Origin of the sequence: Nonomuraea aurantiaca (assembly GCF_020215705.1) — a bacterium.
Taxonomy (GTDB): domain Bacteria; phylum Actinomycetota; class Actinomycetes; order Streptosporangiales; family Streptosporangiaceae; genus Nonomuraea; species Nonomuraea aurantiaca.
Map to the genome: position 1 here is coordinate 797,662 of NZ_JAIWNB010000002.1, position 54,681 is coordinate 852,342.

48 protein-coding genes (1 of these 48 only partly in view) are annotated in these 54,681 nt (G+C 70.6%); 27 read left to right on the forward strand and 21 right to left on the reverse strand.

Annotation, left to right across the window (positions count from 1 at the left end; genetic code table 11):
• The 4 genes from tsf to LDL49_RS09270 all read left to right on the forward strand — a co-directional run.
• On the forward strand, positions 1-523 hold the 3' portion of the coding sequence (tsf, locus tag LDL49_RS09255) for a translation elongation factor Ts (protein WP_225290522.1). It extends 311 nt beyond the left edge of the window; the window shows 523 of its 834 coding nt (coding positions 312-834); its start codon lies beyond the left edge, outside the window; the stop codon is at positions 521-523.
• A 123-nt stretch (positions 524-646) separates the two neighbouring features.
• Positions 647-1,345, forward strand: coding sequence for a UMP kinase (gene pyrH / locus LDL49_RS09260; protein ID WP_225290523.1), 699 nt, complete (start codon positions 647-649; stop codon positions 1,343-1,345).
• A gap of 43 nt (positions 1,346-1,388) precedes the next feature.
• Positions 1,389-1,946: a ribosome recycling factor gene (gene frr, locus LDL49_RS09265; protein WP_225290524.1), complete on the forward strand. Its 558-nt coding sequence runs from the start codon at positions 1,389-1,391 to the stop codon at positions 1,944-1,946.
• A gap of 68 nt (positions 1,947-2,014) precedes the next feature.
• On the forward strand, positions 2,015-2,854 hold the full coding sequence (locus tag LDL49_RS09270) for a phosphatidate cytidylyltransferase (RefSeq protein ID WP_225290525.1): 840 nt from the start codon (positions 2,015-2,017) through the stop codon (positions 2,852-2,854).
• 43 nt (positions 2,855-2,897) lie between these two features.
• On the opposite strand, the gene LDL49_RS09275 is transcribed toward LDL49_RS09270, so the two are convergent.
• A complete protein-coding gene (locus LDL49_RS09275; RefSeq protein ID WP_225290526.1) occupies positions 2,898-3,920 on the reverse strand; it encodes a suppressor of fused domain protein in 1,023 nt (340 codons plus the stop codon).
• 132 nt (positions 3,921-4,052) lie between these two features.
• Between LDL49_RS09275 and rlmN the strand changes: the two genes are divergently transcribed.
• Complete coding sequence (rlmN, locus tag LDL49_RS09280; RefSeq protein ID WP_225290527.1) at positions 4,053-5,153, forward strand: dual-specificity RNA methyltransferase RlmN; 1,101 nt, start codon at positions 4,053-4,055, stop codon at positions 5,151-5,153.
• Positions 5,154-5,229: 76 nt separating this feature from the next.
• On the opposite strand, the gene LDL49_RS09285 is transcribed toward rlmN, so the two are convergent.
• The 3 genes from LDL49_RS09285 to LDL49_RS09295 form a co-directional block, all read right to left on the reverse strand.
• Positions 5,230-5,931, reverse strand: a complete 702-nt coding sequence (locus tag LDL49_RS09285) for an SGNH/GDSL hydrolase family protein (protein WP_225290528.1) — start codon at positions 5,929-5,931, stop codon at positions 5,230-5,232.
• 80 nt (positions 5,932-6,011) lie between these two features.
• Positions 6,012-6,683, reverse strand: coding sequence for a hypothetical protein (locus LDL49_RS09290; RefSeq protein WP_225290529.1), 672 nt, complete (start codon positions 6,681-6,683; stop codon positions 6,012-6,014).
• Positions 6,680-7,342 carry an ABC transporter ATP-binding protein gene (locus LDL49_RS09295; protein WP_225290530.1) on the reverse strand — a complete coding sequence of 221 codons (663 nt, stop codon included), beginning with the start codon at positions 7,340-7,342 and terminating at the stop codon, positions 6,680-6,682. The genes LDL49_RS09290 and LDL49_RS09295 overlap by 4 nt, the downstream gene beginning before the upstream one ends.
• 162 nt (positions 7,343-7,504) lie before the next feature.
• Between LDL49_RS09295 and LDL49_RS09300 the strand changes: the two genes are divergently transcribed.
• Both LDL49_RS09300 and LDL49_RS09305 read left to right on the forward strand, forming a co-directional pair.
• Complete coding sequence (locus LDL49_RS09300; RefSeq protein ID WP_225290531.1) at positions 7,505-8,032, forward strand: DivIVA domain-containing protein; 528 nt, start codon at positions 7,505-7,507, stop codon at positions 8,030-8,032.
• A gap of 96 nt (positions 8,033-8,128) precedes the next feature.
• Complete coding sequence (locus LDL49_RS09305; RefSeq protein WP_225290532.1) at positions 8,129-8,611, forward strand: GNAT family N-acetyltransferase; 483 nt, start codon at positions 8,129-8,131, stop codon at positions 8,609-8,611.
• A 42-nt stretch (positions 8,612-8,653) separates the two neighbouring features.
• Here LDL49_RS09305 and iolD read toward each other — a convergent pair whose 3' ends face one another.
• The 4 genes from iolD to iolC are packed head-to-tail and all read right to left on the reverse strand — an operon-like array spanning position 8,654 to position 13,168.
• The gene (gene iolD / locus LDL49_RS09310) at positions 8,654-10,510 is read right to left on the reverse strand and encodes a 3D-(3,5/4)-trihydroxycyclohexane-1,2-dione acylhydrolase (decyclizing) (protein WP_225290533.1); all 1,857 of its coding nucleotides are present in this window, start codon (positions 10,508-10,510) and stop codon (positions 8,654-8,656) included.
• Entirely contained in the window at positions 10,507-11,346 is an 840-nt protein-coding gene (gene iolB / locus LDL49_RS09315) for a 5-deoxy-glucuronate isomerase (protein WP_225290534.1), read from the reverse strand. Before iolB ends, iolD begins: the two co-directional genes overlap by 4 nt.
• Positions 11,343-12,248, reverse strand: a complete 906-nt coding sequence (locus tag LDL49_RS09320) for a Cgl0159 family (beta/alpha)8-fold protein (RefSeq protein ID WP_225290535.1) — start codon at positions 12,246-12,248, stop codon at positions 11,343-11,345. Before LDL49_RS09320 ends, iolB begins: the two co-directional genes overlap by 4 nt.
• Positions 12,245-13,168, reverse strand: a complete 924-nt coding sequence (iolC, locus tag LDL49_RS09325) for a 5-dehydro-2-deoxygluconokinase (protein ID WP_225290536.1) — start codon at positions 13,166-13,168, stop codon at positions 12,245-12,247. Before iolC ends, LDL49_RS09320 begins: the two co-directional genes overlap by 4 nt.
• Before the next feature lie 259 nt (positions 13,169-13,427).
• On the opposite strand from iolC, the gene LDL49_RS09330 reads away from it, so the two are divergent.
• The 10 genes from LDL49_RS09330 to LDL49_RS09375 are packed head-to-tail and all read left to right on the forward strand — an operon-like array spanning position 13,428 to position 24,637.
• On the forward strand, positions 13,428-14,822 hold the full coding sequence (locus LDL49_RS09330) for an extracellular solute-binding protein (RefSeq protein ID WP_225290537.1): 1,395 nt from the start codon (positions 13,428-13,430) through the stop codon (positions 14,820-14,822).
• Entirely contained in the window at positions 14,797-15,723 is a 927-nt protein-coding gene (locus LDL49_RS09335; protein WP_225290538.1) for a carbohydrate ABC transporter permease, read from the forward strand. The genes LDL49_RS09330 and LDL49_RS09335 overlap by 26 nt, the downstream gene beginning before the upstream one ends.
• On the forward strand, positions 15,720-16,538 hold the full coding sequence (locus LDL49_RS09340) for a carbohydrate ABC transporter permease (protein WP_225290539.1): 819 nt from the start codon (positions 15,720-15,722) through the stop codon (positions 16,536-16,538). The genes LDL49_RS09335 and LDL49_RS09340 overlap by 4 nt, the downstream gene beginning before the upstream one ends.
• Positions 16,538-17,608 (forward strand): ABC transporter ATP-binding protein, encoded by a 1,071-nt coding sequence (locus tag LDL49_RS09345; protein ID WP_225290540.1) that lies wholly within the window; start codon positions 16,538-16,540, stop codon positions 17,606-17,608. The genes LDL49_RS09340 and LDL49_RS09345 overlap by 1 nt, the downstream gene beginning before the upstream one ends.
• Complete coding sequence (locus tag LDL49_RS09350) at positions 17,605-18,789, forward strand: CehA/McbA family metallohydrolase (protein WP_225290541.1); 1,185 nt, start codon at positions 17,605-17,607, stop codon at positions 18,787-18,789. Before LDL49_RS09345 ends, LDL49_RS09350 begins: the two co-directional genes overlap by 4 nt.
• Positions 18,780-19,673, forward strand: a complete 894-nt coding sequence (locus tag LDL49_RS09355; RefSeq protein WP_225290542.1) for a TIM barrel protein — start codon at positions 18,780-18,782, stop codon at positions 19,671-19,673. Before LDL49_RS09350 ends, LDL49_RS09355 begins: the two co-directional genes overlap by 10 nt.
• A 34-nt stretch (positions 19,674-19,707) precedes the next feature.
• On the forward strand, positions 19,708-20,799 hold the full coding sequence (locus tag LDL49_RS09360) for a Gfo/Idh/MocA family protein (RefSeq protein ID WP_225290543.1): 1,092 nt from the start codon (positions 19,708-19,710) through the stop codon (positions 20,797-20,799).
• Positions 20,796-23,534: a glycoside hydrolase family 38 N-terminal domain-containing protein gene (locus LDL49_RS58270; RefSeq protein WP_225290544.1), complete on the forward strand. Its 2,739-nt coding sequence runs from the start codon at positions 20,796-20,798 to the stop codon at positions 23,532-23,534. The genes LDL49_RS09360 and LDL49_RS58270 overlap by 4 nt, the downstream gene beginning before the upstream one ends.
• A gap of 37 nt (positions 23,535-23,571) precedes the next feature.
• A complete protein-coding gene (locus LDL49_RS09370; protein ID WP_225290545.1) occupies positions 23,572-24,420 on the forward strand; it encodes a hypothetical protein in 849 nt (282 codons plus the stop codon).
• Positions 24,413-24,637, forward strand: a complete 225-nt coding sequence (locus LDL49_RS09375; protein WP_225290546.1) for a hypothetical protein — start codon at positions 24,413-24,415, stop codon at positions 24,635-24,637. Before LDL49_RS09370 ends, LDL49_RS09375 begins: the two co-directional genes overlap by 8 nt.
• 55 nt (positions 24,638-24,692) lie before the next feature.
• Here LDL49_RS09375 and LDL49_RS09380 read toward each other — a convergent pair whose 3' ends face one another.
• Positions 24,693-25,187, reverse strand: a complete 495-nt coding sequence (locus LDL49_RS09380; protein WP_225290547.1) for an Lrp/AsnC family transcriptional regulator — start codon at positions 25,185-25,187, stop codon at positions 24,693-24,695.
• A 265-nt stretch (positions 25,188-25,452) separates the two neighbouring features.
• Between LDL49_RS09380 and LDL49_RS09385 the strand changes: the two genes are divergently transcribed.
• The 7 genes from LDL49_RS09385 to LDL49_RS09415 are packed head-to-tail and all read left to right on the forward strand — an operon-like array spanning position 25,453 to position 33,179.
• Positions 25,453-26,886, forward strand: a complete 1,434-nt coding sequence (locus tag LDL49_RS09385) for a gamma-aminobutyraldehyde dehydrogenase (protein WP_225290548.1) — start codon at positions 25,453-25,455, stop codon at positions 26,884-26,886.
• Between the two features lie 15 nt (positions 26,887-26,901).
• Positions 26,902-27,969: an ABC transporter ATP-binding protein gene (locus LDL49_RS09390; protein WP_225290549.1), complete on the forward strand. Its 1,068-nt coding sequence runs from the start codon at positions 26,902-26,904 to the stop codon at positions 27,967-27,969.
• A gap of 39 nt (positions 27,970-28,008) precedes the next feature.
• Complete coding sequence (locus tag LDL49_RS09395) at positions 28,009-29,202, forward strand: ABC transporter substrate-binding protein (protein WP_225290550.1); 1,194 nt, start codon at positions 28,009-28,011, stop codon at positions 29,200-29,202.
• Between the two features lie 3 nt (positions 29,203-29,205).
• A complete protein-coding gene (locus LDL49_RS09400) occupies positions 29,206-30,057 on the forward strand; it encodes an ABC transporter permease (RefSeq protein ID WP_225290551.1) in 852 nt (283 codons plus the stop codon).
• Positions 30,054-30,839 (forward strand): ABC transporter permease, encoded by a 786-nt coding sequence (locus LDL49_RS09405; RefSeq protein WP_225290552.1) that lies wholly within the window; start codon positions 30,054-30,056, stop codon positions 30,837-30,839. The genes LDL49_RS09400 and LDL49_RS09405 overlap by 4 nt, the downstream gene beginning before the upstream one ends.
• A gap of 35 nt (positions 30,840-30,874) precedes the next feature.
• Positions 30,875-32,269: an NAD(P)/FAD-dependent oxidoreductase gene (locus LDL49_RS09410; protein ID WP_225290553.1), complete on the forward strand. Its 1,395-nt coding sequence runs from the start codon at positions 30,875-30,877 to the stop codon at positions 32,267-32,269.
• A gap of 37 nt (positions 32,270-32,306) precedes the next feature.
• Positions 32,307-33,179 (forward strand): alpha/beta hydrolase, encoded by an 873-nt coding sequence (locus tag LDL49_RS09415; RefSeq protein ID WP_225290554.1) that lies wholly within the window; start codon positions 32,307-32,309, stop codon positions 33,177-33,179.
• Positions 33,180-33,182: 3 nt separating this feature from the next.
• On the opposite strand, the gene LDL49_RS09420 is transcribed toward LDL49_RS09415, so the two are convergent.
• From LDL49_RS09420 to LDL49_RS09455, 8 genes are all read right to left on the reverse strand, one after another.
• A complete protein-coding gene (locus tag LDL49_RS09420; protein ID WP_225290555.1) occupies positions 33,183-34,703 on the reverse strand; it encodes an MFS transporter in 1,521 nt (506 codons plus the stop codon).
• A 35-nt stretch (positions 34,704-34,738) separates the two neighbouring features.
• A complete protein-coding gene (locus LDL49_RS09425) occupies positions 34,739-37,561 on the reverse strand; it encodes an AfsR/SARP family transcriptional regulator (RefSeq protein WP_225290556.1) in 2,823 nt (940 codons plus the stop codon).
• Between the two features lie 85 nt (positions 37,562-37,646).
• Positions 37,647-38,399: an isocitrate lyase/PEP mutase family protein gene (locus tag LDL49_RS09430; protein WP_225290557.1), complete on the reverse strand. Its 753-nt coding sequence runs from the start codon at positions 38,397-38,399 to the stop codon at positions 37,647-37,649.
• The gene (locus LDL49_RS09435; protein ID WP_225290558.1) at positions 38,396-39,181 is read right to left on the reverse strand and encodes a cytochrome P450 family protein; all 786 of its coding nucleotides are present in this window, start codon (positions 39,179-39,181) and stop codon (positions 38,396-38,398) included. The genes LDL49_RS09430 and LDL49_RS09435 overlap by 4 nt, the downstream gene beginning before the upstream one ends.
• Before the next feature lie 67 nt (positions 39,182-39,248).
• A complete protein-coding gene (locus LDL49_RS09440; RefSeq protein ID WP_225290559.1) occupies positions 39,249-39,959 on the reverse strand; it encodes a DUF998 domain-containing protein in 711 nt (236 codons plus the stop codon).
• Positions 39,956-41,167 (reverse strand): glycosyltransferase, encoded by a 1,212-nt coding sequence (locus LDL49_RS09445; protein ID WP_225290560.1) that lies wholly within the window; start codon positions 41,165-41,167, stop codon positions 39,956-39,958. Before LDL49_RS09445 ends, LDL49_RS09440 begins: the two co-directional genes overlap by 4 nt.
• Positions 41,168-41,259: 92 nt before the next feature.
• Complete coding sequence (locus LDL49_RS09450; RefSeq protein WP_225290561.1) at positions 41,260-42,063, reverse strand: DMT family transporter; 804 nt, start codon at positions 42,061-42,063, stop codon at positions 41,260-41,262.
• A 36-nt stretch (positions 42,064-42,099) separates the two neighbouring features.
• Positions 42,100-42,717 (reverse strand): DedA family protein, encoded by a 618-nt coding sequence (locus tag LDL49_RS09455; protein ID WP_225290562.1) that lies wholly within the window; start codon positions 42,715-42,717, stop codon positions 42,100-42,102.
• A gap of 439 nt (positions 42,718-43,156) precedes the next feature.
• On the opposite strand from LDL49_RS09455, the gene LDL49_RS09460 reads away from it, so the two are divergent.
• On the forward strand, positions 43,157-44,155 hold the full coding sequence (locus LDL49_RS09460) for a hypothetical protein (protein ID WP_225290563.1): 999 nt from the start codon (positions 43,157-43,159) through the stop codon (positions 44,153-44,155).
• On the opposite strand, the gene LDL49_RS09465 is transcribed toward LDL49_RS09460, so the two are convergent.
• From LDL49_RS09465 to LDL49_RS09475, 3 genes are all read right to left on the reverse strand, one after another.
• Positions 44,063-44,692, reverse strand: coding sequence for a VC0807 family protein (locus LDL49_RS09465; RefSeq protein WP_225290564.1), 630 nt, complete (start codon positions 44,690-44,692; stop codon positions 44,063-44,065). The two genes, LDL49_RS09460 and LDL49_RS09465, sit on opposite strands and share 93 nt — an antisense overlap.
• A gap of 261 nt (positions 44,693-44,953) precedes the next feature.
• Positions 44,954-45,628, reverse strand: coding sequence for a leucine efflux protein LeuE (gene leuE / locus LDL49_RS09470; RefSeq protein ID WP_225290565.1), 675 nt, complete (start codon positions 45,626-45,628; stop codon positions 44,954-44,956).
• A gap of 47 nt (positions 45,629-45,675) precedes the next feature.
• A complete protein-coding gene (locus tag LDL49_RS09475) occupies positions 45,676-46,881 on the reverse strand; it encodes a serine hydrolase domain-containing protein (protein WP_225290566.1) in 1,206 nt (401 codons plus the stop codon).
• Positions 46,882-47,357: 476 nt separating this feature from the next.
• On the opposite strand from LDL49_RS09475, the gene LDL49_RS09480 reads away from it, so the two are divergent.
• Complete coding sequence (locus tag LDL49_RS09480; RefSeq protein WP_225290567.1) at positions 47,358-50,636, forward strand: ATP-binding protein; 3,279 nt, start codon at positions 47,358-47,360, stop codon at positions 50,634-50,636.
• Here LDL49_RS09480 and LDL49_RS09485 read toward each other — a convergent pair.
• Entirely contained in the window at positions 50,609-52,192 is a 1,584-nt protein-coding gene (locus LDL49_RS09485) for a CocE/NonD family hydrolase (RefSeq protein WP_225290568.1), read from the reverse strand. The two genes, LDL49_RS09480 and LDL49_RS09485, sit on opposite strands and share 28 nt — an antisense overlap.
• 231 nt (positions 52,193-52,423) lie before the next feature.
• Here LDL49_RS09485 and LDL49_RS09490 point away from each other — a divergent pair, with 231 nt between their 5' ends.
• A complete protein-coding gene (locus LDL49_RS09490) occupies positions 52,424-54,256 on the forward strand; it encodes a M14 family metallopeptidase (RefSeq protein WP_225290569.1) in 1,833 nt (610 codons plus the stop codon).
• Positions 54,257-54,681 lie beyond the last annotated feature (425 nt).

A 54,681-nucleotide genomic window follows, 5' to 3' on the forward strand; every position in this document is an offset into this window, starting at 1 on the left:
CAAGCCGGCCGATGTGGCGACGCTGCTCGAGTCCTCGCTCGACGGCAAGACCGTCAAGGAACTCCTTGACGAGGCCAACGTCGCGCTGGGCGAGAAGATCGAGATCCGCCGGTTCGCGGTGCTGGAGGGTGGCTACATCGGCGCCTACATGCACCGCACCGACCCGGCGCTGCCGCCGGCCGTCGGCGTGCTGGTCCAGCTCGACAAGCCCAACGCCGAGGTCGCCAAGGACATCGCGCAGCACGCCGCCGCGATGGCCCCCCAGTACCTCAACGCCGCGGCCGTGCCCGCCGACGTCGTCGACAAGGAGCGCAAGCTCTTCGAGGAGATGACGCGCGAGGAGGGCAAGCCCGAGGCCGCCATCGGCAAGATCGTCGAGGGTCGCGTCAACGGCTGGTACAAGGACTTCACCCTGCTCCAGCAGGCGTTCGTCAAGGACAACAAGAAGACCGTCGGCAAGTACGCCGAGGAGAACGGCGCCGAGGTGCTGGCCTTCGTTCGCTTCAAGGTCGGCCAGGCTTAGGCTTGAACGAAATTCCAGCCCATCGAACCGCCTAAGAGGGAGGCCGCCGCCGTGCAGGAGAACCAGGAGCCAGCTACGTCGGCGGCTTCTTCGTATCAGAATCCGCTTCGGTGGAAGCGCGTCATGTTGAAGCTGTCAGGTGAGGCGTTCGCCGGTGGCGACCCGCTGGGGATCGACCCGCTGGTGGTCGATCACCTGGCCGACTCGATCGCCGAGGCCGTACGCGAGGGTGTGCAGGTGTCGGTGGTGGTCGGCGGCGGCAACATGTTCCGCGGCGCGGCGCTGTCCGAGCAGGGCATCGACCGCGCCCGCGCCGACTACATGGGCATGCTGGGCACGGTCATCAACTGTCTCGCGCTGCAGGACTTCCTGGAGCGGCGCGGCGTCGAGACCCGCGTGCAGACCGCCATCACCATGCAGCAGGTCGCCGAGCCGTTCCTGCCGCGCCGCGCGATCAGGCACCTGGAGAAGGGGCGCGTGGTCATCTTCGGCGCCGGGCTCGGCTCGCCGTTCTTCTCCACCGACACCGCGGCGTCCCAGCGCGCCCTGGAGATCGGCGCCGAGGCGCTGCTCAAGGGCACTCAGGTGGACGGGGTCTACGACTCCGATCCACGGAAGAATCCCGACGCGGTCAGGTTCGACCACCTCGACTACGGCGAGGTGCTGATCCGCGACCTCCAGGTCATGGACGCCACCGCGATCAGCCTGTGCAAGGACAACGACCTCCCGATCGTCGTCTTCGACCTGATGGGCGAGGGCAACATCCTGCGAGCGGTCCGCGGTGAGAAAATCGGCACGCTGGTGAGTCCCGCAGGCAAATGAGGGAGCGCGCCCGACATCGCCAGCTAGAAGACAGGGAGCCGCTGTGATCGACGAAACCCTCCTCGAAGCCGAGGAAAAGATGGACAAGGCCGTTACGGTCGCGAAGGAGGACTTCGCGGGCATCCGGACGGGCCGAATTACCCCTTCGATGTTCAACAAGATCAATGCCGAGTACTACGGCACGCCGACCCCGATCCAGCAGTTGGCCTCGTTCCATGTGCCCGAGGCCCGCATGGTGATCATCCAGCCCTACGACAAGGGTTCGATGGCCGCGATCGAGAAGGCGATCCGTGAGTCCGACCTGGGCGTCAACCCCGGCAACGACGGGGCGGTGATCCGCGTGTCGTTCCCCGAGCTGTCGGAGGACCGGCGCAAGGAGTACATCAAGGTCGCCAGGAACAAGGGCGAGCACGCCAAGGTGTCCGTGCGCAACATCCGCCGCTCCGCCAAAGAGATCCTCGACAAGATGATCAAGGACGGAGAGGCGGGCGAGGACGAGGTCCGCCGCGCGGAGAAGGAGCTCGACGACATCACCCAGAAGCACGTCGCCAAGATCGACGAGCTGCTCAAGCACAAGGAAACCGAGCTGCTCGAGGTCTGAGCGGCGCGCCGCACGGCCCTCGCCCGGTGGCGGGGGCCGTGGCTCATGGAAGACCCGGGAAGAGATCTGTGGACGAAAGTACGGCTGGCACCAGCCCGAGCGGCGGCAGCCGTACCGGACGGAACCTACCTGCCGCCATAGCGGTTGGCCTGGGGTTGGGCGCGCTGGTCATCGGCTCGCTCTACACCGTCAAGGAACTCTTTCTCCTGGTGCTGGCGGGGGCCGTGGGCGTCGGGGTGGTGGAGCTGACCCAGGCGTTCGGCAGCCGCGGCATCAAGGTGCCGACCGTGCCCCTGCTCGGCGGCATGGTCGCGATGCTGGCCGCCGCCTACTGGGGCGGGCCCGTCTGGCTGCTCGGCGCGTTCGTGGTGGTCGTCTTCGTCCTGCTGATCTGGCGGATGCTCAGCGACGGCACCGATGGTTACGTACGCGACACGACCGCTTCGGTGTTCATCCTGGTCTACCCGCCGCTGCTGGCCGGCTTCGCGGCGCTGCTGCTGGCGCCCGGTGACGGCCGTGATCGGGTGGTCATCTTCATCGCGGTGACCGTGGCCAGCGACATCGGCGGCTACATCGCGGGCGTGCTGTTCGGCAAGCACCAGCTGACCGTCATCAGCCCGAAGAAGACCTGGGAAGGGCTGGCCGGGTCCGTCATCGCGTGCGTGGCGGTGGGAGCCTGGCTGGTGAGCTGGCTCATGGACGGGCAGCTCTGGCAGGGCGCCCTGATCGGCGCGCTCGTGGCGGTGCTGGCGACCGTCGGCGACCTGATCGAGTCGATCATCAAGCGGGATCTCGGCATCAAGGACCTGGGCACGCTGCTGCCGGGCCACGGCGGTCTCATGGACCGGCTCGACTCGCTGGTGACCACGTTGGTGCCGGTCTGGCTGCTGATGACGCTGTTCTTCTGACGGGTCTCCAGTGACAGGGCGCCGCGTCAAAGCCGACGGAGCGCTAGTGGCGGTGTTCTTCCATCGCCTCGATGGTGACCGGCTGGAGCCAGAGCCAGCGGACGGCCTCACCGCCGAAGGCGAATCCTGATAAATCTGGCATGCCGGGTGGGTCGGCGACCATCATGACCCCCGCGTACTGCGGGCCCAGCGGGAACGTGGCCGGCTCGTGATACCACTTGGCCGTGTGCCCGTGCCCTAGCCATGTGACCGAGTGCCACGGATACTGCGACAGCCACACGAGCAACAGCGCCGCCTCACGCGGATCCTCGCGGGTGGCCACGGCCAGCTCGATCCTGGCGTACGCGCCCGGCCGGTCGATCCACTGCTCGACGGTGGGCATCCGCTGGCAGCTCATCCCGACCGTCGACAGCACCGTGAACCCACGGCGCCCGTACGGCGGCCGCTCGGTGATGCCCACAGCCGGCAGTCGCTCCCCGCTCACGTCCCAGTAGCGCCCGGCCGGCCCGAGCCCCCGTTCCAGATGTCCCATGACGAACTCCTGGAACGACGCCCAGGACCCCTCCCCATGCCGCCAGCGCCAGTAGGACCTGGCATTGGAGATGCGCGGCCGCAGCCCTTCGAGCGCCTCGGACAGCGCCCAGGCGAACGGCGTCTCACCCACGGCGTCACGGGCGTAGCCGGGCATGCCCCTGCTCATGTCGGCCCACCCGGGGATGACCGCCAGCAGGTCGTCGTCCTCATAGACCGCGACCCCGTCGCCCTCCTCGAACCACAGCGCCGTCAGCTGCCCGAGCGGCCGGCGTCCGGCCGGGTGCGTGGTGTTGGGCCGGGGCATGAGCGGCGGCAGACCGGAGTTGAGCCTGGCCAGATCGACCACCTCGGGGGCGGGGCGGTGGTTGGCCAGCCACACGGCGCCGTGCACGGCGCCGTCAGGCGAGCACAGGTAAGCTACCGAGGCGTCCTCGTCCCGCTCGACCACGAGTGTCCGGCTGCCGTACGGGTTGCCGGCGGTGAGGACGACCTCGGTCTGCCCCTCGCCAGAAGCCGGCCGGAAAATCGCCATACGAGATGCACTCTAGATCGGCCCATGACCTCATGCGAGAGCTATCGCCACCCGGAGCTCCCTCATGGAATGACACCTGGGAGCCAGGCGTTCACTAACCTGGTCGGTAACCACCCAAGCAAAGGCAGGAACGTGTCCCAGCAGCCAGGCCAGCTCACCTTCGTCGCGCCGCGCAGGGCCAAGCCGGCTCGGCACCTGGCGGACCTGTCCATGCCCGACCGCCGCGCGGCGGTGACGGAGCTCGGCGAGAAGGCGTTCCGCGCCGACCAGCTGTCCCGGCATTACTTTGAGCGCCTGAACGCCGACGTGCACGCGATGACCGACCTGCCCGCGGCGGCCCGCGACAAGCTGTCGGTGCTGCTGCCGTCGCTGCTCACCCCGGTCAAGGAGCTGACCACCGACGCCGGCACCACCCGTAAGACGCTGTGGCGCCTGTTCGACGGCGCGCTGGTCGAGTCGGTGCTGATGCGCTATCCCGACCGGGTGACGATGTGCGTGTCGTCGCAGGCCGGCTGCGGCATGAACTGCCCGTTCTGTGCCACGGGCCAGGCCGGGCTGACCCGCAACATGTCCACCGCCGAGATCGTCGAGCAGGTGGTCTCCGGTGCCCGCGCGCTGGCCGCGGGCGACGTGCCCGGTGGCCCGGGGCGGGTGAGCAACGTGGTCTTCATGGGCATGGGCGAGCCGCTGGCCAACTACAAGCAGGTCATCGGGGCCGTACGCCGGATGGTGGAGCCCGCCCCGCACGGTCTCGGCATCTCGGCGCGCGGCGTCACGGTCTCCACGGTCGGCCTGGTGCCCGCCATCGGCAAGCTCGCCGACGAGGGCCTGCCGGTCACGCTCGCCCTGTCCCTGCACGCGCCCGACGACGAGCTGCGCGACACGCTGGTGCCGATCAACACGCGCTGGAAGGTGTCGGAGGTCCTCGACGCCGCCTGGGCGTACGCGGCCAAGACCAAGCGGCGGATCTCGATCGAGTACGCGCTGATCAAGGACATCAACGACCAGGAGTGGCGGGCCGACCTGCTCGGCAAGCTGGTACGCAACAAGCTGGTGCACGTCAACCTGATCCCGCTCAACCCGACGCCCGGCTCCAAGTGGACCGCCTCCCGGCCGGAGGACGAGCGGGCGTTCGTGCGGCGGCTCGAATACCACGGTGTGCCGGTGACCGTCCGCGACACCCGCGGCCGCGAGATCGACGGCGCCTGCGGCCAGCTCGCCGCCGCCGAATAGCCGGGAAGCCCGGGATTCAGCTCCGGGAAAGCCTCGGGAACAGCTCCGGGAAAGCTCGCGAGAGGTACGGAAAAGCTCAGGAAGAGCGCACGACGCCCTCGATCAGGTCCGCGATCATCCCGGCGCCGCGGCTGTTCAGGTGGACGGTGTCCGTGGTCAGCAGCAGGCCGCGGCTCTTGGCGATCGCGTCGAAGCCGCGCCCGAGAAAGAAGTGCTGCATCGCGGCGGTGGGCGCGAGCAGGCTGTCCGCCCGGTAGTGGACGCGCGGCTCGCCGTCCGCCTTCTCCAGGTGCGCCACCATCTGCTCGTTGAGCGGGAGATACTGCACGAACTGCTCGGCCGCCACCTTCTGTACGATCTCCCCGAACTCCGACGTCCGCCGCAGCGCCACCGAGTCGAGGTCCTCGCCGAGCACCGGCGGCGAGATCAGCGCGATGCGGGCCCGGGTCTCGTCCTTGAGCCGGGTGGCGATGGCCGCGAGATTAGCCGCGTAGCCGTCGAGGGTGGGGTCCTCGGCCAGCTTCCACCGGTCGCGCAGCTTGCGGGCGGTCGTCTCGCCCAGCGTGGCGGTGGCGTCGTTGGTGCCGATGAGTACGGTGACCACGTCGGGATCCTGGTCGACGACCTCGGAGAGCCGGTCCAGCACATGGGCGGAGACGTCGTAGTTGACGCCCGCGTTGATCATCGTGGTGCCCGGCAGCCTGGACTCCAGCATTTTCACGTAGTTCGCGCTGACCTGACCACGCGTGATGCTGTCGCCGACACAGATCACCTTCATGATGCCTGCTCCTCATAGGTGGGTGAGTACTCACTAACCTAGTGGCTAAAAGGGGCACGCGTGACGTTCTTGTCGTGTTTTCAGGGTCGGGTACGGCGCAGCCAGGCGTAGCAGGCCAGGCCGAGCAGGCACCACGCCAGCGAGATGGCCGCGAGTTCGGGCAGCCGGGCCGTCAGCTCGGCGGAGTTCGCGGACTTCATCCAGGTGATGACCGGGACCGTGAGCCAGTACAGAGGCGAGGCGCTGAGCATCAGCATGACCAGGAAGCCCAGCAGCAGCGTCATGATGGAGATCGCGGGGGAGCGCAGGATCGCCCGGCTGGTGAGCGCGCCGAGCGTGACCCCGGTGAGCGTCGCGAGGCCGTACAACGTCAGGACGGCGGCGAACTCCTCAGGCCCCGGGACCGCGCTGACGCCCAGCACCAGGCCCCAGCCCAGGGCCAGCGCGATGAGCACCAGGGACGTCGCGAAGGCCGCCAGCAGGCCCGCGCCCAGCTCGCGCAACCGGCCGCCCACGCTGATCGCCGACATGGCGCGCTGCTGATCCGGCTCGGTGTCGAGCAGGCTCCTGCTGGACCAGGCCAGGATCGGGATCACCAGCACCGCGGCGTCCGTGAGGACTTCGGTCTCGGCGCCCTTGGGGGCGCGGCTGCCGTAGAGGATCGCGATCAGCGCGAGCATGAGCAGGAGCGCCTGGAAAATGCGGTGAGACCGGATGTAGGCCGCGACGCGGAAGACGGTCAACGCGATCATGACTGCTCCTCGGTGACGATGTCGTGCACCCGGTAACCCTCGTCACGCATCCTGGCGATGAACGACCGGACCTCGTCCACCGGCAGATCCACCCGCACCGTCGCCCGCTGTCCCGCCGTACCCTCCTTGACCACACCGTCCACCACCGTCCAGTGCCGGATGGAGGGAAGGTGGCGCAGGCCGCCCTGGTGGTCGCTGGCGACCACGATGGCGCCGCCCTCGGAGAGCTCCGTGACGATGGACGGCAGCACCTCGCGGGTGTCGGCGTCGAGCCCCGCGAACGGCTCGTCCAGGATGAGCAGCCCGGGCTCGCACATCAGGGCCTGGGTCAGCCCGACCTTGTGGGCGCTGCCTTTCGATAACTCGCCCAGCCGCAGGCCGAGCAGGTGAGCCATGCCGAGGCGCTCCGCCCAGGGCTCCCAGCGCGCGCCGCCACGTATGCGGGACATGTGGCGCAGGTAGCCGGAGACCGTGAAGGGCTGTTCGAGCGGGAAGCGGTCGGGGGCGAAGCCGACCACCGCCGGGCGGTCGGTGATGGTGCCCGACGACGGTCTGGTGAGTCCGGCCAGCAGGCGGAGCAGGGTGGACTTGCCCGCACCGTTGACACCGGCGACCTCGATCACGTCGCCGGGATCGAGGTGCGCGTCCACGTCCTTCATGACAGAAGGATCACGTCTTCGGTAACGGAAAGAGACCTTGGTCAATCGCATGGTGCAGTAACGGTATATCTCAGTTCGCATTGTCAGGATAAAGAGCCCCACAATATGAACAGCCCCCAGCACACCGCAGAAGGAGTGAGCTTGAACCGCTTTCCACGCGTCATGGGTATGCGTTCAGGCTACGACCCGGTCGAGGTCGACGCCCTGATCGGGCGCATCGAGGCGACACTGGGCAGGGGCCCGCGCGACATCGAGCAGGTCACTGCCGACGATGTACGCAGGGCGACGTTCCGGGCCAGGCGCGGCGGTTATCAGGAGACCGCGGTGGACTTCGCGCTGGAGGCGTTCGTGGTGGCGCTGGAGACGCGGGCGAAAAGTCCCGTACGGCTCGCCATGACCGAGCCGACCGGTGAGATGCTGCGCGAGGAGTGGTTCGAGACCCAGGCGGCGCGGGTGGAGCGGGTGGCCTTCCGGCCCGGGCGGATGGGCACGGGTTACAACGAGGACGAGGTCGACGCCTTCCTGGACCGGATCGTGGCCACGCTGCGGGGCACCACCGACTACCCGGTGACGGCCAAGGACGTCCGCGAGGCGAAGTTCTCGACCGTGCTGCTGCGGCCCGGCTACCTGATCGCGGACGTCGACTCGTTCCTGGCGGGCATCGCCGACGTCCTGAAGCAGCGCGCCTGAAGCAGCGCGCCTGAAGCAGCGCGCCTGACTCAAGCGCGCCTGACTCAAGCGCGCCTGACTCAGCGGCCAGCCGTCTTCACGAGCACATAATGGCGCATGGCGATCTCTGTGCGGGCGATCGAGCCCGATGACCGCGCGGCGGTCACCCGGGTCCTGGCCGCCAGTTGGGGCGGTGCAACGGTGATGGCGCTCGGGCGCGGCGAGCTGATCGACGCCGCCGGGCTGCCCGGTTACCTCGCCTTCGACGGTGACGAACTGGCGGGCCTCGTGACGTACACGAGCAAGGACGGCACGGTGGAGATCATCACGGTCGACGCCGTCATCCCCGGCAGGGGCGTCGGGAAGGCGCTGCTCGACGCCGTGCGCGCCGCGGCGGCCGAGCGCGGGGCCGCCAGGCTCCGGCTGGTCACCACGAACGACAACACCCATGCGCTGCGCTTCTACCAGAGGTACGGGTTCGACCTCGTCGCCCTGCATCGCCACGGGGTGGACGCCGCCCGTCGCCTCAAGCCGGACATTCCGCTGGAATCCGACGGCATCCCGATCAAGCATGAGCTGGAGCTCGAACTCCTGCTCTGAGCGGCCCGCGCGCCAGGGAACCCGGCGCGCGGCGCCGGCCGGTCAGCTGGGCGTGATGTGCGGCTTCTGGGCGCTCTTCTCGGACTCGTACGAAGCGCGCACCATGGGGCCTTCCGGCGCCGTGGAGACCTCGGCGACCGGGACGTCCCACCACGCCTCCGACGACGGGCTGTCCAGCATGGGGTCGGCGCGGACATAGATGACGGTCGTCTCCTCGGCCGCGCGGGCCGCCTCCAGAGCCTTGCGGAAGTCGGTCAGCGTGTCGGGCCGCAGCACGGTGGCGCCGAGGCTGGCGGCGTTGGCGGCCAGATCCACCGGCAGGCCGTCGCCGTCGTAGCGGCCGGTGCCCCGGTAGGCGTAGGAGGTGCCGAGCCGCTGGGCGCCGACGCCCTCCGAGAGACGGCCGATCGAGGCGAAGCCGGAGTTGTCCACCAGCACCACGATCAGCTTGACGCCCTCGGAGACGGCCGTGACGAGTTCCTGGGCCATCATCAGGTAGGACCCGTCGCCCACCATGACGAACACCTCGCGGTCGGGGACGGCCATCTTGATGCCCAGCCCGCCGGCGATCTCGTAGCCCATGCAGGAATAGCCGTACTCCACGTGATAGCTGCCAGGACCGCTCGGCCGCCACAGCTTGTGCAGGTCGCCGGGCATGGAGCCGGCCGCGCAGACCACCACGCCGTCGTCGCCGGCCGCGGCGTTGACCGCGCCGATCACGGCCGACTGCGGCATCGGCCGGCCGTCCAGCGCGTACGCCCCGTCCACCACCGCGTCCCAGGCGGCCGACAGCTCGGCGGCGCGCGAACGGTATGACTCCGTGGTGCCCCAGCCCGCGCATGCCCCGGTCAGCTCGGTCAGGCCCTCGCGGGCGTCGGCCACGAGCTGGAGCCCCGACAGCTTGGCCGCGTCGAAGCCGGTGATGTTCAGGTTGACGAACCGGGCCCCGGCCGGGAAGAGCGTGCGGGAGGCCGTGGTGAAGTCGCTGTAGCGGGTGCCGACGCCGATGATCAGGTCGGCCTCGCGGGCCAGCGCGTTGGCCGCGGTGGTGCCGGTCGCGCCGACCGCGCCCATCGCGAGCGGGTGCCCATAGGGCAGCGCGCCCTTGCCCGCCTGCGTCTCGGCGACCGGGATGCCGTACGTCTCGGCGAAGGCCCGCAGCTCGGCCGTGGCCTCGCTGTAGATCACCCCGCCGCCGGCGATGATCAGCGGCCGGCTCGCCGACCTGATCAGCTCGGCCGCCCGCGTCAGGGCGGCCCGCTCGGGGCGTGGTCGCGGCACGTGCCAGAGGCGGCGCTCGAACAGCTCCTCCGGCCAGTCGTACGCCTCGGCCTGGACGTCCTGCGGCAGCGCCAGCGTCACCGCGCCCGTCTCGGCCGGGTCGGTGAGCACCCGCATGGCGGCCAGCAGCGCCGAGGGAAGCTGTTCGGGCCGGTTGATCCGGTCCCAGAAGCGCGACACCGACTTGAAGCAGTCGTTGACCGAGATGTCGTACGAGCGGGTGTCTTCGAGCTCCTGGAGCACTGGGTTGGCGACGCGGGTGGAGAACACGTCGCCGGGCAGCAGCAGGACGGGCAGCCGGTTGATCGTCGCGCCCGCCGCGCCGGTGATCATGTTGGTCGCGCCGGGCCCGATCGAGGTGGTGCAGGCCAGGGTGGACAGCCGGTTGGCGGCTCGCGCGTAGGCGGCGGCCGCGTGCACCATGGCCTGTTCGTTTCGGCTCAGGTGGTAGGGCAGGTCCTCGGTCGAGGTGGCCAGCGCCTGGCCGAGCCCGGCCACGTTGCCGTGGCCGAAGATGCCGAAGCAGCCGCCGAACAGCCGGTGCTCGACGCCGTCGCGCTCGCTCCACTGCTGGGCCAGGAAGCGCACCACGGCCTGCGCCACGGTCAAACGGGTCATGAAGTCCTCCCGAACGGCAGTCTCGCATCGATGGCCTGGCCGTCCCAGGAAGAGCGGATCCAGGCGTGCCGGGGGTCGTCGCAGAACGCCATCGACCGCTCGTCGGCGGGACCGGCCAGGACGTTCAGGTAGTACAGGTCGTAGCCGGGCGCGGCCATCGACGGGCCGTGGTAGCCATAGGGCACCAGCACCACGTCACCGGAGGAGACCTCGGCCAGCGTGTCGATCTGGCCCCGCTCGGAGGAGTAGACGCGCTGGTAGCCCAGGCCGCCGTCGGCCACCTCGAAGTAGTAGATCTCCTCCAGCACGGCCTCGCCCTCGTTGGGGGTGTCGTGCTTGTGCGGGGGATAGGACGACCAGTTGCCGCCCGGCGTGAGCACCTCCACGGCCACGAGCTTGTCGCACTCGAAGACGCCGGGGGCGCAGAAGTTGTTCACCTGGCGGCTGGCCTGGCCCGCGCCCCGGATCTCGACCGGCACCTCCGAGGCCGGGACGTACCGCGGAGCCAGCCGCCGGGTCGCCCGGGTGGAGGGGAACGCGATGCGGCCCGACCCCTCCACCGTCACATCCGTAGAAATCGGGATATAGGCGAAATCGGAGGGTCCGGCGAACACCGACGCGCGGCCGGTCAGCTCGAACCGCTCACCACCGCACGTCACCGTGCACGAGCCCGACAGCGGCAGGACCAGCATCTCCTCCTCCCCGGTCGAGAAAGAGACCGGGGCGCCGTCAAGGTCGGCCACGCGTAGCCCCGAGTAGGTCCAACCGGCCAAGGCGGGCGTGATCTCCACCGGCCACGACCCGCCGGCGGCCTTGCCGTACGGAAGGTATGTCATGAGCGCACCTCTCGAACCAGAGCCGCCGCGCCGTCCACCGCGGCGGCCACGTCGTCGTCCGGAGGGTAGAGCAGCGCGCGGCCGATGACGAGCCCGCGCACGCCCGGCAGGCGCAGCGCGCGGTCCCAGTCGGCGTAGGCCGCGTCGATGTCCGGCGGGTCGCCGCCGAGCAGCAGCGCGGGCAGCGTGGTGGCGGCCATGACGCGCTCCATCTCGGCGACCGCGGGGATCTTCAGCCAGGTGTAGGCGGAGGTCGTGCCGAGTGCCTGGGCGACGCTGATCGACCGGATGACCGCGTCGGGCGACAGGTCGTTGCGCAGGACGCCCGTCTCCGTACGTGCCGCCCAGAACGGCTCGACCATCGCCAGCAGCCGCCGGCGGGCCAGATCGGTGACCGCGTGGGCGCACGACTCGAGCGTGGTGACCGTGGCGTGGTCGGCCGGGTCGATGCGGCAGAGCATCTTGCCGCCGTCGAGACGCATGGCGTCGATGGCGGCCGCGTCGAAGCCGGTGAACCGGTCGTCCAGCTCGAACACCGAGCCCTGGAGGCCGCCCCGGTTCATCGAGCCGAAGGCCAGCTTCTCCTCCAGGGCGCCGAGCAGCAGCAGGTCCTCCAGCACGTCGGGGGAGGCCAGGATGCCGTCTACGCCGGGCCTGGCCAGCGCCGTCTGGAGCCGGTCGAGCAGGTCTGGGCGGCTGGCCATGGCCAGCGGCCGGTCGCGGACGCCGAGCGACCCGCGCGCCGGATGGTCGGCCGCGATGATCAGCAGGCGCTCGCCCTCGCCCGGCAGGCTCCGGCGCTGCCGCCGGGCGGCGGCGCGCTCGATCTCGTCCGGCCGGGTGGCCCGGATGTGGGTCAGGTGGTCGTAGCGGGCGGTTCGGGGCAGCGTCGTGTCGCTCATAGGAGTGCCTGCACCTCGTCAGTCGTGGGCATCGCGTCGGCGCAGGCCAGGCGGGCGGCCACGTAGGCGCCGGCGGCGTTGGCGAAGCGGATCGTCCGCTCCAGCGGCCAGCCGCGCAGCAGGCCCAGGCAGACGGCGCCGCCGAACGCGTCGCCCGCGCCGATGCCGTTCACCACGTCGACCTTGACCGGCTCCGCCACCGCGTACTCGTCTCGGCTGCGGGCCAGCACCCCGTTGGGGCCCATCTTGACGATGGCGACGCGCATCCCGGCGTCGAGCAGCGCCTGAGCGGCCGCCTCCGGGTCGCGGGTGCCCACCGCGTTCTCCACCTCGTCGAGGTTGCCGACGGCCACGTTGGCGTGCGGAAGCGCCTGGCGTACCGCCTCCTGCGAAGCCTCGGGCGACTCCCACAGCATGGGACGGTGGTCCAGGTCGAAGACGGTCCAGCCGGACGTGCGCGCGGCCAGCGCGGCGGCGTGCGCGGCGCGGCTCGGCTCCTGGCTCAGGCCGGTGCCGGTGAACCAGAACAGCTTCGCGTCCCGGATCGCGGCCAGGTCCAGCGACTCGGCGGTCAGTTGCAGGTCCGGCGGATGCTCGCCCCGGTAGAAGTAGAGCGGGAAGTCGTCCGGCGGGAAGATCTCGCAGAACGTGACGGGCGTCGGGGGACCCTCGACGGTGGCCACGAAGGAGTCGTCCACGCCGAAACCGCGGATCGCCTGCCGTACGTACTCCCCGAAGGGGTCGGCGCCGACTGCGGTGATCACGGCGGCGCGCAGTCCGTGGCGCGCGGCCGCGACCGCGACGTTTGTCGGGCTCCCGCCGAGGAACTTACCGAAGGTCTCGACGTGGGCCAGACCCACGCCGGTCTGCAGCGGATAGACGTCGACCCCGGAGCGGCCGATCGTGATCAGGTCGTACAACGCACCTCCAGTGACGGAGCCTTCGTGCCTACTATGGCATATTGTCATGACATTCGGATGTCCGCTATGCCGGTCATTCTTCCCCGACCGAAACCCCCTATAGGTGGATCGTCCAGGGTGGGAGCGTCGCCGAGACCTCCTCGTGACAAAGATGCAGCATGCGGACACACTCCCGAAATATCGGCGGCCCTTTACGTCATCTGGATGTCATGACATATTGGCCGGGTTCCTGGCTTTAAGGACATGTCGGAGGGTTTGCATGGGATTGCGGAATAGGTCGGTAGGTGCGGTCGCGGTCCTCGCCGTGTCCGCGCTGGGGCTCGCCGCGTGCGGCCAGTCGTCCGGCGGCGACTCCGGAGGCACGATCGAGTTAACGATCGCCCAGAACGCCATCGCGGGCGGCAAGAACGCGGCGGCGGCCGACTTCCTCGCCAACTGGGTCGTCCCCAAGTTCGAGGCGGCCGAGAAGGCGAAGGGCAAGGAGGTCAAGGTCAAGTTCGTCCCCAGCGGTGTCGACGACGAGCAGTACAAGACCAAGCTCTCCCTCGACCTGAAGTCAGGCAAGGGCGCGGACGTGATCGACCTCGACGGCATCTGGGCCGGCGAGTTCGCCGAGGCGGGCTACATCAAGCCGCTGTCCGACGTGGTGGGGGCGGGCGCCGAAAGCTGGGACGGCTGGCAGCAGATCCCCGAGTCGGTCCAGGGACTGGCCACCTTCAACGGCAAGAAGTACGCCCTGCCCGTCGGCACGGACGGCCGGGTGCTCTACTTCAACAAGACGCTCTTCCAGAAGGCGGGTCTGCCTGCCGACTGGCAGCCGAAGAGCTGGCAGGAGATCCTCGACGCGGGCGCCAAGCTGAAGTCGGCGGGCGTACCGGTGCCGATCCAGATCAACGCCGGCACCGCGATGGGCGAGGCCACCTCGATGCAGGGCGTGCTCCCGCTGCTGGCGGGCGCGGGCGGCGAGGTGCAGAAGGACGGCAAGTGGACCGGCGCGTCGCAGCCGCTCAAGGACGCGCTCGGCCTCTACCAGAAGATCTACGGCGGCAGCGGCCTCGGTGACCCCAAGCTCCAGCAGGAGGCCAAGGGCCGCGACAAGTCCTTCCAGCAGTTCGCCGGCGGCAAGATCGGCATCCTGATGGAGGGCGACTACTTCTGGCGCGGCGTGGTCAACCCCAAGGACGGCGTGGCCAAGATGGCCGACCGCGACCAGACCGTCGGCTACGCCCTGATCCCCGCCATGGAGCCCGGCAAGGGCCTGCGCGGCCAGGACTTCGTCAGCATGTCGGGCGGCGCGCTGCGGACCGTCAACCCCAACAGCAAGCATCCGAAGGAGGCCTTCGACCTGCTGGCCTTCACGCTCTCGCCGGATGCCCTGAAGGAGGAGACCAAGGACGGCAACGTGCGCATCACCCCGCGCACCGACGTCAACAAGGAGATCCTCGCCGGGGAGCCGCTGCTGACGTTCATCTCGGAGAAGGTGCTGCCGCTGACGGCCTACCGGCCGCCGGTCGCCGTCTATCCGCAGGTGTCGGCCGCACTCCAGGAGGCCACGGCCGCCGTCGTCGGGGGCACGGCACCCGACCAGGCCGCCGCGGACTACCAGAAGAAGCTCGAAGGAATCGTCGGTGGCGCAGGCAATATCGCCTCCTGAAGCTCTCGAAGACGCACCGGCCCGTCGCTACAGCTCGGACGCGGCGGGCCTGGGCAGGCTGAGAGCGGGCGCGTTCGTGGCGCCCGCGCTGGCGCTGATCGCGGTGTTCCTGGTCTTCCCCGCGCTCTGGGTCCTCTACCTCGGCCTCACCAACTACCGCCTCACCGGCGTCGCCGCCGCCGAGCCGCAGCTCGTCGGCCTGGACAACTTCGTCAAGGCGGTCTCCGACCCCGCCTTCTGGAACTCGACCTGGCTGACCGTCCAGTTCGTGCTCGGCTCGGCCGTCATCGGCCAGGTCGTGCTCGGGTTCACGATCGCCTGGCTGATGCGCGATCGCACCGGACCGCTCAAACGGACCGTCGAGGGCCTGGTCATCCTGGCCTGGATCCTGCCCAGCGCCGTGGTGTCGTTCCTGTGGGTGGCGCTGCTCGACCGCGACGGCGGCACGCTCCAAGCGCTGCTGCACGTCCCGGGGCTGGCGCCGCTGCTCGACCACCCGATGCTGTCGATCGTCATCTTCAACACCTGGCGCGGCGCCGCCTTCTCGATGATGTTGTACGGCGCCGCGCTCGGGAACGTGCCGCCCTCGCACCTGGAGAGCGCCCGCCTGGCCGGGGCCTCCGGCTGGCAGCAGTTACGCGACGTGGTATTCCCCCACATCAGGGGACACATCCTGACGAACCTCCTGCTGATCAGCCTGTGGACGTTCAACGACTTCACCCCGTTCATGCTCACCGCGGGCGGGCCCGACGGTCAGACCGAGGTGCTGGCGGTCCACGTCTACAAGGTCGCGCTGCAGGGCAGCGAGCTGGGCTACGGCGCGGCCGTCTCCACGGTCATCCTGCTGATCAACCTGGTCGTGGCGGTGTTCTACCTGCGCCTGCTCAGGAGTAAGAAATGACGCGGTTCGTGCTGGGCCGGATCGGCTTCTACACGCTGATCGCGGTGCTGCTGGCCTTCTTCACCATTCCCTTGCTGTGGCTGGCCGCCGCGCCGTTCACCTCGGACCCCACCTACGAGGTCCGGGTGCCCGACTTCACGCTGGACAACTTCCGGGCGATCCTGGAGCATCCGTACGCGCTGCCGTCGCTGCTGAACTCGCTGATGCTGGCGGTCGGCACGGCCCTGCTCGTGGTGGTCTTCGCGGCGCTGGCCGCGTACGCGCTGAGCCGGGTGCGGTTGCCCGGCCGCGACGCGCTGCTCTACGCGCTGCTGCTGCTGTCCTCGATCATCACCGGCACGGCCGCGATGGTGCCGCTGTTCCAGCTGGCCGTCGAGCTGAACCTGATCGACTCGCAGTTCGGGGTGATCCTCATCCTGACCGGCGGCCTGCTGCCCGCGGCGATCTTCATGCTCAAGGACTTCATGGACTCCACGCCGAAGTCCTACGAGGAGTCGGCGCGCGTCTTCGGGGCCTCGCCGCTGCAGATCGTCCGGCACGTGGTCGTCCCCCTGGTACGGCCGGGGCTGGCGACGATCGCGGTGTGGGCCGTGGCCAACGTGTGGGGCAACTTCCTGATGCCGTACCTGCTGCTCAGCGATGTCGAGAAGCAGCCCGCGGCGGTCATCATGTACACGCTCTACACCGAGGGCGGCCAGGCCAACCTCACCCTGCTGTCCACGTTCGGCCTGCTCTATTCGGTCCCCGTGGTGCTCATGTACCTGTTCGTCAGCAAGAAGTATGGCTTCCGCTTCCACGGAGGGATCAAGCGCTGATGGCCGCCATCGAACTGCGAGCCCTGACCAAGGTCTACCCCGGGGGAGTCAAAGCGCTCGACTCGCTCGACCTGGCCATCCCCGACGGCGAGTTCTTCGCCCTGCTCGGCCCGTCCGGCTGCGGCAAGACCACGCTGCTGCGCACGATCGCCGGGCTGGAGACCGCAACGGGCGGCGCCGTCGTCATCGGCGACCGCGACGTCACCGGCGTCCAGCCTGGCGGCCGGGACATCGCGATGGTCTTCCAGGACTACGCGCTGTTCCCGCACATGGACGTCACCGACAACATCGCCTACCCGCTGCGCATCAAGAAGGTCGGCAAGGCCGCCCGGCAGCGCAAGGCCGAGGAGGTCGGCGCCAGGCTGGGCCTGGACCAGCTCATGGACCGGCGCCCCGGCCAGCTGTCCGGCGGCCAGCAGCAGCGGGTCGCGCTGGCCCGCGTCATGGCGACGCAGGCGCAGGCGTTCCTGTTCGACGAGCCGCTGTCGAACCTCGACGCCCGGCTCCGCCTGGAGGCCCGTACGTTCCTGAAGAAGCTGCAGCGCGAGCTCGGCGTCACCACCGTCTTCGTCACCCACGACCAGGCCGAGGCCCTGGCCATGGCCGACCGGATGGCCGTCATGGAGGCCGGGCACATCCGCCAGATCGGCACGCCGGCCGAGGTGTTCCAGCGGCCCGCCAACACCTTCGTCGCCGGGTTCATCGGCTCGACGCCGATGAACCTGCTCGAGGGGACCGTCGGCGGTGACACGCTGGAGGTGGCGGGGTGCAAGGTGCCGGTCCCCGCCTCGGCCGAGGGCCTGCTGACCGACGGCGAGCGGATCGTGTACGGCGTGCGGCCCGAGTACAACACCTACTCGGCCGAGCCCGCCGACGGCTCGCTGGGTGGAAAGGTGGTCATCGTGGAGAACCTGGGGGCGTCCCACCTGGTGACGCTGGAGGTCGGCGACGTGCTGGTGCAGGCGGTCGTGCCCGAGGGCGGCGAGCCGTCGATCGGGGCCGACGGCTTCGCCACGCCGCGCCGCGACCGGGCCCTGGTCTACCGGGACGGCGAGCTGGTGTCGGCATGACCGTGATCCGCGGCCACTGGAGCCTGGACGACCGGCTGGAGCGGATCCTGCGCGAGGTGCCCTTCGAGGTGCCGGCCGGCACCGGCGCGCTGACCGTACGGCTGGGCTTCGACCGGTCACAGGGCGTGCTGGACCTCGGCTGCGGCGCGCCGGACGGGTTCCGCGGCTGGTCGGGCGGCGCGCGCGACGAGTACACGATCACCACTGACTGGGCGACCCCCGGCTACCTGCCCGGTGAGCTGGAGCCGGGGACGTGGCAGGTGTGGCTGCGGCTGCACCGGGTGCCGCCGCAAGGACTCGACTACACGCTGGAGATCCACACCGAGGCCGCCGCGCCCCCACGGCCGGTGACCGAGGAGCCGCCGCACGGGGACCGGCCGCCGCGCCGCGACCTGCCGGGCGTCGACGGCCTGCGCTGGTTCGCGGGCGACTTCCACTCCCACACCGTCCACAGCGACGGCGTGCTGACCATCCCCGAGCTGGCCGAGCTGGCCAAGGGCCGCGGCCTGGACTTCCTGGTCGTCACCGACCACAACACCATCAGCCACCACCCCTGGCTCGGCGACGACCGAGGCATCGCCCTGCTGCCCGGCCAGGAGGTGACCACGGATCGGGGCCACGCCAACGTGTTCGGCGACGTCGGCTGGGTGGACTTCCGGCAGCCCGCCGACTCCTGGGTCCGGCACGCCGCGCGCGAGGGCGGGCTGATCTCGATCAACCACCCGCTCGGCGGCGACTGCGCCTGGCTCCAGCCGCTGACCGAGCGACCGCGGATCGCCGAGGTCTGGCACTCCGGCTGGTGGGACCGCCGCTGGGGCGCGCCCCTGGCCTGGGCCGACGCCTGGGCACCCGACCTGGTCGCGATCGGCGCCAGCGACTTCCACCGCCCCGGCGACGACGGCCTGCCGGGCGCGCCGACCACCTGGGTCCTGGCCGAGGACACCAGCACGATCTTCGATGCCGTCGCCGCGGGCCGTACCGCGATCTCCGCGGGCCCCGGTGAGCCGCTGCTGCTCAGGCTGGGTGACGAGCTGCTCGCGCTCGACGCCGACGGCCTCGTCCTGGTGCGCCCCGGCGGCGATCGCCAGGTCATCCGCGGTGAGCGGGTACTTGTCCCCGGGAGAGAGGGACGGCACCGCCTGGAAACGTACGAGAACGAGGTGATCGCCATATGCGCGTGACACGAGTCGCCAACGCCCCCGTGAGCTTCGGCGTGTTCGAGCTGGCCGACGCGCCGCCGCCGCTGACCGCCGACCAGATGGTCCACGCGCTCGCCGACGCCGGCTACGCGGGCATCGACCTGGGGCCCATCGGCTATCTCGGCACCGGCGCCGACCTGGTGGAGCGGCTCGACGGGTTGCTGCTGGCCGGCGGCTGGGCCGACCTGCGCTACAGCGACCCCGTGGAGTTCGAGAAGGGGCTGGCCGCGCTGGACGCGACGCTCGACGTGTTCGCCGCCGCGCCGGCCGCTCCCGAGCACCTGGCGCCCCGGCCCACGCTCGGCTGCTCGGGCTCTCCGGCGCGGTTCGCCAGGCCGGGCGGGAACGCTCCAGGGCTGGACGCCGCCGACTGGCCCGGCTACGCCTCCCGCGTCCAGATCGCGGCCGACCGCTGCCGCGAACGCGGCTTCGAGCCCGCCTTCCACCACCACCTCGGCACCTACGTCGAGACGCCCGAGGACGTCGAGCGGCTGCTGGAGCTGACCGACGTACAGCTCTGCCTGGACACCGGCCACCTGCTGCTGGCCGGCGGCGACCCGGTGACCGCCCTGCGCGACTGGTCGGACCGGGTCGGCCACGTGCACGTCAAGGACGGCGACACCGCGATACTCGGCCAGGCCCTCGCCGACGGCGTGGACCTGCGCGAGCTCATGGGCCGGGGCGGCTTCGCGCCCCTGGGCGAAGGCGAGCTGGACCTGCCGGGCGTCGTCCGCGCGCTCGACGAGATCGGCTACCAGGGCTGGATCATCATCGAGCAGGACACCCTGCCGGGCCGCCGGTCGGTTGAGCGGAACATCGCCGATCAAGCCGCCAACCGCGAGAAGCTGAGAGAGCTGGGACTGTGACCCCCAAGCTGACCCCACGCTGGAGGATCGGGTTGTGAAGATCGCGCTTGTCGGGTGCGGCGCCGTCACGCAGGCGGTGTACGTGCCACTGCTGTCGAGGCGCCGCGACCTGTTCGAGGTGACCGCCGTCTGTGACCTGTCGCGGGCCCTCGCCGACGTCGTCGGCGACCGGCTGGGCGCGCCGGGGCGCTTCACGGCCGTGGAGAGCATGCTGGCCGAGGGCGGGTTCGACGCCGTGCTCATCCTCGCCTCCGGCTCCCACGGCGAGCCGGTACGCCGGGCGCTGGCCGCGGGCTACGCCGTGCTCTGCGAGAAGCCGCTCGCGCTGACCAGGGCCGAGGTCGAGGCGCTGCCCGAGGGGCGGCTGATGGTCGGCTACATGAAGCAGTACGACCCGGCCGTGCGCCGGGCCGAGGAGTTGCTGGCCGAGCTGGGCGGCCCGGCCGCGATCCGGTCGGTCGAGGTGACCGTGCTGCACCCGAGCGCCGAGTCGCAGCTGGCCTTCGCCAGCCTGACACCGGCCCGCGACGTCGACCCCGCGCTGCTGGACTCGCTGCGCGCGGCGGAGCACGCGCTGGTCTCCCGGGCGCTGGGGGAGTCGGCTCCCGACTCGGTACGGGCCCTCTACGGGGTGGCCCTCGGCTCGATCTGCCACGACTTGTCGCTCTTGAGACGATTTAGCGGGTCGCCCGCCGATATTTCGGCTGTTGAGACGTGGGGGCCGGGGCCCGGATCCGTCGAGATCTCCGGGACGCTGCCCGTCGCCGGGCGGTTCTCGATCCGGTGGCACTATCTGGCGGACTACCCCGCCTACCGGGAGACCGTGGTCATCCACCACGACAGGGGCTCCCTGGAGCTGGTCTTCCCCTCTCCCTACCTGATGAACGCGCCCACGACGCTGACCGTGGTCTCGGGTGACGGCTCGGGCGGCGAGAGCCGGACCGAGTGGCGTGACGTGACCGAGGCGTTCGAGGTGCAGCTGGCCGCCTTCCACGCCTACGTCACCGAGGACGAACCGCCGCTCACCGCCGCGGCCGGCGGGCTGGCCGACATCGTCACGGCCCAGAGCATCGCCGCGCGCTACGCCGTACAGCATGACCTGCCCATCGGAGGGGAAGCCGCGTGACCGCCGAAATCGTCGTCGTCCCGCACACGCACTGGGACAGGGAGTGGTACGAGCCCTTCCAGCGCTTCCGGCTGCGGCTGGTGGCGCTGCTCGACGAGGTGCTCGACACGATGGAGCGCGAGCCCGACTACCACTTCACCCTCGACGGGCAGTTGGCCTGCGTCGACGACTACCTGGAGGTCCGGCCGGAGAACCGCGACCGCATCGCCGCGCTGGTCGAGTCCGGGCGGCTGGCGGTCGGGCCGTGGCAGATCCTGCTCGACGAGTTCCTGTGCTCGGGCGAGAACATCGTGCGCAACCTCGAACTCGGCATGAACCGGGCCGACAAGCTCGGCGGGGCCATGCCGGTGGGGTACCTGCCCGACATGTTCGGGCACACAGCGCAGATGCCGCAGATTCTGCGGCGGGCCGGGCTGCTGCACGCCTGCGTCTATCGGGGTGTGCCGTCGTCCGTGGTGACCGACGCCTTCGCCTGGGTCGCGCCCGACGGCACGGCGCTGCGGACCCAGTACCTTCCGGCCGGCGGCTACGGCAACGGGGCGCACCTCTTCGAGGATCCGGCGCACCTGCCGGAGCGGGCCGCCGAGTTCACCGAGCGGATGCGGGGGTGGCACGGGCCCGAGGGGGCTTTGCTGGCGATGTACGGGACCGACCATTCGGCTCCCGTGCGCGGGTTGCCCGGCATGGTGGCGGACATCGGCGCCCGCATGGACACCTTGTCCGGATATATCGGCGCTTATTCGGGTGAGGTGGAGGGGCTGCCCCGGGTCTCCGGCGAGCTGCGCTCCCACGCCCGCGCGAACATCCTGCCCGGCGTCATCTCCGTACGCGCCCACGTCAAGCAGGCCATGGGCCGGGCCGAGCGGATGGTCGAGCGCTACGCCGAGCCGCTGGCCACCCTCTGGGGCGGCGACTGGCCCGGCCGCTTCCTCGACATGGCGTGGTGGCGGCTGGTGGACGCCAGCGGGCACGACTCGGTGACCGGCTGCGGCGTCGACGACACGGCCCAGCAGGTCGCCGCGCGCATCGCCGAGGCCGAGCAGCTCGGGCAGGCCGTACGCGACATGGTGACCGCCCGGCTGTCGGCCGCCGTCCCGTCGGACGGGGTGCTCGTCGTCAACCCGACGCCCGCCACGCGGCGCGGCGTCGTGCTGGTGGACGTGGCGGGCCGGGATCCCCTGGTGGACCCGGCCGGCGCGCGGGTGCCCGCGCAGACCTTGGAGTACGCGCCCACGCTGCTGCTGGACGCCGAGATGGACCCGGCCACGGCGCTGACGTTCATCCACGGCACGGAGCTGTACGGCCAGCACATCACCGGCTGGTCGGTGGACGGCGGCATGCTGACGTTCACGGTGGCGCGGGAGTCGGCGACGGCCTTCAACGTGGCGCAGCTGCGCGGGGCGCTGGACGGGGTGACCCGGGTACGCATCGTCGCCGAGGCCCGCCGTACCGTCGCCGCCCTCGTCGAGACCCCACCCCTGGGACACACCAGCATCCGACCGGCGTCTGCCGACACCTTGCGCGACACCGGCCCGGCGGAGTCCGGTGGTGAGCGTCGTTCGGCGTCCGGTGCCTCCGCCGCGATGGGCGCGCCGGTCGCCGGGGTGCGGGCCGAGGAGCGGGCGCTCGACAACGGGCTGCTGCGCGTCGAGGTGGTGGCGGACGGGACGCTGGCGCTGACCGGCGCCGACGGGACCACTCTCACGGGCGCCGGCCGCATCGTCGACGGCGGCGACGTGGGCGACACCTACAACTACGCGCCCCCGGCCGAGGACCGGATCGTGTCGGACCCGGTGTCGGTCGAGCTGACGCCGGTCTGCTCGGGTCCGCTGGTGGCCGCCTTCGACGTCCGCCGCACCTACCGCTGGCCCGCCGCCGGCCAGGGCATCGAGGGCACCCCGGAGATCCCGGCCGCCGCCAGGACCGAGGCGACCGAGGAGATCGTCGTCGACACGCGGGTCGAACTCCGGGCCGGCGAGCCGTACGTCAGGCTGCACGTCTCGTTCGACAACCGATGCTCCGACCACCGGGTACGGCTGCACGTCCCGCTACCTGTACGGGCGGCGGCCTCGCACGCGGAGGGCCAGTTCGCGGTCGTCACCCGCGGCCTGTCCGCGGAGGGCGGCTGTGGTGAGGAGCCGCTGCCCACGTTCCCGGCCTCCGGGTGGGTGGCCGCCGGTGGTGTCGCGGCGCTGCTGGAGCACGTCACCGAGTACGAGTTGGTGGACGACGGCGCGGAGCTGGCCCTCACCCTGCTGCGCTCGGTCGGCTACCTCTCCCGCAACCTGCACGCCATGCGCCCCGAGCCCGCCGGTCCCCAGCTGCCGACCCCGGCCGCCCAGTCACGCGGCCTGCGCTCGGTCAGCCTCGCGCTCATGCCGTACGGCGGGTCGTGGGCGGCGGTCCCGCCGGCGGCCGAGACGTTCCGGCACGACCTCCTCGCGGTGCCCGGCACCGGCGACCCGTCACTCGCCCTGCCTCCGGTGGCTTCCGGCCTGTCGGTGACGGGCGACGGCGTGGTCATGACCTCGCTCAGGGTCCGCGACGGCCGACACGAACTCCGCGTCGTGGCGTACTCGGAGACCCCCACGAGCGCGATCATCTCCGGCACCTTCACTCAGGCCCGCCACGCCGACCTCCGCGGCCGCCCAGGCGACCCGATCCCTGTCTCCTCCGGCACGATCCACCTGCCTCTGCGCCCCTGGGAGATCGCCACCGTCCAACTTGGAAACTGAGAGTATTTCCATAACTACGTAGAGTAATACCTCAGCCATGATCACCCCATTGCACGAGGGGCTGGTCGGGATCACTACTCTCGACCCCGAACTTACGGCGCGGATGCTGCGCGAGCTGTTCGCCCTCCCGATACCCGACAAGTCAAAGGGCACCCAGGTGTCCTGCGACTTGTCGGAATGCGTACCGGCCGTCTACCGGGCGGACGCGGCACTGCTGTACGGCGATGACCCCAAGGAAGCCAGGCTGGGCGTCATCGCCGAGGTCCAACTGGAGCAGGACGAGACGAAGCGCTTGTCCTGGCTCGCCTACATCGCCAACCTCCGCGCCCGCGACAAGTGTCCCGTCTGCCTGGTCGTCATCTGCCCCAAGCGAAGGACCGCCGAGTGGGCGTCGCTTCCCATCGAAACCGGCCATCCGGGCCTGACCCTCACCCCGTTGGTGATCGGGCCCGACAACACTCCCGTCATCACCGATGTGGCCGAAGCCGTCGGCAACATCGGCCTGGCGGCCATCTCGGCGATCACGCAGAGCAAGCATCCGGAGATAGAAACCATCCTCGCCACCCTGACGGAGGCTTTGAACAGCCTCGATCCGGACGTGGCCCGACGCTACGCTGAATATGTCACCGTGGCGCTGACCGGCAACGCGCAGAAGGAAATGGAGCGACTCATGGCCACAGAGACTTACCGCTACCAGGGAGAGTACGCACAGAGTCTGCTCGCCAAGGGTGAGGTCAAGTCGCTGCTCATTTTCCTCGAGGCGCGAGGGATAGCGCTGTCCGACAGCGACCGTGAGCGCATCACGACCTGTGGTGACATGGCACGCCTCGAGCTGTGGATGAGGCGGGCGGCTCAGGTCTCCACAGCGGAGGAAGTTTTTGCCTGAGACCCATCTCTACCAGGGGGCCTACGCCCAGAGTTTGATCGCCAAGGGGCGCGCCGAGGGAGTGGCCAACGCGGTGGTCAGGGTGCTCGCTTCCCGGGGAATCGTGCTGTCCGGCACCGACCGTGAGCGCATCGAGAACTGTTGTGACGTGGAGCTTCTCAAGGTGTGGCTGATTCGTGCGATCTCGGTCGACTCGGCGGAGGAACTCTTCGCCTGACCTGAACGTGAACCATTGACCGAGGCGGGCCCACAGAACCCCGCCTCGCGTCAGCTCAGCGCGTCCCCCACGAGTAAGTCTGCTTGCGCAGCTTCAGATACACGAACGACTCGGTGGCCCTCACCGCCGGGATGGCCCGGATCTTGCTGAGGATCTCCAGCAGGTGCCCGTCGCCCTCGCACACCACCTCGACGATCACGTCGAAGGACCCGGCCGTCAGCACGACGTAGTCGATCTCGTCGATGGCCGCCAGTTCGTCCGCGACCGACTCCAGGTCGCCCTCGCAGTTGACCCCGATCATCGCCTGGCGCGGGAAGCCGAGCGTCAGGGGGTCCGTCACCGCGACGATCTGCATCACCCCGGCCTCCTGCAGCCGCTGCACCCGCTGCCGGACCGCCGCCTCCGACAGGCCCACGGCCTTGCCGATCGCCGCGTACGGCATGCGCCCGTCGCTCTGCAGCTGTTCGATGATCTGCTTGGAGAGATCGTCGAGCACGAACGGCCCAGAGGGCGCGTCACTGTTGCGTCGTACGCGGGGCGGCGTGGACATTGCGAGGATCCTCCTAGCGGTCCGGCGTTGCGGGGGCATTCCCGCGGTGTTGCCGTCCTGGTGCGACATGGTGTCAGTTCTGATCGCTCTGTCAAGCGAATTCGTAGCAATTTGGTATATTCGCCACGAAATCCCTTGTCGTGAGGCGTGTGCTCTGTAAGAGTCTCCGCATCTCAGCCACCTCACCAGGAGGTCATATGACCGAGCTTGTCGAGGTCATCCATAGACACAGCACCTTGGTCAGGCGACCGACGAAGGAGAGCGCATGACCACCCGTCTGCAGAACTTCATCAACGGTGAGTACGTGGACGCCAAGAGCGGCCGATTCTCCGATGTCATCGACCCCTGCACGGGCGAGGCCTACCTTCAGGCCCCGATCTCGGGCAGTGAGGACGTCGACATCGCCTACGCCGCCGCGGCTGCCGCGTTCGAGTCATGGGGCCGGACCACCCCGGGTGAGCGGGCCAACCTGCTGCTCAAGGTCGCCGACGCCATCGATGCCCGCGCCGACGAGATCAACGAGGCGGAGTGCCTGAACACCGGCAAGCCGCGGGCCCGCATGGCCGAGGACGAGACCCCGGTCGCCTCCGACCACTTCCGCTTCTTCGCCGGCGCGGCCCGTACGCTGGAGGGCCCCACCTCGGGCGAGTTCCTCGCCGAGCACACCAGCGTCATCAGGCACGAGCCGATCGGTGTGATCGGGCAGGTCACGCCGTGGAACTACCCGATGATGATGGCGGTCTGGAAGATCGCCCCGGCGCTGGCCGCCGGCAACACGATCGTGCTCAAGCCCTCCGACACCACTCCGGCCTCCACGCTCAAGCTGGCCGAGATCCTCGGTGAGGTACTGCCCGCCGGGGTCTTCAACGTGGTGACGGGCGACCGGGAGACCGGCGCGCTCGTCGTGGGCCATCCGACCGCGGCCATGGTCGCCATCACCGGCTCCGTCGGCGCCGGCATGTCGGTGGCCAAGACCGCCGCCGACGACCTCAAGCGGGTGCACCTGGAGCTCGGCGGCAAGGCGCCCGTCGTGGTCTTCGAGGACGTCAAGGACCTGCGCAAGGCCGCCGGCGACATCGCCACCGCGGGCCTGTACAACGCGGGCCAGGACTGTACGGCCGCCTGCCGCGTGCTGGTCCACGAGAGCGTGCACGACGAGTTCGTCGCCGCGCTCACCGAGGCCGCCGCCGGCACCGTGACCGGTGACCTGGCCAACGACGAGGCGCTGTACGGCCCCCTCAACAACGAGAACCAGCTGGCCAGGGTGCAGGGCTTCATCGAGCGCGTCCCGGCGCACGCCAAGGTGCTCACCGGCGGCCACCGGGTCGGCGAGAAGGGCTACTTCTTCGCCCCCACGATCGTCGACGGGCTCAAGCAGGACGACGAGATGGTGCAGAACGAGGTGTTCGGCCCGGTCATCACCGTCCAGACGTTCTCCGACGAGGCCGACGCGCTGGCCAAGGCCAACGACGTCAGGTACGGCCTGAGCGGCTCCGTCTGGACCTCCGACCACGGCCGCGCCATGCGCATGTCCAACAGGCTCGACTTCGGCGTGGTCTGGGTGAACACGCACATCCCGTTCGTGTCGGAGATGCCGCACGGCGGCTTCAAGCACTCGGGGTACGGCAAGGATCTTTCAGTGTTCGGTCTGCATGACTACACCCGGGTCAAGCATGTCATGCACTACATCGGCGACTAAGGACTGTGCCGGGACATGGCCGAGTTGAACGCGATCGAACTGGATGACGTCGTCAAGGAGTACCTCTCGCACGGCGAGGTTGTCCAGGCCGTGAAAGGCATAACGCTGGGCATCGCCGAGGGGGAGTTCTTCTCGCTCCTCGGCCCGTCCGGGTGCGGCAAGACCACGACCATGCGGATGGTCGCCGGGTTCGAGGACCCCTCGCGGGGTGTGGTCAGGCTGCACGGCAAGGACGTGACGGATGTCCCGCCGAACAAGCGTGACGTGAACATGGTTTTCCAGTCCTACGCACTGTTCCCGCACATGAGCGTGTGGGACAACGTGGCGTTCGGGCTCAAGCAGCGCAAGGTCCCCCAGCAGGAGATCAGGCAGCGCGTCGGCGAGATCCTGGAGATCGTCGATCTCACCGGCCGGGAGAAGCGCCGGCCGCGCGAGATGTCCGGCGGCCAGCAGCAGCGGGTGGCGCTGGCCCGCGCCCTGGTCAACAAGCCGCGGGCGCTCCTGCTCGACGAGCCACTCGGCGCGCTCGACCTCAAACTCCGCCAGGCCATGCAGATCGAGCTCAAGCGCATCCAGCGCGAGGTCGGCATCACGTTCGTGTACGTGACGCACGACCAGGGCGAGGCGCTCACCATGAGCGACCGGATCGCGGTCATGAACGACGGCCTGGTCGAGCAGCTGGCCGGACCGCGCGAGATCTACGAGCGGCCCGCGACGGCGTTCGTGGCCGGATTCATCGGCACCTCCAACCTGCTGGCGGGCACGGCGGCCGGCGGAGTGCTGACCGTCGGCGGCGGCCGGGTGCTGGTGCCCGAGCAGAACGGCCAGGTCACCGTGACCGTCCGGCCGGAGAAGATCACCATCTCGACGGAGCAGCCCGACGGCGACGTCAGCGCCGTGCCCGGCACCGTGGCCGAGGTGGTCTATCTGGGGACCTACAACAGCTACGCCGTGAGCCTCGCCGACGGGGCCGAGATCACGGTGTTCCAGCAGAACGCGCTCGACTCGACGACCACCGCGGAACGGGGCGATTCCGTCTGGCTGTCATGGAGGGCGCAGCACTCTTATGCGATCGGAAGTTGATTCATGGACCCCTCGATCAACCCAGCCCTCCTGAGGGGCATGACCCAGGCCCGTACCCGTCGAGACGCCTTCAGGATCGCCGGTCTGTCCGCCGCCGGGCTCGCCCTGGCCGCCTGCGGCGTGCAGGGCAAGAAGGCGGCGCCGCCCAAGGCCGACGCCGTCAAGGAGTTCTGGGCCAAGCAGACCAAGCACGGCCGGGTGGTCTTCGCCAACTGGCCTGAGTACATGCCCGAGAACCAGGCGCCGCTGAAGAAGTTCCAGCAGGCCACCGGCATCTCCTACGAGTACAAGGAGGTCATCCAGGAGAACGCCGAGTTCTTCGGCAAGGCCGACCCCGTGCTCAGGGCGGGCCAGTCGCTCGGCTTCGACATCGTCGTGATGACCAACGGCGTCCAGCTCCAGCACATGATCGACCTGGGCTACGTCACGGCGCTCGACCACTCGCAGATGCCGAACTTCCTGGCCAACGTCGGCGACAAGTACAAGGACCGCGCCTACGACCCCGGCAACGTCTACACGATGCCGTACACCTCGGGCGTGACGGGGATCGCCTACAACACCAAGTACGTCAAGGACGAGCCCAAGAGCATCGAGGCGCTGTTCGACCCGAAGTACAAGGGCCGGGTCGGCATGATGAGCGACGCGCAGGAGATCGCCAACTTCGGCATGTTCGCCCTGGGCCTGGACCCGGAGAAGTCGACCGAGGCCGACTGGCAGAAGGCCGGGGCGAAGCTCAAGGCCCAACGCGATGCCGGAATTGTCCGGAAATATTACGACCAGAGCTATATCGATGCCGTGTCCAAGGGCGACGTCTGGATCAGCATGGCCTGGTCGGGCGACGTCTTCCAGCGGCAGCTCGCCGGTGAGCCGGTCAAGTTCGTCGTGCCCGAGGAGGGCGGCACGATCTGGACCGACAACATGCTCATCCCCAAGAACGCCGCCAACCCGCTCGACGCGCTCATGCTCATGGACTACCTCTACCAGCCGGCCGTCGCCGCCGAGCTGGATGAGTTCATCCAGTACGTCACGCCGGTGCCGGCCGTACAGGATCTGCTGCGCGAGAACGCCGCCAAGGCGACGGGCGAGGCGAAGAAGTCGCTGGAGGACATGGTCGACAGCCCGCTGATGTTCCCCTCGGAGGCCGACTACGCCAAGCTGCGCACCTACACCAAGCTGAACACCAAGCAGGAGCAGGTGTTCAACCCGATCTTCCAGTCGATCACGCAGGCGTAGCCGATGAGGCGGCTTACCCCCTACCTGCTGGCGCTGCCGAGCTGGATGTGGCTGGGGATCTTCCTGGTCGTGCCGATGGCCGCCATGGCGTCGGTGTCGTTGCAGACGGGCAACGCGATCGACGGCTTCGCCATGACGTTCAGCTTCTCCAACTACACCGACGCGCTCGGCCGCTACAGCCCGCAACTCCTGCGCTCCCTGCTGTACGGGGGGCTCGCCACGGGGGCGATGCTGGTCATCGGCTATCCCGTGGCGTACTGGATCGCCTTCAAGGGCGGCGCGCGCAAGTCGATGTACCTGTTCCTTCTCCTGCTGCCGTTCTTCGTCTCGTTCGTGCTGCGGACGATCTCGTGGGGCTTCCTGCTGGCCGACGACGGCGTCCTGTTCGGCCCGCTGAAGAGCTGGGGCGTGCTGCCCGCCGGCTTCCACGTGCTGGCCACGACGTTCGCGGTGGTGGGCGGGTTGACCTACAACTTCCTGCCGTTCATGATCCTGCCGATCTACGTGGCGCTGGAGCGGGTCGATCCGCGGGTCATCGAGGCGGCCTACGACCTGTACGCCTCGCGCACGGCGGCCTTCCGCCGGGTGGTGCTGCCGCTGTCGCTGCCGGGGGTGTTCGCCGGGGTGCTGATGACGTTCGTGCCCGCCACGGCGGACCCGGTCAACGCGCAGATCCTCGGCGGCACGTCCAACACGATGATCGGCAACATCATCCAGACCCAGTATCTGACGAACCTCGACTACCCGACGGCCTCGGCACTGTCGTTCACGCTGATGGCGGTGCTGCTCGTGGGCATCTTCATCTACGCCAAGGCGCTCGGCACCGAGAACGTCCTAGAGGCGGCGGCGCGATGAGGGGCCGCGGGCTCGGGGACCGGCTGCTGCACGTCTACACCTGGCTGATCATCGTCTGGCTGTCGTCGCCGATCGCGGTGATGATCCTGTTCGGGTTCAACGACAAGAAGAGCAAGTCGAACACCACCTGGCAGGGCTTCACCCTCAAGTGGTACGGCCAGCTCTTCGACATCTCCGACCTGACCGTCGCGCTGCGCAACTCGCTGGTGATCGCCCTGGTCAGCACGCTCATCACGGTCGTGATCGGCACCATGCTGGGACTGGCCATCGGCCGCTACCGCTTCCGGGGCCAGGGGGTGACCAACTTCCTGGTGTTCGCCGCGATCTCGACGCCCGAGCTGGTCATGGGGGCGTCGCTGCTGTCGCTGTTCGTCTCGGGCAACGTGCCGCGCGACGCGAACACGATCATCGTCTCGCACGTGCTGTTCTCGCTGTCGTTCGTCGTCGTCACCGTACGGGCCAGGGTGATCGTGCTGGATCCGGCGCTGGAGGAGGCGGCCAAGGATCTCGGGGCGACCAGCTGGGGGACCTTCCGGCAGGTGACGCTGCCGTCGATCCTGCCGGGCGTGCTGGCGGGGGCGATGCTGTCGTTCGCGCTGTCGATCGACGACTACGTGGTGACCAGCTTCGTGAACGGCTCCACCGTGACCTTCCCGCTGTGGATCGTCGGGTCCGTCAAGACCGGCATCCCACCGCAGGTCAACGTCATGGGTACGCTGATCTTCGGCATCGGGGTACTGATCGCCATCGCCACCTCGGTCACGGCTCGTCGTCGTGCCTGAAAGTTCCTGACTGACACTGTGGGGAAGTGGAATGTGTGGATCCGCTGAAGGCGCTTGCTGACGCGGAGCGCAAGCCGTACTGGCTGGACAATCCGGCCAGACCGGAGCCGCGACCGCGGCTCTTCGGAGACACCAGCGCCGACCTCGTCGTGGTCGGCGGCGGCTTCACCGGGCTGTGGACCGCCCTGCTGGCCAAGGAACGCGACCCTGACCAGGACGTCGTCCTGCTCGAAGGCCGCAGGATCGGCTGGGCGGCCTCCGGCCGCAACGGCGGCTTCTGCATGGCGACCCTCACCCACGGCCTGCCCAACGGCCTCGAACGCTGGCCCGACGAGATCGACCGGCTCGAACGCCTCGGCGTGGCCAACCTCGACGAGATCGAGCGGACGCTGGAGCGCTACGGCATCGACTGCTCCTTCGAGCGCACCGGCGAGCTGAACGTCGCCACCGAGCCATGGCAGCTCGACGCGCTCGGCGAGCACCTCGATCTCGTCTCCGAGCTCGGCCTCGACTACGTGGCACTCGACCAGGACCAGGTGCGGGCCGAGGTGAACTCGCCCACCTACCTGGGCGGGGTCTGGGACCGCAGCGGTTGCGCCATGCTCGACCCCGCCCGGCTGGCCTGGGGGCTGCGCGAGGTCTGCGTGTCGCTCGGCGTCCGGGTCTATGAGCGCAGCCCGGTCCGCTCGCTGGTCGACGACGGCGTCACGATCAGCCTGCGCACCCCGCACGGCGTCGCCACCGGCCGCCGCGTCGCGCTCGGCACCGGCGTGTTCCCGCCGCTGCTGCGGCGGCTCAAGCACTTCGTGGTGCCGGTGTACGACTACGCGCTCATGACCGAGCCGCTGACCGAGGCGCAGCTCGCCGAGGTGGGCTGGCGCAACCGGCAGGGCGTCGGCGACGGGGCCAACCAGTTCCACTACTACCGGCTGACCGACGACAACCGCGTCCTGTGGGGCGGCTACGACGCCGTCTACTACAACGGCGGCCTGGTCAAGCCGGAGTACGACCAGCGCGACGAGACGTTCGTGAAACTGGCCGGGCACTTCGCCACCACGTTCCCGCAGCTCGCCGACGTGCGCTTCACGCACCGCTGGGGCGGCGTGATCGACACCTGCAGCCGCTTCAGCGCCTTCTACGGCCAGGCGCACGCCGGCCGGCTGGCCTACGCCGTCGGCTACACCGGCATGGGCGTCGGTGCCACCCGCTTCGGCGCCAACGTCATGCTCGACCTGCTCTCGGGCGAGCGCACCGAGCGGACCGACCTGCGGATGGTACGCGAGAAGCCGATCCCGTTCCCGCCGGAGCCGGTGCGGTCCGGGGTGATCCAGTTCACCCGGTGGTCGATCGCCCAGGCCGACCAGCACGAGGGCCGGCGCAACCTCTGGCTGCGCGCCCTCGACCGGATGGGCCTCGGCTTCGACTCATAACCCGTTCATAACGCGTCTAAGACGGGATCATCGACATATGAGGGTTGAGTTCACCGCTGACGGGATCGTGCTGGCCGGGGACCTGCGGGTGCCCGAAGGAGAGGGCCCGTGGCCCGGTCTGGTGTTCACCGGGCCGTTCACCGGAGTACGTGACCAGGTCACCGGGCTCTACGCGGAGCGGCTGACCGCGCGGGGCTACGTGACACTGGCCTTCGACCACCGCAACTGGGGCGAGTCCGGCGGCGAGCCGCGCCGTCACGAGGACCCGCAGGGCAAGCTGGGCGACCTGCGGGCCGCGGTGTCGCTGCTGCGGTCGAGACCCGAGGTGGACGCGGCGCGGATCGGCGCGGTCGGCATCTGCCTGGGCGGGGGATACGCGCTGCGGTTCGCCGCCTTCGATCCCCGGGTGAAGGTCTTCGCCGGGATCGCGGGGGCGTACAACAACCCCTACGCGATGCGGTCCGGCATGGACTACCAGGCGGCCCTGGCCTCCTTCACCGAGGTGCTGGAGCGTCAGGACCTCGGCGGGCCGGTGGAATACCTGCCCGCCGTCGCGCAGGAGGGCGAGGCGGCCATGCCCGGCGACGAGCCGTACGCCTACTACGGTGGCGCGCGTGCCGCGTCGGCGACCTGGGTGAACGAGGTCACCCGGGCCAGTGTGCGCGAGCTGATCACCATGGACAACGTGATGGGCGCCGACTTCCTGTCGCCGAAACCGGCGCTGATCGTGCACGGCGTGGTGGACCGGTTCTGCTCGCCGGAGGGCGCGGAGGAGGCGTTCCGGCGGCTCGACCAGCCCAAGAAGCTGGTCTGGGTCGACGCCAAGCAGCACATCGACCTCTATGACCAGGAGCCGTACGTCACGCAGGCGGTCGACGCAACAGCGGACTTCCTGCGTGAGCACTTGTGAACGTCAGACTCTGACCGTCGGGGACACGGTCTCGGGAATGACCTTGGGCACGCCGCGCAGCCCCACCAGCGCGAGCACCGCCACCACGGCCAGCATCGCCGCGGTGGACAGCGCCGTGACCTGGACGGCCTCGACGTAGGCGACCCGGGCCGCCTCGATGAGCTGCCCGGCCTGCGCCGCGGGCAGCGTCTCGGCCGTGTGCAGCGCGCCCGCGATCGACTCCCTGGCGGCCTCGTCCGGCACTCCGGCGGGCAGGCGCAGGCCGGTGCTGTAGGCGCTGTTCAGCAGGGTGCCCAGGATGGCGATGCCCAGCGCCCCGCCCAGCTCGAACGCCGTCTCCGACACCGCGGCCGCCGCCCCGGCCCGCTCCTTGGGCGCGGTGGCCAGCACGTTGTCGTGGTTGACGGTGAAAGCGAAGCCGATCCCGATCCCGCTGAGGAACTGCGGAGCGAGTATGGCGAGCAGGCTCGTGTCGAGCCCGAACGTGCTGTAGCAGAGGAACGCCCCCGAGGCCAGCGCCAGGCCGAGTGCCACGACGCCGTTCCTGCCCAGGAGTCCGATGGCCCGGCCCGCCAGCATGCCGCTGATCGCGCCGCTGAGCCCGCCCGGCAGGCTCGCCAGCCCGGCCTGCAGCGGCGTCCAGCCGAGCACGAGCTGGAAGTACCAGGCGGACATCAGCGACATGGCGGTCATCGTGAAGATCGCCAGCAGGTTGGTGCCGATCGACGCGCTGAAGGCCCGGTTCCTGAACAGCCGCACATCGATCAGCGGCTCCGCCAGCCTGGTCTGCCGCCACCCGAACAGCCCCAGGCACGTCACGCCCAGCACGGCCGCCACGGGCACGGCGACGTGCCCGAACCCCTGGTGGGCGGCCTCCTTGATCGCGTAGATGGCCGTCACGATGCCGGCGAAGGAGAGCGCCACGCTCGGCAGGTCGACCCGGCCGGCGTCGGGGTTGCGTGACTCCGGCAGGACGAGAACGCCGCCGGCCAGCACCAGCGCCATGATCGGCACGTTGATCAGGAAGACCGAGCCCCACCAGAAGTGGTCGAGCAGCAGCCCGCCGATGACCGGGCCCACGGCGAACCCGGCGGCGCTCATCCCGCTCCAGAGGCCGACGGCGGCGGTCCGCTCCCGGGGTTCGGTGAAGACGTTGCGGATGATCGACAGCGTCGACGGCATGATCGTCGCCCCGGCCACGCCGAGCAGCGCCCTGGCCGCGATGAGCAGCTCCGGATTGGGGGCGTAGGCCGTCACCGCCGAGGCCGCCCCGAACGCGGCGGCGCCGATGAGCAGCAGGCGCTTGCGGCCGATGCGGTCGCCGAGGTTGCCCATGGTGATGAGCAGGCCCGCGAGCGCGAAGCCGTAGATGTCGCCGATCCACAGGAGCTGCGTGGCGTTCGCGCCGAGGTCGCCGACCAATCTGGGCAGGGCCAGGTGCAGGACCGTCATGTCGAGCGAGAGGAGGAGGCTGGCCAGGCAAGCGACGGCCAGACAGGCCCATTTGCCGTTGATGGTGCGCATGCGGACCACCATGAGCGGAGGCGCTGACCGATCGCCTACCGCTCGCTGACGATCTCCGTGAGCTCGGTCAGCCCGGTCTGGATGCGGGCGCGGACCTCTCCCGCGCTGTACCAGTCGCCAGGGCACTCGGCCAGGGCCTGCTCCATGAGCGCGCGGGCATCGTCGCGGTCGCCGCGGAGCATCGCCAGCTCGCCCAGCCCCACGTGCGCCCTGGCCATCGTGTCACCCGAGCCGATCCGCCGGGCCATCTCGGCGGCCCGCAGATAGTCGCCCCGCGCCCCGTCGAGGTCGCCCAGCCGGGCCACGGAGTCCCCGCGCAGGCACAGGCACTCGGCCATGTCCGCCTTCGCGCCGAGCTCCCTGGATGTCCGCAGGCCCTGGTCGGCCAGGTCGCGAGAGGCCGCGTAGTCACCCTGCTCATAGGCCAGCTCGCTGAGCCCGCTGAGCGCCAGCGTGGCGCCCCAGCGCTCGCCGAGGGCCCGGAACGCGGTCAGCGCCCGCTCGAACTCGGCCCTGGCCTCGTCACCACGGCCGATGATCTGCAGCATGAACGCGAAGCCGCAGTGCATCAAGGCCCGCGACCAGGGCGACAGGCTGCCGGAATAGTGGGCCACCAGCTTCTGGACGCCCTCGTAGTCGTCGGGCGGGCCGGTGAACATCGGCAGCATCATCGTCAGGGACTCCAGCCGCGTCGGCAGGTAGGCGACCGGCATCAGGCGGCGGAGCTTGTCCAGCCGGGCACGCAGCTCGTCACCCGGCTGCCTGCCCCATGCCGCGACCAGCACGCACATGGCGTACTCCTCTTCGAGGCCCTCGGGCGGGGTGCTGCCCATATCGGCGATCAGCCCGTCGGCCAGGCTCGCGCTGGTGCCCCGGTGGCCGCGCGTCCACCAGTAGTAGGCGGAGTAGGCGAGGATCCGCAGGCCCAGCGCCTCCCGGCCGGTCTCGGCCGACCAGCGTACGGCGGCGGCCAGGTTGTCGCTCTCCTCGTCGAGGCGCGCCAGCCATTCCAGCTGCTCGGCCTTGCGCATGTGGCCGTCCGCCTCGACGGCCAGCGCCAGGTAGCAGCCGGCGTGCGCCTCGCGCACCGCCTCGGTCTCGCCCGACTCCGCGAGCTTCTCGGCGCAGAACGCCTGGATCGTCTCCATCATCCAGTAGCGGCCGTCCACGGCCTCGACCAGTGACTTCTCCGCCAGCGAGAACAGCACCTCCTCCGGCAGCCCGCACACCCGCTCCGCCGACTCGGGCGTGGCGCCGCCCACGAACACCGTCAGCCGCCTGGCCATCCGCTGCTCCCGCTCGTCGAGCAGGTCCCAGCTCCACGCCACGACCGCGCGGAGCGTCTGGTGCCTGGGCAGGGCCGTACGGCTGCCGCGGGCCAGCAATCGGAACCGGTCGTCGAGCCGCGCCGCCACGTCGCCGACCGACATCGTGCGCAGCCGCGCGGCCGCCAGCTCGATCGCGAGCGGCAGCCCGTCGAGCGCCCGGCAGATGCCGGCCACCTGAGCCAGGTTCGTCTCGTCGACCGGCTGCCGGACCGCGGCCGCCCGGTCGGCGAACAGCCGGACGGCGGGGTAGTCGAGGGGGTTCGCGGCGTCGGGCGGCGGCAGCCGCAGCGGCGCCACGGGCAGCAGGGACTCGCCGGTGATGCCCAGGGCCTCGCGGCTGGTCGCCAGCACCCGCAGCGCCGGGCAGGAGGCGAGCAGCACGTCGGCCAGCTCGGCCGCGGCCGCGACGAGATGCTCGCAGTTGTCGAGCACCAGCAGCAGCCCGCGGTCGGCGAGCGCGGCGAGCAGGCGGGCCATCGGATCGACGGCGGGCCGGTCGTGGCCGGACAGCCGGGTGTCGCGGATGTCGAGCGCCGCCAGCACCGCCTTCGGCACGTCGGCGGGGTCGGTGACGGGCGCGAGCTGCACGACGCACACGTCACCGGTGACCCGCTCGGCGGCCTCCATCGCGAGCCGGGTCTTGCCCGCCCCGCCGGGTCCGATGAGCGTGACGAGCCTGGCCGCCGCCAGCTGGGCGCCCACCTGGCGGAGCTCCTCGGCCCTGCCGACGAAGCTGGTGAGCTGGGCGCGCAGGCCCTGCCTGGTCACGGCCGCCGCGGTGGTCGACACTGTGGCCGCCAGCGACGGGTCGGCCCTGAGCACGGCCAGGTGCGCCGCGGCCAGTTCGGCTCCTGGCTCGACGCCCAGCTCCTCGTCGAGGAGCCGCCGGGCGTCGGCGTAGACGGTCAACGCCTCGGCCTGCCTGCCGCTGCCGTACAGGGCCCGCATGAGCTGGGCCCGCAGCCGTTCGCGCAGCGGGTGGGCGGCCGTCAGCCGCCGCAGCTCGGCGACCAGCTCGCGGTGGGCGCCCAGCTCCAGGTCGGCCTGGACGCGGTCCTCGACGGCGACCAGGCGCAGCTCCTCCAGCCCGGCGGCGGCCGCCTCCGCGTGCGGGGCGTCGGAGAGCGGCGGCGCGCCCCGCCACAGCGCCAGCGCCTCGCGCAGCAGCGACGCCGCGCGGCGTGGGTCGCCGGCACCGAGAGCCCGCCTGCCGTCGCCGGCCAGCCGCTCGAACCGGTGCGCGTCGACGTCCTGCGGGTCGGCCGCCAGCCGGTAGCCCGCCGGATGGAACTCCACCCGATCCCTGCCCAGCGCCCGGCGCAGCCTCGACACCTGCGCCTGCAGCGCGTTGGCCACGCCCTCGGGCGGCTGCGGGCCGTAGAGGGCGGCGGCCAGCCGCTCGGCGCCGACGACCCGGCCCGCGTCGAGCGCCAGCAGCGTGAGCAGCCCCCGCAACCGGGGGCCGCCGAGCGCGACCGGCTCGCCGTCCTCGCCCAGCGCCCGTGCCGGGCCGAGGATTTCGAAGCGCATGCCTCGATTATCGCGGCCCCGCGAAGACCGCGGCGATCTTCGGGTGCGACGGCTGTCGCGGTTCGACGATCTCCGCGTACGCCCGCTATCGCGGTTCGGGGAGCATCGCGACGATCTCCGCGTACGTCGGCGCCGGTGGTGCCGTCTTCCCCTGTACGGCCAGCAGGCTCGACAACGCCCCGTGCAGCGAGGCCCGGTACAGCAGCGACCCGGTGCTCACCCTGGCGACGCCCACCGAGGCGAGCTGGGCCAGCGTGGGCCCGTCAGGCAGGAACAGCACGTTGACCGGCAGCGGCGTGCTCGCCACCACCTCGGCGATCTCCCCCAAGTCGCGCAGGCCGGGGACGAAGACGCCGTCGGCGTGTCCGTAGGCGCTCACCCGCTCCCGTGTGTCGCCCGTCTTCAGCCAGTGGGTGTCGGTCCGGGCGTTGACGAACACGCCGTGGCCCTTGGCCGCCTCGATGATCCGCTGGTGCAGCTCGATCGGCCGCAGCGTGCCGTCGGCCCGGCCGTCCTCCAGGTTGACGCCCGCGACGCCCAGGGCCGCGAGCGCCGCGACCAGGTCGGACACCCGCGCGGGGTCGTCGCTGAAGCCGCCCTCGATGTCGACGGTGACCAGGACACCGAGGTCCTTGAGCAGCTCGGCCAGCTCGATCGTCTCCGCCTTGGTGACGCCCGCGGCGTCCGGCTTGCCGTGCACGGCGGACACGCCGAGGCTGGTGGTGCCGATCGCAGGGAAGCCCTGCGCGGCCAGCATGGCGGCGGACCCGTAGTCCCAGGCGTTGGGCAGCAGCAGCGGGTCGCCCGGCCGGTGCAGGTCGCTGAAAGGGGTGCTCATCGGGTGTCCTCCGGTCGCAGGATCGCCGCCAGCACGCCGGCCGCGAGGGCGAGCGCGTGGGCGGAGGCGGGGCAGGGGCGCACGCCCGAGCCGAACGTCAGGTGGGGCGTCGGGCCGCGCGAGACGTCGAACCGCTCGGGCCGGTCGAATACGGCCGGGTCGCGGTTGGCGGCCACCAGGTCGATCGTGATCTCCTCGCCCGTCTGCCGGTCGAGCCTGCGGCTGGCCTTGAGCGGCGGATCATGGCGGAGCGTCTCGTGCAGCAGGTCGTCCGTGTCGTCGCCGGGTTCGGCGTGGGTGAGCGCGTTCGCGATGAGGGCCGTCGTGGCGGCATGGGCCTGCAGGAGGATGGTGATCCCGGGGATCGGGTCGCCCGCGCCGGACAGGAGCTCGACCAGCTCGGCCACCGCGGCGTCGGCCTCGGGCCCGGCCTCGCCCGACAGGTAGCCCGCGGCGGCGGCCGCCACCGCTCCCGTCAACCGCTTGTCGTCGGTGACGCCGAGCGCGGCGCCGAGCACCGCCGCCGGGACGTCCGGCCAGTCGCCGTCCCGCTTCAGCGTCTCCGCCGTGGCGGCCTGTCTCAGCGCGGCCGGGTCGAGGGCGGCGAGTCGCTCGGTGACCAGGCGGCGTCGTTCGGTGTGCGTCTCGCCGGTGCTGAACCGGGACACCTGGGAGCGGAGCCAGGCAAGCGTCCCGGAGGGCGCGTCCTGGCGCACCGGAGGTGGCACGTAACGGGTGTCGGCCAGCACCGAGACGGCATCGGCATGGCGGGTGATGAGCATGGGACCACGCTAGGCCGGAATTCCTTCGACGCCGGGCGAAGTATCGGCGCGTCAGGTTGCCAGGCGTTCAGGCCGCCAGGCGTTCGGGGTGCTCGGGGTGCTCAGTCGGGGCGGGCCGGGCCGCCGGCCGGACGGTGGGGCGCCGATCCACGGCGGTCACGGCCATGCACACGACCAGCGCGATGTCGGCCAGCACCACGCCCCGCTCCAGCAGCCCGTAGTAGGAGCCGCCGCCGATCAGCGGCGAGGTGAAGGAGGCCGGGTGCGCGACCAGGTAGGCGACCAGCGCCACCGCCGAGGTCACGCTGAGCGCCTTGACCCGGTTCCACATCGGCAGGGGCGCGCGACCTCTGGCCAGGGCCCAGCCGGCCACGGGCAGGGCGGTGAAGATGACGGCCGAGGACCAGCGGTGGATCTCACCCACCAGCGAGCCGACCGCCGCGCCGCCGGGGTCGGTGGGGAAGACCGCGCTCAGCATCAACCCGGCCGCGGCGGCCAGCAGCAGCACCCTGGCGGCCGCGCTGCGGCCGGGCTCCCGGGTCGCCAGCGCGTACGCCAGGGACAGGCAGGCCCCGGCCAGGGCGAGCATGCCGATCAGCACGGGCGCCATCCCGCCGGGGATCAGCGCGTAGTCGCTCAGCAGCGGCTGGCCGGGCAGCGCGAGCTGCGCGTAGCCGAGCGCGGCGACGGCGGCCAGCGCGCCGGCCACGGCGCTCACCACCGGCACCGTCACCGAAACCGGCTCCATGCCGCGACCTGAGAGGTCCGTCGGGGTCATCGCGCCACCTCGTCATAGATCTTCTCGAAGCGGGCCAGGGAGTTCTGGTGGTCGTGCGTGAGGGCCAGGTCACGGCTCGCCTTGCCGAGGCGGGCACGCAGGTCGTCGTCGGTGAGGATGGTGGTCATGTGGCGGGCCAGCGACATGACGTCCCGCGGCTCGAACAGGTAGCCGTTGTCCGCCACCAGGTGCGGCAGGGCCATGGCGTTCGCCGCGACCACGGGCAGCCCGCTGGCCATGGCCTCCAGGGTCGCGATGCTCTGCAGTTCGGCGATGCTCGGCATGGCGAACAGGTCGGCCGCGGCGAACGCCTGCGGCATGTTCTCGTCGGGCACGTAGCCGAGGAAGAACACCCGCTCGCGGACCCCGATGCGATCAGCCAGCCGCTCCAGCTCCGGCCGCTGGTTGCCCTGCCCGACGAGCGCGATCTGCGCGTCGGTGTCGTTGAGCACATACGGCAGCGCGCGGACGAGATCGTCGAGGCGCTTCTCCTCGTCCAGGCGGCCGACGAACAGGGCGGTGGGGCGGTCGGGCAGGTCGAACAGCTTGCGGGCCCACGCCTTGGGCTCGGCGTGCGGGTAGAAGCGGGCCAGGTCGATGCCGCACGACACCGACTCCACCTCGCGGGTGAAGCCCTGGTCGGCCAGCAGCTTGGCGGCCAGCGGCGTGGGCGTGGTGATGTGGTCGGCGCGGTTGAAGATCCGGGCGAAGTCGCGCCAGGCCAGTTGGCCGGCCTTCTGCCGGAGCCGGTCGGGGATGTGGCCGAACTGGAAGAGGTTGTCCGGCATGAAGTGGTTGGTGGCCACGATGGGCACCTGGCGGCGGCGGGCGGCGGCGATGGCGGCGCGGCCGACGACGAAGTGGCCCTGGGAGTGCAGGACGTCGGGCTGGACGGCGTCCATCAGCCGGTCCAGCCGGGTGGGGACGGTGACCCGCATGGTGGGGTGGACCAGGAGCGGCGCGGAGCGCAGCCGGTGCACCACCACGCCGTCGACCACCTCGGCCGTGGCCGGGCCCTGGTCCGACTGGCAGACGACGTGCACCTCGTTGCCGCGCGCGGCCAGGCCGCTGGCCAGGCGGTAGGTGAAGACGGCGGTGCCGTTGACGTCGGGAGGGTAGGTGTCGGTGGAGATCAGGATGCGCCGCGGGCGCGTGGGGACGGGCGCGAGCTCTGTGCGCTGGGTGGTGGTGCGCAGGGGCATGACCATGACGGGGACTCCAGTCGAAAGGGTGATCGCCGACCGGCTGGGGAAGGCCGGTGCGGGAGCAGGTGGTGGGGGGTAGGTGGTTCGGGGGCAGGTCAGTGGCGCGCCTCCAGCGGAGTGGTGCGGGCCAGGGCGAGGGTCCCCGCCGCGGTCAGCGCCGCCGCCGCGATCGGGGCCAGTCCGGAGGGCAGCGGCTCGCCCAGCAGCAGCGCGCCGAAGGCGACCGCCGTGAGCGGGTCGGCGATCTGCAGCGAGGCGAAGGAGACGCCGAAGTGGCCGACGGCGTAGGCCCGCTGGAGCATCATCAGCGCCAGCAGCGCGGGCACCGGCATCGCCAGCAGGTACCACCAGTTCCAGGAGCCGTCGACCAGCGCCCGCATGAGCGTGGCCGTGGCGCCGTACAGCACGCCCGAACTGGTGGCCAGCAGCGCCGCCCGGCCCGCCGGCGAGGCGATCTTCGAGCCCGCCCAGAGCAGCACCGACGCGATGCCGGCGACCGCCAGCAACGTCAGCACGCCGTTCGGGCTCAGGTACGTCGGGCCTTCGGCCGCGGGCACCAGCAGGACCAGGCCGATCAGCCCGGCCGCCACCACACCCGCGGCGGTCAGCTCCTTGCGGGAGGGCCGCCGGCCGTGCAGCGCGGCGGCGATCGGCAGCGCGAACAGCAGGCTCGCCACCCCCATCGGCTGCACGACGGTCAGCGGGCCCAGGCCCAGGGCGACGACGTGCAGGCCACCGCCGGACAGGATCGACAGGCCGCCGAGCAGCCAGCGCGGCCTCCGCAACAGCATGAGCAGGGTGGGCTTGGTCGTACCGGCCGCTTCGAACTGCTGAAGCGCGGCGCCGAGCGCGAAGAACAGGGAACCGACCAGGGCGATAACGGCGGCCAGGACAGTCATGCCCACTCCTCTCAAACAGATGGTTACCGGGCGAGGTCAAACAGACGTGTCCACCGGAAGGCGCTCCGGGGAAGCCTGGGTGGCGCGTCGCTTCCGCGCCCACCGGATGACCTCGACGAGGCCGGTGACGGACAGGGCGATGCCCAGGCCGAGCAGCAGGCCCTTGATCGGGTCGTTCTCGAAGGCCATCCCGCCGAAGAAGCCGATCAGGCCGGAGTACAGGCCCCACGAGGCGGCCGCGATCGCGTCGAAGAAGGTGAAGGAGCGCAGCGGATGGCGTACGGCGCCCATGGTCAGCGTGGTCGCGGTGCGCCCGCCGGGGATGTAGCGAGCGGCCACGAGGATCATCCCGCCGCGCTCGGCCAGCGCGTTTCCGGCCCACACGAACGCCTTGCGGTGCCGCAGCCGCCCGCCCGACTTCTTGCCGATCAGGTAGGAGATGTGGTCGCCCGCGAAGGCGCCCAGCGCGGACACCACGATCACCAACGCCAGGTTCGTCTGCCCGGAGGCGGCGAAGACGGCCGCGGTGATCACCGCGGTCTCCGCCGGCACGACCGGGAAGAACCCGTCGAGCAGTGCCAGCGCGAACAGCGCCACGTACAGCCACGGTGACGACATCACCTGCTGGACCAGTTCCAGAATGGCGTGCGACATTGTGTGTACTCCGATCGTTGGGGCGCCCTCACATCGTGTCGCTGTGAGGTGCCGTGGGACATCGGGGATCACCCCGGTCGAACGCGTGCCCCACCCCGACAGGGGTCAGGGCGCGCACCTTTTGAAGCTAGAAACTCCGCAGGTCACGGCACATCAGTCGATCGGCACACATGACCCCCGACTTTCGTCAGGGGCGGTCATACGACCTCCGGGCGACACTCTTCGATCAAAGCGGGTCGCCGCTACCAGCACAGGAGTGTGGGTGGGCGGCTTTGGGGTGGGGTTAGCACCACCGGCCATGGTCGACCCAGCACCACCCTGACTTCTCGTCAGGGTCGTTCCCCTACCTCCGTCCGGACGCCCGGTTCCCCCTCACGGGTGAGGCGGATCCCTCCGCTGCGGGAGGGAGGGCCGGGGCGGGGAGGCGCACTGTTGGCACATGAGTCCCCAGAAAGCCGGAATCGGCCGCATCACGGCGGCGGTCGTGGCGATGGCCGCCATGCTCCCGTACCTGACACTGAAGATCTTCTGGCTGACCGGCCATCCGGTGGGCGTCTCCGACCCGGCGTTCATGAACGATCCGGCGATGGTCGGGCTGAACGTCATGACGTTCGGCATGGACGCGGTCGCGCTGCTCCTGGCGCTGGCGTTCACCACGCGGCAGGGCATGCGGCTGCCCGCCTGGCTGGTGCTGCCGCCCCTCTGGGTCGGCACCGGTCTGCTGTCCGTGGTGATCGTCACGGTGCCGATCGGCGTCCTGGTCTCCGGCCCGTCGATCTTCGTGACGGGCGGGCCCATCGCGCCCTGGGTCTACATGATGGTCTACGGCGGGTTCATCGGGCAGGGCGTGGGGCTGATCGTGGCGTTCGCCCTGTACGCCAGGGATCGGTGGCCCGCCGTCTTCTCCACGGCTCTCGGGTACGGCTACGCGAGCCCGACCAGGTCGTTCCAGACCGTCGTCGCCAGAGGGGCGCTACCGGTGTCGGCGGTGCTCGGCGCGACCCGCCTGTACTGGGCCGCCGGTAACCCCGCGCCGGAGCAGGTGCCGCAGGACGGATTCAAGGGCCTGCTCACGCTCGGGGCGGGGATCGCGCTGGTCCTTCTCGTCAGAGGCCGGGGCTCCAGGGCGTTCTGGCCGCCGCTGGTGGTGGGCTGGCTCGGCACGGGCGTCATGTTCGGCTGGGGGCTCTACGCGATGATCCTCACGGTCACCGGCGGGCCGCTCGGCGCGAGGATGACCGGCGCGGTGGGCCTGGTGGAGCTGTTCGGCACGCTGACCGGGCTGGTGATGGCGATGTGCGGGGCGTTCCTGCTGGCCGAACGGTCAGGCGCGGGCGCCGGACGGTCAGGCGTGGGCCACGTGCAGCCGGCGCAGGACGCGCTTGAAGGCGAAGATCGAGAAGGCGATCGCGAGACCGCTGATCAGGGCCACCGCTGACGTGCGGAGCAGCATGAACGTGCTGAGCGACTCGTGCAGCGCGAGCCAGATGCTCACCGTCGAGTTGGCCATCAGCACGAACGCCCACAGCAGCGTGATCCTGGCGAAGAACCTGCGGACCCGCTCGTGCTTGAGCACCGCCGACGGCAGGTGGATGTAGTCGAGCGTGAGCTTCTGCACGAGCGGCCTGTTGAGCCGCACCGAGGCCAGGAAGGCCATGCTGATGCAGAGCGTGCCCAGCTCCGGCTGGATGAAGTAGACCACCCAGCTGCCGGTCCAGAAGCCCACGGCGGCGCGCGCGGTGATCGCGATCGCAGCCAGGATCATCGTGGCGGGCACCCGGATACCCCTGATCAGCCGCCAGGCGACGCCGAGGTAGACCCAGGACACGGCGGCGGCCAGCGCCCCGTTGAGCCCCAGCACGGCCAGGGCGGCGTAGAACACGGCGAGCGGTGCGACCACGCCTTCGAGCAGACGGGGCACCGCCTGTCGCACGAGAGCGGTCAGACGCGGCAGGGTTACGGGAGGGTGATTCAAGACTGCTCCGCAAATTGGCCGACGATCAGCGGACTACCCGAGCTTCGGGAGACCAGGCTTCCCGGACGGACCCGTGGAGATTACGAATTGGTTACTCCGGGTCTGCCGGTGGCTTACCGTACCCGACATATCGGTATGCCACTGCCTCTTTTGCCACGTTCCATGAGTTTGTGGCTGTCCGAGTAGGTGCGGCCGGGTGGCCGCGCCGCCGCCGATCGTCACTCAACCACAGGCCCCTTGCGGGCCGCCGTAGCGGCGGTTTCAGCTCAGTGAAGTGGTCGCCAACTTGGCGCCGAAACCGAGGAACAGGGCGCCGACGCCCGAGGTCAGGCCCGCGCTGAGCTTTCTGCGGGTGCGGAACTGGGTGGCCAGGAAGGTGCCGCCGAGGATGAGCGCGGTGAGGTAGAGCAGGCTGAAGACCTGGATGATCGCGCCCAGGATGAGGAACGACAGCACGGGCGTGCTGTAGCCCGGGTCCACGAACTGGATGAAGAACGAGACGAAGAACAGGATCGCCTTGGGGTTGAGCAGGCTGATCGTCAGCGCCTTGCGGAAGGGGCGGAGACGGTTGCCCGGGATTTCCGCGTCAACGGCCTTGACCGGGGCGGCGGTCTCGGCGGTGCTGGGCCGGGAGCGCCAGGCACGCCAGGCGCTCCGCAGCATCTGGAAGCCGATCCAGGCCAGGTAGCCGGCGCCCGCGTACTTGACGATGCCGAACAGCACCGGGCTGGAGCGCAGCAGGGACGCCGCGCCCGCGGCCGCGAGGGCCATCAGGACCGTGTCGCCGACGAAGACGCCCGCCGCGGCCCGGTAGCCGTGGCGCACTCCGTGCTGGGCCGCCGCACTCAGGACGTACAGGGAGTTGGGGCCCGGCAGCAGGATGATGAGGAAGGCACCGAGAACGTAGGTCGAGAGATCCGTGATACCGAAGAACATGCCGCTCGCTCCTGGAATGCGTAATGACAAGCCAGGGTATCGCGCGATTAATCCCTCGGCGCGTACCAAATCCCTCCATGCGCTTGCTGGTAGCCGAGCGCCCGATAAGTGGCGTCCGCCAGAGCCTGGCCGCGCGGGTTGACGCCGAGTCCGATGCCCTGCTTGTTCATCGTGTAGCCGAAGGCCAGCCGGGCCGCCGGGTCGCAGAAGCCGAGCGAGCCGCCCATGCCCGCGTGCCCGAACGCGGTCGCGGACAGCAGTACGCCCTCGCTGTCGGCGGGCGGCAGGTACCTGTTGTCGACCGCCTTCATGAAGCCGGTCGAGAACCGGGTCGGCACGGCCAGCACCGCGTCGGTCCCCGCCGAGGCGGTCAGCCCCATGACGGCCACCTGCTCCTCGCTCACGAGCTCGCCGCCCCCGAGCGACAGCGGCCGGTACATGCCCGCCAGGCCCCTGGCATTGGTCACCGCGCCGACGGCGCCGTACTCGGCCGCGTGCGCCTCGCGGCTGTCCGACTCGCCGGGCGTCGTCATATAGCCGCCCTCGTTGGCCAGCAGCAGCCCCGGAATCGAGGCGGGATCGGTGAACGCCTTGACGTAGAACATGGGCGGGTCCGACGGCGGATCGGCGGGGATCGTGGGCGCCACCCGGCCCTCCTGCTCCTCGGGCAGGCCCAGCCAGAAGTCCAGGCCGAGCGGCTCGGCCACCTCCTCGCGGAAGAACGTGCCGAGCGAGCGCCCGCTCACCCTCCGGACGACCTCGCCGACCAGGAACCCGAACGTCAGCGCGTGATAGCCGTGCCCGCTGCCCGGCTCCCAGAACGGCTGCTCGCCGGCCAGCCGGTCGGCCATCAGCTTCCAGTCGTAGAACGCGCCGGGCGGCAGCGGCTCGCGCAACACCGGAACCCCCGCCTGGTGCGAGAGCAGATGCCTGACCAGCGTCGCCCCCTTGCCGTGGGCGCCGTACTCGGGCCAGTAGCGGACGACGGGGGCGTCGAGATCCAGCTCGCCGCGCGCGGCCAGCATGTGCGCGCAGAGCGCCGTGGCGCCCTTCGTACATGACCAGACGTGACCGATGGTGTCGTGCAGCCAGGGGACGCCGGGCGCGGCCTGGCCGCCCCAGAGATCGACGACGACCTCACCGTCGAGCACCACGCACACCGAAGCGCCGACCTCGCCGCGAAGTGCGAGGTTGCGATCGAACTCGTCCGCGACCTGGGCGAACCTGGGGTCGCACGTCCCTTGTACGGTCATTGCCCGAATCCATCACGAAAGGCGACCGCTGTAAACCGACTGCCCCGATGGCCGCGGGTCTGAGGTCCTGCCAGGCGAAGAGCTCGTCAGCGGAATCGAGGGGTCTTCCTGGAAGATGCTTTACCTTTATTCTATGTAGGTTTAGTGTGGAAATATGCGGTCGATCGACGAGAGCTGGGCGGTGACAAGGCCGCCATCGCGTGGTGAACGATCTGCGAGTGTGCTTCCCGATCCTGGCGTTCGTCAGCATCGGGCTGGAGTTCCGCCCCTCCTCGCTCAGGGAGGCGGGCCGGCGTCCGGTCGGCGTTCTTCGCCGCCGCGACGACGGTGAACCTGCTGCCGGCGCTGGGGCTGGCCGCGCCGTTGTTCGGTGGGTTCGCCGTTTGAGAGTGGGTACGGCTCGCGTGGCTAGGGGTGGTCGCGCGAGCCGTACCACTTGAGCGGTCATCCGGCGGAAAAGCGGCAGGATGGGTTTCGTGCGGATATCCATCCTGGGGACACTCGAAGTGACCGGCGCCGAGCCGATCGTGGTCGGCGGGTTCCGGTTACGGGCGCTCCTGGCCATCCTCGCCCTCGAAGCCGGGCGGACTGTCACGTCGGAGCGGCTCATCGACATGCTCTGGCCGCAGGAGCCGCCGGGCAACGCCGCCAACGCGCTGCAGACGCTGGTCAGGCGGCTGCGCGTGACGCTCAGGCCGTACGAGGTCGTGGAGAGCCGGGTGGGTGGCTATGTGCTGGCCGTCGACGCCGACCAGGTCGACGCGCTGCGCTTTCGCCGCCTGATCGGCCGCGCGAAGCTCGATCCGACCGGCCGCACGATGCTGGATCTGAGCGGCCGCACGAAGCTGGATCTGACCGGTCTCGCGAAGCTCGATGAGGCGCTCGCGCTCTGGCGCGGGCCCGCGCTCGCCGGCCTCGGCGCCGTGCCCCACCTGGCCAACGTGGCCGCCGGGCTGGAGGAGGATCGGCTGGCCGCCGTCGAGACCCGCGCCGAGGCGCGGCTGGCGGCCGGGCTGCCGGCCGACCTGGCCGCGGAGGTCGCCGCGCACCCCCTCCGCGAGCGGCTGTGCGCGCTGGAGATGCGCGGGCTGGCCGCCGCCGGGCGGCAGGCCGACGCGCTGGCCCTGTTCGAGCGCACCCGCCGGACGCTCGCCGACGAGCTCGGCGTCGACCCGGGGGCCGAGCTGCGCGCCGCCCACCTGGCCGTCGTGTCGGGCGAGGTTCCCGTACGGCAGGACCCTCCCCAGGGGTACGACCTGCCCAAGGGCAACGTCCGGGTGCCCCTGACCACGTTCATCGGCCGCGAGGACGAGCTGGACCTGCTGACCACCGTCCTCGGCCATGCCCGGATGGTCACGATCGTCGGCCCGGGCGGCGCGGGCAAGACCAGGCTGGCCGCCGAGGCGGCCCTGCGCATGGGTACGCGGTTCGACGGCACGTGGATGGTCGAGCTGGCCTCCGTCACCGATCCCGCGGCCCTGCCCGGCGCGGTGCTCGACGCCCTCGGCCTGCGCGACGACCGGCCCGGCTACGCGCATCACAAGCCGGATGTCCCCGGCTATCCGCGCCAAGGGCCGGCCCCTACGGGTGCGGACGGGCGACGGGGAGGGGGCGGAGCGCTCCAGCAGGTGGCCGAGGCCCTGGGCGAGCGCCGGGTGCTGATCGTGCTGGACAACTGCGAGCACCTCGTTGACGCCGCCGCGCGCCTGGCCGATGACCTGCTGGCCGGCTGCCCCGGCCTGTACGTGCTGGCCACCAGCCGTGAGCAGCTCGGCGTGCCGGGGGAGCGGCTGGTGCCCATCCCGCCGCTGGAGCCGCCCCCGCCCGGCGTGGGCGCGACCCGAGCGGCCGAATACCCGTCGGTACGCCTGCTGCTCGACCGCGCCACCGCGGCCCGGCCCGCGTTCGCCCTCGACGAGGGGAACGTCGACGCCGTGGTGGCCCTGTGCCGCCGGCTGGACGGCATGCCGCTGGCCATCGAGCTGGCCGCGGCCCGGCTGCGGACGATGACGCCGCGGCAGCTCGCCGACCGCATCGACGATCGCTTCCGGCTGCTGACGGGCGGCAGCCGTACGGCGTTGCCCCGCCAGCAGACGCTCAGGGCGGTGGTGGAGTGGAGCTGGGACCTGCTCGACGAGCCCGAACGCGAGCTGGCCCGCGGCTTCGCGGTCTTCGCGGGCGGCGCCACGCTCGAATCCGTCGAGGCGGTGTGCGGTGGCACCGCCCACCTGCTGGGCGCGCTGGCCGACAAGTCGCTGGTCCAGATGTCGCCGGAGGGCCGCTATTCGATGCTGGAGACGATCCGCGCGTACGCCGCCGACCAGCTGGCCGAGACCGGGGAGATGGCGGCGTACCGGCGGCGGCATGCCGTACACCTGCTCGATCTCGCCGAACGGGCGGTTCCCCAGCTGCGGACCGGCGCGCAGATCGAGTGGATCGAGCGGCTCTCGGCCGAGCGCGACGACTGCTCGGTGGCGCTGCGCTGGGCGCTCGACGAGCGCGACGTGGAGATCGCGCTGCGGCTCTGCGCGGCACTCAACTGGTATTGGTGGATGTGCGGCTACCGGCACGAGAGCGCGAGCTGGGCCGGTCAGGTGCTCGACCTGGCGGGCGACACCCCGCCCCCGGGCCTGGTGCGGGCGTACGTGGCCTGTCTGTTCGCGGGTGGGGTGAGCCGGTTCGCCACGATCGTCAGCGATCGGGCGGCCATGCAGGTCCTGTCTGTGCGGATGGACGAGCTGATCGCGGCGGCGGAGCGGGAAGGGCCCGTCCACCCGCTGCTGCTGATCAGCCGGGCCGTCATGGCGAGCGCGGCCGGGCAGGACGAGAAGGCCGCCGCGCTGCTCGATCACTTCGCCGAGAGCGATGACCTCTGGCTGGCCAGCTCGGCCAGGATGATCGGCGGCTCGCACGCGTCAGAAGAGCGGCTCGAGCAGGCGGTGGCCGGGTTCAGGAAGCTGGGCGACCGGTGGGGGCTGAGCGAGGCGCTGCTGAATCTGGCCGCGCTGCGCGCCGCGCGCGGCGCGCCCACGGATGATCTGATCGCCGAGACCCAGTCGCTCACCAGCGCGTGGGTGAGCTCGGAGGAGACGATCTCGACGCTGACCCGGCTGGCGACGCTCCGCGCGCAGAGCGGCGACCTTGACGGCGCCGCCGCCGACCTGGCCAGCGCCCGGCGCGGAGTCACGGCCGACCGGATCACCGGCAGCGCCGCCGACGGAACTCGGGCCGCCGACCGGATCGGCGCGGATGCGGAGATCTCGGCGTTCACCCTCATCCAGCTCGGGCTGGGGGAGGCCGCGCTGGCCTACCGGCTCGGCGATGTCGAGAAGAGCCTGGCCACCTACGGCGACCTGTTCCCGCTGCTGGCCGAGGCGCCGCCGATTCCGCAGCTCGCGGTGGCGGTCCACACCGGCTACGGCAGGGCGCTGACGGTGGGTGGCGACCCCGCGGCCGGGCTCGAACAGCACCGCCTCGCGCTCGGTCTGCTGGGTCCCACGCCGGATCTGCCGTACCTGTCGATCGTGCTGGCCGGGTGCGCGCTGGCCGAGCTGTCGGGCGGTGACCCGGAACGCGCGGCCGTCCTGTTCGGCGCGTCGGCCGCCGTCGAGCCGCCCGACGCGTCGGCCGACACCGTCGCGGGGACGGCGTCGGCCAGGGCCGCGCTCGGTGACGCGCGCTACGACGACCTGTACGGCAAGGGCGCCGCCATGGCCAGGCAGGAGGTCTACGAGATGATCGGCAGCATCGCGTAGGAGGGGTCGTGGACCGTGGTCGTGCCCTTCTGGGGGTTTCTGGCGAACCGGGGGAAGTTCGATCCCGCCACGTCGATCCTGATCCGGTGCCCGGGGCGGAAGAGGTTCGCGATCGCGCCCAGCTCGACCCTGACCTCGCGCACCACGCCGGGCGCCAGGTCCGTCACCCGGGTGATGGCGTCGGTCAGCAGCTCGGCCCGGCCACCGGGGTGCACGTCGACCAGCTTGACGGCGACGTCCGCGCTGGTCGCGGTGGACGACACGAGCACGACCAGCTCGGCGGCCCCGGTCACCTCCAGCGCGGCCTCGAGTGGCTCGCTCTGGTGACGCAGCACGTCGCCGCGCTCGTCGAGCGGGCGCTGGTCGAGCGGCCCGAAGGCGTCGAACGTCATCACCGCCCCACCCACCGTGGGGACCGGGTCGTCGGGGTCGCTGACGAACTCGCCGCCCCCGCCGCCCGCCGGGACGGTGCCGAGCGTGCCGTTCGGGCCCAGGTGGTACGCCAAGCGCCGGGCGGCGGGTGGCGGCCAGTCGGTCGCGGTGCGCCATTCGTCGGCACCCATCAGGAAGTACGTCACCGCGGCCCGGTCGCCCGGCGACTCCCCGCGCAACCACTGGCCGAACCAGTCCAGGTGCAGGCCGGTCCAGTCGATCGCGTCCTGGCTCGCCCGTGGCCCGTAATCCCGCCCGCAGACGTCGCCGTCCTGCGTGAAGTGCGCCCACGGGCCCACGACGAGCCGGGATCCGCCGCGCAGGTGCTGGTAGTGATCGATGGAGGCGTCGCGGAAGAAGTCGTACCAGCCGGTGCCCACCAGCGCCGGCACCTCGATCTCGGCGTAGCGGACGGCGCTGTTCCGCCACGTCTGCGACGCCGGGTCGGGATGGTCCATCCAGGCGGCGTAGGAGGGCATGAGGTCGGTCAGGAGCGGCTGGTCGCTGAGCGGCAGGCGCTCGGCCAGCCGCAGCATGGTCTCCGGGACCCGGTCGGGGAAGCCCAGCGCCGCCAGGTAGGCGTCACGGTCGGCGGTGAGCGCCGTGCCCCGGTCGATGCGGCGCTCCAGCTCGTTGAGCGCGAGCACGGTCGCGCTGACGGTCAGGACCATGTTGAGGTTGGGCACGCCCGAGTGGTAGACCACCTCGTGCAGTGACGCGGGCGCCACGTGCGGCGCGATGGCCCGCAAGCCCGCCGGGCGTTCCTGCGCGGCCAGGAGCTGGGTGATGCCCAGGTAGGAGTCGCCGAACATGCCGACGTTCCCGTCCGACCAGGGCTGGGTGGCCGCCCACCGCACCGCGTCATGACCGTCGGCGGCCTCGCCGGCGATGAAGCTGAACTCGCCGTCCGAGTCGCCGGTCCCGCGCACGTCCTGGATGGCGACCGCGTAGCCGGCGGCCACCAGCCGGGGCACGTCCAGGTGCATTCCCGGCCCCGGATCCGTCCTGCCGTACGGCGTGCGGGACAGCAGCACCGGGAAGGGACCGGGCCCGGCGGGCCGCCAGAGCGTGGCGACGAGGGTGACGCCGTCGCGGGTGGTCATGGTCTCCGTGGACTTGATCATGGGACCTTCCTGTCGCAGGCCCCCAGCACTGATGCTCATGTCGCTCAGCGTGTCGAAACGCCCTGGTAGAGGGCTGGCAATAACCTGTCACCTGTCTGTCAGGCCCTGGAGCCGGCAGGAAACGGGCCTACCGGACGGGCCGGAAAGTTGGGCCTTTCCCCACCACCGCAACGTCCTCACCCTCGGTTCAGGCGCGTGTCAACGACATCCCACGCGCTCGAGGAGGACTAGGTGAAACGCCGTTTTGTCATCCTGCTCGCCGTCCTCGGCCTGGTCTGCCTGACCGGCATGACCGGAGCCGGGGCCGCCGCCGAGCCGCCGCCGAACCGGCAGTATCGCGTGGAGGGACCGGCGAACGCCCAGCAACGCAGCGCCGTCGCCGCGACCGGTGCCGCGATCGACGAGGTGGCCTCGGGATCGGTCCTGATCACCGCCACGACGGCCGAGGTGGACGCGATCAGGCGCCTCGGCTACCGGATCTCGGAGGTGCCGCGCCCGTTATCGCCGTCCGGCGGCGTCGGGCCCTTTGACTTCCCGCCGGCGGACTCCGGCTACCACAACTACGCCGAGGCCAACGCCGACATCAACGCGCTCGTCGCCGCTCATCCCAACCTCGCGACCGTCTCCACGTACGGCACGTCGTACGAGGGCAGAGCCCTGCGCGTCGTCAAGATCAGCGACAACGTCGCGACCGACGAGGCCGAGCCGGAGGTGCTGTTCACCGCGCACCAGCACGCCCGCGAGCACCTCACGGTGGAGATGGCGCTCTACCTGATGCACCTGCTGGTCGACAACTACGGCACCGACACCCGGATCACGAACCTGGTGAACTCCCGGGAGATCTGGATCATGCCGGACCTGAACCCGGACGGCGGCGAGTACGACATCGCCAGCGGCTCCTACCGCTCCTGGCGCAAGAACCGCCAGCCGAACAGCGGCTCGTCGGCCGTCGGGACCGACCTGAACCGTAACTGGGCCTACAACTTCGGCTGCTGCGGCGGCTCCTCCGGCAGCGCCTCCAGCGAGACCTACCGCGGCGCGTCGGCCGAGTCGGCGCCCGAGGTCAGGGCCACGGCCGACTTCGTACGTGGCCGGGTCGTCGGCGGCGTCCAGCAGATCAAGTCGAACATCGACTTCCACACCTACGCCGAACTCGTCCTGTGGCCCTACGGCTTCACCTTCAACGACACGGCCCCGGGCCTGACCCAGGACGACCACGACGCGTTCGCCGCGCTCGGCCGGAACCTGGCCTCGACCAACACCTACACCCCGGAGCAGTCCAGCGACCTCTACATCACCGACGGGACGATCGACGACTGGCTGTGGGGCGCCTACAAGATCTTCAGCTTCACCTTCGAGATGTATCCCGTCAGCTCCAGTCCGGGCTTCTACCCGCCGGACGAGCAGATCGTCCCGCAGACCACCCGGAACAGGGAGGCGGTGCTCCGCTTCCTCGAGTACTCCGACTGCGTCTACCGGATCATCGGCAAGGAGGCCCAGTACTGCGGCACCGGCACCCCGCCCGTGACCGTCTACTCCGACACCTTCGAGACCGGCACCGGCTGGACCGTCAACCCGAGCGCCACGGACACGGCCACCACCGGCGCGTGGGAGCGCGGTGTTCCGGAGGCCACCACCTCCTCCGGGGCCAAGCAGCTCGGCACCACGGTCAGCGGCACCAACGACCTGGTGACGGGCCGTCTCGCGGGCACCTCCGCGGGTGACTTCGACATTGATGGCGGCAGCACCTCGATCCAGTCGCCGCCCATCACGCTGCCCGCCACCGGCACGCTCAGCCTCTCGCTGTCGTGGTACCTGGCGCACGGCTCGAACGCCTCCAGCGCCGACTACTTCCGGGTCAGGGTGGCCGGCGACACCACGACGACCGTCTTCCAGCAGGCCGGCGCGGCGGCCAACCGCAATGGGGCCTGGGCCACGGCCACGGCCGGTCTGAGCGCGTACGCGGGTCAGACGGTGCGCATCCTCATCGACGCCGCCGACGCTTCCGGCGCGTCCCTGGTCGAAGCGGGCGTCGATGACGTCCGCATCACGCAGCAGAACTGATCGTCCTTCGGCCGGTCACCACGGCGGAGCACCGAGTCCGGGTGCTCCGCCGTAGCCATGCCTGTCGGACCTCATCTTTGGGTCTTGTAAGACCCGGGTGTCAAGGCTACGATCGCGGCAACTCTTAGGAAACTTTCCTAAAAGAAATCATGAATCAGGAAGCCATGTCCCGGTCTCCGCCGTCCTCCTCCACTCTGACCCAGAGTGTTCCGGGCCGTCGAAGTGACCCTCCGACATGGGCAGCTCCCCTCCCACTCTGACTGGCCGAGCAAAGCGAACCCCTCCCGCTGCCACCCCCCAGCGGCCCGCGCCACCTCGCGGGCCCGTGCCGTACGGCTCGCGCTCTCACCCCCCGGCGCGAGCCGTACGGCACGCCACCCGGACAGGAACCGGCAAGCCGCACCCCCAGGGGCAGCCAAGGGGTT

Coding starts and splice junctions, on each gene's coding strand:
- pyrH (WP_225290523.1), top strand. CDS start 647: ATGTTGAAGCTGTCAGGTGAGGCGTTCGCCGGTGGCGACCCGCTGGGG.
- LDL49_RS09275 (WP_225290526.1), bottom strand. CDS start 3,920: ATGGCGATTTTCCGGCCGGCTTCTGGCGAGGGGCAGACCGAGGTCGTC.
- LDL49_RS09285 (WP_225290528.1), bottom strand. CDS start 5,931: ATGAAGGTGATCTGTGTCGGCGACAGCATCACGCGTGGTCAGGTCAGC.
- LDL49_RS09290 (WP_225290529.1), bottom strand. CDS start 6,683: ATGATCGCGTTGACCGTCTTCCGCGTCGCGGCCTACATCCGGTCTCAC.
- LDL49_RS09295 (WP_225290530.1), bottom strand. CDS start 7,342: ATGAAGGACGTGGACGCGCACCTCGATCCCGGCGACGTGATCGAGGTC.
- LDL49_RS09300 (WP_225290531.1), top strand. CDS start 7,505: ATGGGTATGCGTTCAGGCTACGACCCGGTCGAGGTCGACGCCCTGATC.
- LDL49_RS09305 (WP_225290532.1), top strand. CDS start 8,129: ATGGCGATCTCTGTGCGGGCGATCGAGCCCGATGACCGCGCGGCGGTC.
- iolD (WP_225290533.1), bottom strand. CDS start 10,510: ATGACCCGTTTGACCGTGGCGCAGGCCGTGGTGCGCTTCCTGGCCCAG.
- iolB (WP_225290534.1), bottom strand. CDS start 11,346: ATGACATACCTTCCGTACGGCAAGGCCGCCGGCGGGTCGTGGCCGGTG.
- LDL49_RS09320 (WP_225290535.1), bottom strand. CDS start 12,248: ATGAGCGACACGACGCTGCCCCGAACCGCCCGCTACGACCACCTGACC.
- LDL49_RS09330 (WP_225290537.1), top strand. CDS start 13,428: ATGGGATTGCGGAATAGGTCGGTAGGTGCGGTCGCGGTCCTCGCCGTG.
- LDL49_RS09340 (WP_225290539.1), top strand. CDS start 15,720: ATGACGCGGTTCGTGCTGGGCCGGATCGGCTTCTACACGCTGATCGCG.
- LDL49_RS09345 (WP_225290540.1), top strand. CDS start 16,538: ATGGCCGCCATCGAACTGCGAGCCCTGACCAAGGTCTACCCCGGGGGA.
- LDL49_RS09350 (WP_225290541.1), top strand. CDS start 17,605: ATGACCGTGATCCGCGGCCACTGGAGCCTGGACGACCGGCTGGAGCGG.
- LDL49_RS09355 (WP_225290542.1), top strand. CDS start 18,780: ATGCGCGTGACACGAGTCGCCAACGCCCCCGTGAGCTTCGGCGTGTTC.
- LDL49_RS09370 (WP_225290545.1), top strand. CDS start 23,572: ATGATCACCCCATTGCACGAGGGGCTGGTCGGGATCACTACTCTCGAC.
- LDL49_RS09380 (WP_225290547.1), bottom strand. CDS start 25,187: ATGTCCACGCCGCCCCGCGTACGACGCAACAGTGACGCGCCCTCTGGG.
- LDL49_RS09385 (WP_225290548.1), top strand. CDS start 25,453: ATGACCACCCGTCTGCAGAACTTCATCAACGGTGAGTACGTGGACGCC.
- LDL49_RS09390 (WP_225290549.1), top strand. CDS start 26,902: ATGGCCGAGTTGAACGCGATCGAACTGGATGACGTCGTCAAGGAGTAC.
- LDL49_RS09395 (WP_225290550.1), top strand. CDS start 28,009: ATGACCCAGGCCCGTACCCGTCGAGACGCCTTCAGGATCGCCGGTCTG.
- LDL49_RS09400 (WP_225290551.1), top strand. CDS start 29,206: ATGAGGCGGCTTACCCCCTACCTGCTGGCGCTGCCGAGCTGGATGTGG.
- LDL49_RS09405 (WP_225290552.1), top strand. CDS start 30,054: ATGAGGGGCCGCGGGCTCGGGGACCGGCTGCTGCACGTCTACACCTGG.
- LDL49_RS09415 (WP_225290554.1), top strand. CDS start 32,307: ATGAGGGTTGAGTTCACCGCTGACGGGATCGTGCTGGCCGGGGACCTG.
- LDL49_RS09420 (WP_225290555.1), bottom strand. CDS start 34,703: ATGCGCACCATCAACGGCAAATGGGCCTGTCTGGCCGTCGCTTGCCTG.
- LDL49_RS09425 (WP_225290556.1), bottom strand. CDS start 37,561: ATGCGCTTCGAAATCCTCGGCCCGGCACGGGCGCTGGGCGAGGACGGC.
- LDL49_RS09430 (WP_225290557.1), bottom strand. CDS start 38,399: ATGAGCACCCCTTTCAGCGACCTGCACCGGCCGGGCGACCCGCTGCTG.
- LDL49_RS09435 (WP_225290558.1), bottom strand. CDS start 39,181: ATGCTCATCACCCGCCATGCCGATGCCGTCTCGGTGCTGGCCGACACC.
- LDL49_RS09440 (WP_225290559.1), bottom strand. CDS start 39,959: ATGACCCCGACGGACCTCTCAGGTCGCGGCATGGAGCCGGTTTCGGTG.
- LDL49_RS09445 (WP_225290560.1), bottom strand. CDS start 41,167: ATGGTCATGCCCCTGCGCACCACCACCCAGCGCACAGAGCTCGCGCCC.
- LDL49_RS09450 (WP_225290561.1), bottom strand. CDS start 42,063: ATGACTGTCCTGGCCGCCGTTATCGCCCTGGTCGGTTCCCTGTTCTTC.
- LDL49_RS09455 (WP_225290562.1), bottom strand. CDS start 42,717: ATGTCGCACGCCATTCTGGAACTGGTCCAGCAGGTGATGTCGTCACCG.
- LDL49_RS09460 (WP_225290563.1), top strand. CDS start 43,157: ATGAGTCCCCAGAAAGCCGGAATCGGCCGCATCACGGCGGCGGTCGTG.
- leuE (WP_225290565.1), bottom strand. CDS start 45,628: ATGTTCTTCGGTATCACGGATCTCTCGACCTACGTTCTCGGTGCCTTC.
- LDL49_RS09475 (WP_225290566.1), bottom strand. CDS start 46,881: ATGACCGTACAAGGGACGTGCGACCCCAGGTTCGCCCAGGTCGCGGAC.
- LDL49_RS09485 (WP_225290568.1), bottom strand. CDS start 52,192: ATGATCAAGTCCACGGAGACCATGACCACCCGCGACGGCGTCACCCTC.